Here is a 56,636-nt window from a genome sequence, read left to right on the forward strand (position 1 = left end):
GAAGCCGTCCGCCCGGCGCATTTGCGGCGACGCAGCATTATCACCGTACAATGCGCGCCGTTAGCCGCTTTTCCGTGCACGGATCCCCATCATGCTCTCCGAGTTCTCGCTGATCGACCGTTTTTTCGCGCGCCGTGCCCGAGGCGCGCGCCCCGCTGACGACGGCTCGCTCGGAATTGGCGACGATTGCGCGCTGCTCGCGCCGCGTCCAGGCGAAATGCTGGCTATTTCGACGGACATGCTGGTCGAAGGACGCCATTTCTTCGCCGATGTCGATCCGCACGCGCTAGGCCACAAGGCCCTGGCGGTGAACCTCTCGGACCTGGCGGCGATGGGCGCGCGGCCGCAAGCCTTCACACTCGCGTTCGCGCTGCCGCAGGCCCACGAGGACTGGCTCGCGGCGTTTAGCGACGGTCTTTTTGCGCTCGCCGAACGCTACGATTGCGAACTGATTGGCGGTGACACCACTGCCGGGCCGCTCAACCTGTGCATCACCGTGTTCGGCAGCGTGCCGCCCGGACAGGCGCTGCGCCGCGATGCGGCGCAAGCCGGCGACGACATCTGGATCTCCGGCACGCTCGGCGACGCACGCGCCGGACTCGGCGTGCTGCGCGGCGAGTGGTCGGCCGATGCCACCGACGCTGCGACATTTCGCCGCGCCCTCGAACGCCCCGAGCCGCGCGTCGCGCTCGGCCTCGCGCTGCGCGGCGTGGCGCGCGCGGCGCTCGATCTCTCGGACGGTCTCGCCGGCGATCTGCTGCACATCCTCGAACGCTCGCATCTGCAAGCGCAGGTCGCAGTCGACGCGGTGCCGCGCTCGGCCGCGCTGCGCCGGCTGCCGGCCGAGGTACAACGCCGCTGCACGCTGGCGGGCGGCGACGACTACGAGCTTTGCTTCACGGCGCCCGCAAGCGCGCGTGCAGCGGTCGAAGCGGCAGGCCGCTCGGTAGCTGTTCCGGTCACCCGGATCGGTACAATAAGCGATCTCCAATCGGCGGCGGACAACCCTGCAATCCGTTGGCTTGACGCAGCCGGCAGCCCGCTCACCTTGACCTTGCAAGGCTTCGACCATTTCCATGCAGACTGAACCCGCGCTCGGCCCCGCAGACGACTTTCGGGGCGGCCCTCCGGCCGGCCCGTCGCATGGCGGTCCGTCGGGAGACACGCCCGGCACGCCCGAGCCGCGCCCCTCGCGGCCACGTCGCGCGACCGCCCGTTTCATGCTGTCGCATCCGCTGCATCTGATTTCGCTCGGCTTCGGCAGCGGCCTGTCGCCGATCATGCCGGGCACGATGGGCACACTGTTCGCCTGGGCGTCGTTCGCGGCGCTCAACCGCTATCTGACGGTGCTCGACTGGGGCGTGCTGATCATCGTGGGCTTTTTTGCCGGCATTTCGATCTGCGGCTTCACGGCGAAAAAACTCGGCATCGACGATCCATCGCCGGTCGTGTGGGACGAAATCGTCGCGTTCTGGCTGGTGCTGCTGATGGTGACGCCGGTGAGCGTCACCGGCCAGGCATGGGCCTTCGTCGTGTTCCGTTTCTTCGACATGGTGAAACCTCCGCCGATCCGTTACTTCGACCGCAGACTGAAAGGCGGCTTTGGCATTATGTTCGATGACCTGGTCGCAGCGTTTTTCACCTTGCTGGTGATCGCGCTGTGGCGCATGTCGGTCTAACCGTCTCACGTTTTCGGACTTACGCATGGCTACCGATTCCGTCGTTCACCAACTCGCTATCCGCGTGAGCAACCGGTTGCGCGACGAACGCCTGATGCTCGTGACCGCCGAGTCCTGCACGGGCGGCATGGTCGCGACCGCGATCACCGATATCTCCGGCAGCAGCGGCTGGTTCGAGCGGGGCTTCGTCACCTATTCGAATCAGGCCAAGAGCGAGATGATCGGCGTGCCGGCCGATCTGATCGAAAAGCACGGCGCGGTCAGCGAACCGGTCGCCCGCGCGATGGCCGAAGGGGCGCTGCGCAATAGCCGGGCGCAGGTGTCGCTGTCGATCACCGGCGTGGCGGGCCCCGCCGGCGGCACCGAGAGCAAGCCGGTCGGCACCGTGTCGTTCGGCTGGAGCAACCGCTTGCATACCGCCGTCGAAACGATGGTGTTCAAGGGTGACCGCGAGAAGATCCGCACCCAGGCGGCCGCGCATGCGCTGCGTGGGGTGCTGGCGTTGCTTGATGAGCGCGAGCGCTAAACACCGACTATGCCGACTCCCGACCTTGCCAAAGACGAACTGATCCGCCGCTTCGATCTGAAGCCGCATCCCGAGGGCGGTTTTTTCCGCGAAACCTATCGCTCGAGCGCGACCGTGAACCGCGATGGGTCGGGCGAGACGCGCTCGGCGTCGACGGCGATCTATTACCTGCTATGCGACGGTGCGCATTCCGCGTGGCATCGGATCAGGTCCGACGAAGTCTGGCATTTCTATGCCGGTGAACCGTTGCTTGTCCATGTGCTCGACGAAGCGGGCAAGCTGATCACGCATCGGCTAGGCAATCCGCTGACTCATCCGGGTAGCGTGTTTCAGGCCGTCGTGCCAGCGGGGTTGTGGTTTGCAGCGGAGTGCGAGAATCCGGCGACGTTCGCGCTGGTGGGCTGCACTGTGGCGCCGGGATTCGAGTTCAGCGAGTTCGAGTTGGCTGAGGTCGACGCGCTGCGCAGCGCGTATCCAACGCATGCGGAATTCATCGCGCGGCTGGGGCCGGCGGACCGCCCCGCCTAAATAAAGCGGACGATCGCGGCTACCGCTTGAACGCCGGCAGCCGCTCGCCCATCACCGATACGCGTTAATCCGATCGCGCGTCTCTTGTGCAGCCTTCGCCGCCGCCTGACCGAAGTCCTCGCCCTTACCGGCGTAGATAATCGCGCGCGACGAGTTGATCAGCATCCCGGTGCCCGCCGCCGTGCGGCCGGCGTTCACCGTTGCTTCGACATCGCCGCCCTGCGCGCCGATGCCCGGAATCAGCAGCGGCATCTCGCCCACGATCCCGCGCACAACTTCGATCTCCTTCGGGAACGTCGCGCCCACCACCAGCCCAAGCTGGCCACTCGCATTCCACTTGTCCGCGGCCAGTTGTGCGACCACCTGATATAGCGGCCGCCCTGCCGTATCGAGAAACTGCAGATCGGAGCCGCCCGGGTTGGAGGTGCGGCACAGCACGATCACGCCTTTGCCCGGGTGCGCCAGATACGGCTCGATCGAGTCGAAGCCCATATACGGGTTCACAGTGACGGCGTCCGCCTGATAGCGCTCGAACACCTCGCGCGCGTACTGCTCGGCGGTGCTGCCGATATCGCCGCGCTTCGCGTCGAGAATCACCGGCAAGCCCGGATGGTTCTGATGGATGTGCGCAATCAGTTGTTCAAGCTGGTCTTCCGCGCGATGGGCGGCGAAGTAGGCAATCTGCGGCTTGAACGAGGAGGCGTACGGCGCGGTGGCATCGACGATCGTGCGGCAAAACTCGAAGATGGCGTCGGCACGGCCGGCCAGCGCAGCCGGGAATTTCGCGGGCTCGGGGTCGAGGCCGACGCACAGCAGCGAATTGGTGCGCTGCCAGGCGTCGTTGAGGGTCTGGATGAAAGTGGGCATGGTGAGCTCGCGGCGGGCCAATGGGAGAAGTGGCGCGTATTTTACCCGTCCTCGCACGCGGGGCACGCCGCCCTGCGTAGCCGCATGCGCCACCACGCGTCACGACACCGGAGCCTTCCGGGAACCGAGTGCGCCGCGGCGCTGCGCGCCAGCCGCCCGCCTGACTCACTGCTTCCGTGAACTCCGCGCCCCTGCCGCTGCGCGCAAGCCGGTCCGCTCGACCGTGAAGCGAAACGACCGCGCGAGGCGCTCGCCGCGCGCCAGCATCGTCATGCCGTGCGATGCCGCCCCACCCGGCAGGTTCACCGCATTGATCGGATGATCCACCGGCTCGAAGCAAAAGAAGTCTTCGCCGGGCGGCGTGTAGAGCACGTAGTAATCGGCATCCGACGCGATCGTCAACGACAGCCGCCGCTTCGGCCAGACAACCGCCGCCTGCCCGCTCCAGCCGGTGAAGGCGTGATTGACGATGGTCTCCGGCAACGGATACGCCACGCCGAACTGCCAGGCCGGCGGCGCCGGCACGTGGCGCACCGGCAGCCAGTCGTCGCCTTGCAGCCACAATCCGGCGGCGGCCGCCGACAACTCCGTCTGCGTGTCGCGCACCAGAAACGGATGGATGCCGAGCCCGAACGGCAACGCATCGCGCCCCGTGTTTTCGACCTCGAGCGTAATCACGAGCGTCGGGCCTTCCAGCGCATAGGTCTGGGCCGCGCGATACGCGTAGGGCTTGCCGTCGCTGCGGTCGAGCGTCAGGCAGACCTTGTCTTGCCCGGTTTCGGCCACCTGCCAGTGGGCCAGCCAGCCGTCGCCGTGAATCGGCAGCGGCTCGGCGACGCGATTGCGCGGCACGTCGACGCGGCGTCCGCCCACGCCGAAGTGGCCGCCGCCGATCCGGTTCGAATACGGCAACATCGGATAGCACGCCAACTGGTTGGGGTCGGTATCGGCGGCGATGTGGCGGCAGCGGCGAAAGATCGGCACTAGCGCGCCGTCGCTGCGCCAGTCGAAGCGTGTGATGCCGCCACCCAGCGACGGCGCCACGTCGAGCCGCAACTGTGCATTGGCCAGCGTCACGCATGCGAACTCGCCCGCACTGCCCTCGCCGACGGCCACAGCCGACGTGCTGGGTCCTGCAAGCACCGGATTGGCGGCGGCGGCAAGCCGGGCGCGGCGTGTCTGTGAAGTGGGTGAAGTGGACGAACTGGAAACGAGATTCGCGACAGTCATATCAGGCTCCATCGAGAGGCATGGGACGTTACCGGCATTGCTGACGGATGTTTATGCGGGCGCCTCGGCTGGCCGCCTCTTTGTGTCCTTGAATCCTTGAATCGCCCGGTCCCTGCGTGCTGCAGCATGCTACGCAATGGCTGCGTTGCCAAGCCCCGTTGCGACCCAACCTGCTCAAAGCACTGTGGCACGCACTCGCGTGCCGCGAAAAAACCTAACTCAACTCACTCGTGCTACGCGCTGCCGGCGCGCCCTGAAAGAGCGCCTCAGGCAACCCGCGCGCGCCAGGTACCGCCACGAACACGCCGCCCGCTTGCGCGTCGCCGGCCAGCGCGGACGCGTCCAGATCGATGCGCGCACTCGTGATGTACAACGTGCCGAGCTGCTCCCCGCCGAGCGCCACGCAACTCGGCTGCACGGTCGGCACCGTCACCCGCGCCGTTTCCACACCATCCGCTCCGTAGCGCACCACGCGCGCTCCGCCCCACTGCGCATTCCACAAACCGCCGTCGCGGTCGACAGTCGAGCCGTCGGGCTCGCCGGTCGCATCCGCGAGCTTCGTGAACAGACGGTCGTTCGCAACCGTGCCGTCTGCAGCGTAATCGCACGCGCGAATCTCGCGGGTCGGCGAATCGCAGTAGTACATCGTCGCGCCGTCCGGACTGAAGGCGATGCTGTTCGAAATCGCGGGCGCCGGCAAGGGCAAGCGCTCGAGCGACAGATCGCGGTTCAGACGATAGAACCCGCCCACTGCGCGCAAGGGCGAACCCTCATCCTTCGTACCGAAGACAAAGCGCCCCTGACGGTCGCAGCGGCCATCGTTGACGCGCGTGTTCATGCCCGGCTCGACATCGACAATACGCTGAGTCTCGCCAGTTGCAAGGTCGAAGAACGCGAGATGTGTCGCGAGTCCGAGTAAAAGGTAGTGCGGATCGGCGCAGAGCGCAAACGTCGCGAGCCGTTCCGGCATGCGCCAGGAGGTGCTGCTCCGGTCGCGCGGGTCGTAGCGCCAGAGGCGCGCGCCTTCGATATCGGTCCAGTAAAAGCGGCCGCTTCGCGCGCACCAGGTGGCGCCTTCACCAAGCGTGCATTTCGCGTCGATCAGCAGTGTTGCGCGCACAGCACGCTTAGGCTCGCTCACGCCCAACCTCCGTCGACGATGATGTCCTGCGCCGTGATCAGACGGCTGTCGTCCGCGGCGAGGAAAAGCGCCATGCGGGCCAGATCCTCGGGCATCAACTCGGCGTCGATGCACTGCCCTTCCTTGATCGCACGGCGCCCGGCATCGTCGAGCCACAGGCGCTTCTGCTTCTCGGTCATCACCCAGCCCGGCGCCAGCGTGTTCACGCGGATGTTGAAATGGCCGAGATCGCGCGCCAGACCGCGCGTGAGGCCCTGGACCGCCGACTTCGACATCACGTACACCGGATAGCCGCCGTTCTTCAGCATCCAGCTGATCGAGCCGAGATTGATGATCGAGCCCCGACCGGCCGCTTTCATATCGCCCGCCACAGCCTGGGCCGCAAAGAATTGATGACGCAGGTTGACGGCGATGCCGGCGTCGAACGATTCGGGCGTCACCTCTTCGATCTGGTGACGCTTGTCGTTCGCGGCGTTGTTGACGAGCACCTCGATCGGGCCGAGTGCGGCCTTGACGTCGGCGATCGCCTTGCGCAACGCGTCGATGTCGGTCAGGTCGCACGGCAGGAACAGCGGCTTGTGGCGCGAGTCGCCGAGTTCATCGGCGAGCGCCTCGCCGGCGCTTGCGTCGATATCGAAGAACGCGACCCGCGAGCCCTGCGCCGCGAAGTGCTCGACGAACGACGCGCCGATCCCGGTCGCGCCGCCCGTAATCAGCACGGCCCGGTCTGCAAGGCTCGGATAGCGCGCATATACGTTGTCCGCCTGGCGGGCCTTCGCATTGGCAGGAGACGACATCGTTCGATTCCTATTCTATTGAGGTACTAAGCAACGTAGCGGGACAGCGCGCGTCAATCGCGCGAGCCGCGATTCTTCAACTGGTCGAGCAGCACGGCGGCGAGCAGGATCGCACCGCGCACGAGGTACTGATAGAACGCGTCGATGTTGAGCAGGTTCATCACGTTCTCGACCGTGCCCATGATCAGCACGCCGATCACCACGCCCGAAATCGTCGCCCGGCCGCCCAGCAGCGACACGCCGCCCAGCACGCATGCGGAGATCACGTTCAGCTCGAAGCCTTCAGCCGCGTTCGGCTGCCCGGAGGTGATACGCGAGGCGAGAATCACGCCGGCCAGCGCGGTGACCGCGCCCTGCACCAGGAAAATATACACACGGGTGCGCTCGACGTTGATACCGGCCAGACGCGAAGCTTCCGGATTGCCGCCGATCGCCAGCGTATTGCGGCCATACACGGTCTGGTTGAGCATCACGCCGAACACGATGAAGCACAGCAGCGTGACCCAGATCGGCAGCGACACGCCGAACATCGACAGGCCGCCCAGCGCGATAAACGTATCCGACGACACCCCCACGGCCTGCCCATGCGACACGATAAAACCAAGGCCGCGAACGATTTCCATGGTCGCCAGCGTGGTGATCAGCGCGTTGATGCGCAGATACGCAATCACCGCGCCGTTGATGAAACCGATCACGCCGCCCGCCACGACCGCCGCGATGATCGCGATGAAGGTGTTGCCGGTGGCGTTGAGCACCATGGCGCACAGCACGCCGGCGAATGCGACGGTGGAACCCACGGACAGGTCGAAGTCACGTGAAGCGAGACAGAACATCATCGTGCACGCGACCATGCCGATCTGCGAGATCGACAACGCGAGCCCGAGCATGTTTTCGATCGAGAAAAAGTGATCGACAGTCAGGGACATCGTGATGAACATGATCGCGAAGATCACGATCAGGCTGTAGTCGGTGACCTGCTGCCACCATTTCTGCTTGTCGTTGCTCTGTGGAATCAGCGCTTCGGCGGCGCCCTTGGCGGCCTGTTGCGCGAGGTTTTCTCTGGCTTGCATTTGATGACTCCTCCCGTTTTCGTCACGGGCTGACGGGTTATTGGGGACTTGCGTCCGTTCGGTTCAGTTTCAGGCCGCCTGCGAGACGGCGCTTTCCAGTGCGGTCGAACTTTGCGGCAGAGCGAGGCTCAGCACGGCCTGTTCGTTGGCCTGGCTGCGCGGCAGTTCGCCGGAAATGCGGCCTTGCCGCATCACCACGATCCGGTCGGATACGCCGAGCACTTCCGGCAGTTCAGACGAAATCATCACAATTGCGCAACCGCGTTCCGCGAGCTGATAGATCACGTTATAGATCTCATGCTTCGCACCGACGTCGATACCGCGCGTCGGTTCGTCGAGAATCACCACTTTCAGATCGGGCTCCGCGAGCCAGCGCGACAGAATCGCCTTCTGCTGGTTGCCGCCCGAGAGGAAACGGATCTTCTGGCGGCGGCTCGGCGTTTTGATCTTCAGCAGCTTGATAAAACGGTCCGCCGTGTCCGCCTCTTTCTTGCGGTTCAGGAAGAAGCCCGCACGCAGGTAATGGCGCCGGCAACTGATGTTGATGTTCTCGGACACGGTCGCCATCGCGACGATGCCCTCTTCCTTGCGGTCTTCCGGACACAGCACGATGCCGTGGCGAATCGCTTCGCCGGCGCTGCGCACCTTGATCGGCTTGCCGTCCAGAATCAGCTCGCCGCTCTTCTTGCTGTCGGCGCCGTACACGAGGTGCATCAGTTCGCTGCGACCCGCGCCCACCAGACCAAAGAAGCCGACGATCTCGCCGCGCCGCACTTCGAAGCTGGCCGGCTCCTTGAGCGCATGCCCTTCGATCGCCTTGGCGGCGAAACGCACTTCGCCGAGTTCACGCGGCTTGTAACTGTAGATATCCGAGATCTCGCGGCCGACCATTTCGGCCACGATCGTGTCGCGCTTCACGCCTTCGAGCGTCGGATGCGACGCCACCTTGCGGCCGTCACGGAAGATCGTACAGGCGTCGCACAACTCGTAGATTTCGTCCATCCGGTGCGAGATGTAGATCATCGCCCGGTTGTCGGCACGCAGATCGCGCACCAGCTTGAACAGCACTTCGGTCTCGCTGTGCGACAGCGAGCTGGTCGGCTCGTCCAGCGCAATCACGCGCGCGTTACGCAGCAGCGCCTTGCAGATTTCCACCATCTGCCGCTGGGCGATGGAGAGCCTGCGCAGCTTTGCATTCGGATCGAGCGCCACGCCCATCGCTTCGAGCCGTTCGCGCACAAAGCGCTTGGCTTCGCGCTTGTTGACCCAGCCGAGTGCATTCGGCAACTGGCCGAGCAGCAGATTTTCCGCGACCGTGAGGTCGGGCACGTATTGCAGTTCCTGGTGAATCACCGCGATCCCCGAGGCAATCGATGCGGCCGCGCTACCGAAGCGCACCTCATTGCCGTCGATCATCAGGCGGCCGGAGTTCGGCTGATATTCACCACCGAGAATCTTCAGCAGGGTCGATTTCCCCGCGCCGTTCTCGCCCATCAGGCCATGCACCTGGCCGACGTTCACGTCGAAGGACACGCCGTCGAGCGCACGCACGCCTGGAAAGACCTTACCGATATTGTCAAAACGCAGCGTCGCTGACACTTCGCCTCCTGTTGCATCCTGTGACCCGTACGGTCCGGCGCGGCTTGCGCCTTTGCCGGCACGACGGTCTGTCTCAACTTCTGTTGCACCTGCCGGCGCGCGCAGTTCATCCACGTCCTGTGCGCGCCGTCCTGGCAGGCAGGCGCGCCGGAGTCACGCTCCGGCGCGCCTGCTCACCGCACGGCTAGAGCCGACGGCTTACTTCGATGCCAGACCCATCTTTTCACGCACGTCCGCGACGTTGTCACGCGTGGCCAGCATGCCGGTCGTCAGCGTGAGCGCCGGCGGTTCCTTGCCTTGCGTGATCCAGTCGTACATCAGCGTCGAGGTTTCTTCGCCATGGCGCTTCGGGCTGATGATGACGGTGCCGTAGAAGCCCGTCGGCGTCGGCTTCTTGAACTCGTTGAGCGCCGAATCCGAACCGCCGATACCGATACCGATCATGTTGTCCGCCTTGAAGCCGCGGCCTTCCGCTGCACGCACGGCGCCGAGCACGGCTTCGTCGTTCAGGCCGTAAGCGATCCAGTGCTTGAACTGCGGGTTCTTGGTCAGCGCGATGTTGGCGGCGTTGAAGGCGTTTTCCGTATCGGTCTTCGCCTGCGGCGCTTCAACCACGTTGGCCTTCGGGAAACCGGCGGCCACGAGCGCGTCGGTCGCACCACCGGTGCGGTCAACCGCGGTCGGCAGCTGGTTGTAAGTCACGTCGATCGCGCCGACGTCCTTCATGTCCCAGCCGCGCTTCTTGATTTCCGCGGCCAGACCATCGCCAACCTGCTTGCCGATGTTGTAGGCCGAAATGCCCATATGCGGCACCGAAGCGATCGGCTTGCCCGCACCGTCGACGAGGCGGTCGTCGACCGTCATCATCTTCAGTCCGTCAGCCTTCGCCTTGGCGACAATGCCCGGTCCGAGCTTGACGTCCGGCGTGCAGATAATGAAACCTTGCGCCTTTTGGGCCGCCAGGTTGTCGATCGCGCTCATCACCTTCTCGCCCGAGGGTGCGCCGATTTTCACCAGCGTGAAGCCCTTTTCCTTGGCAGCGATCTCAGCAAACTTCCACTCGTCCTGGAACCACGGTTCTTCCGGCTGCTTCACCAGAAAGCCGATCTTGACGGAGTCAGCGGCTTGCACGACGGGGGCGTTGAACAGCACACCTGCTGCTGCGGCTGCCAGCGTGAGGAAAATTCTACGTTTCATGTTGCAGTCTCCTGACTAATTAGTAGATAACGAGAAGGTATCGGCCGCGTCTTCTTATCCGGTCCTGACACACGCGGCCAGCGCGTCAACCGGCTAAAACGGATCGTTGCGCTCTGTGGCGCTTCGCATTCTTTTGCTTCGCGGCAGCGCGCTTTCCACGGCGCGCCGCCTTTGTTTCTCCAGACGGTGGCTCAGTCGTGATACAGCGCTGAGCGCCCGCCATCCACCGTGATGCAACTCGCGTTGATGAACGGCGCCTCGTCCGAGGCGAGGAACACCGCCGTCATCGCCACTTCTTCCGGGCGGCCGATGCGCTTCATCGGCTGCAGGTCGAGCGTCGCCTGCTGCGCCGCCGCGGGATCGGGCTGACCGTTCCACCAGTCGTGCGTCAACTGCGTTTCGATGTAGCCCGGTGCAATGGCGTTGACGCGCACATTGCGCGGGGCGTATTCGATGCCGAGCGCCCGGGTCAGGCCAATCACGCCGTGCTTCGCGACCGGGTACGGGAAGCAGCCCGGAATGATCTTGAACGAATGCGTCGAGGCGATATTCACGATGCTGCCCGCGCCGCGTTCCACCATGCCCGGCAACACCGCGCGGCAGCCGTTCCAGACGCCGTCCAGATCGACGGCGAAGCAGCGCCGCCAGTCGTCGTCGCTCATCGTCAGCGGGTCGCAGAAGACGTTGATGCCGGCGTTGTTCACCAGCACGTCGACCGCGCCGAACGCGCGCTCGGCTTCGCGCACGGCATGCTGGACCGAGGCGGATTGCGTCACGTCGGTCTGTACCGCCAGCACTTTTGCGGCGCCGACAGCTGCCGAGCCGGTAGGTGCGCTTGCACCGTTCGTGCCGTTCGTGCCGTTCGTGCCGTTTGCAGCCTGGGTGCCTTGGGTGCTGCTTGCCCTGCATGCTGCTTCGATGTCCTGCGCAGTACGTTGGGCGGTTTCGATATCCAGCTCCGCCAGCACGACAGCCGCCCCCTCGCGCGCAAACGCCAGCGCAATGGCTGCACCGATGCCGCGACCGGCGCCGGTGATCAACGCGACCTTGTTGGCGAGCCGGTTCATTTCTTCGCGCTCGCTCGTGCGATCCGCAGGCCGTTGATATAGGCGCGGGCGTGCGACGCTGTCGCCGCCACGCTCTGGCCCGGCTTGTACAGCGCGGAGCCGAGCCCGAAGCCGTTCGCGCCGGCGCTCAGGAACGGACCCATGTTGTCCGGGGTAATGCCACCGACCGGCACCAGCGGCACTTCGGCTGCAATCACCGCGCGCCACGCCTTGACGACCTGGCAGCCGAGTTGTTCGGCGGGGAACATCTTCAGCACGTCGGCGCCGTTCTTCAGCGCCAGAAACGCTTCGTTCGGCGTGGCCACGCCCGGTGCGCAGGCGAGTCCCTGGGCCTTCGCCATCGCCACCACTTCGGCGTCGCTATGCGGCATCACGATCAGTTCGCCGCCCGCCGACTTGACGTCGTGGACGAAGCTCGCGTGCAGCACCGTGCCCGCGCCGACGATCGCATCCGCCGGCAGCGCCTTGCGGATCGCCGCGATGCTATCGAACGGCTGCGGCGAATTCAGCGGCACTTCGACAATCCGGAAACCGGCTTCGTACAGCGCCTGCCCGTGGTCGGCGGCATCGGCGGGCGTGACGCCGCGCAGAATGGCGATCAACGGACACGCCTCGAAAGCCGCGATCAGACCTGCGTGCGGCAGATACGGGGCGGGCAGATTGATGTGAGGTTGCATGTCGGTTCCTTGTCTGTGTCGTGCGCGGCGGCGCCTTAGCTGGCACGCGCGGCGCCGGGCGCCGGCGTGGCTGCGAGTGTCGCCGCGGAGGTTGCCGCTTGCGCCGCTGCCGGCGCCACCAGGCCTGCCTGCGTCGCGATGCGCCACAGGCCGCGTTCGGTGGCTTGCTTGACCAGCGGCGCCTCGGTACAGCCGAACTGGCTCAGCGCGAGCTGGTAACGCTCGCACAACGCTTCATTGCCGATCAGGCGCAGCGCGTGCCCGGCGAGGCCGGTCTGCTGCTGCGCGAGGACGGCGTCGAGGCCGACCAGTTCGTGGCCGATCAGCAGGCCCGACAGATAGTCGGGCTGCTGCTGGCCGCCAAGCTGTCCGGTGAGTCCAAGCGTGCGCGTGCTGAATACGGTGGCGAGCGGACCCGCCTCACCTTTCTGACGCGCGATATTCACGCCGCGCAAAAATGCCTCGGTATCCAGACGATCCGGCGCGACCATCGTGCGGCCAAGAATCGTATGCTCGCGCAACGCCGCGAAAATCTCGCCGGTCATGAACGTATGAAAGCGCTCGATCCTGCCGCCGCGCACCACCACCCATTTCGCGTGCGTGCCGGGCAGGCCAATGAGCTCGTACTGCCCACCGTCCGTCGCTGCAGGGCCATCGCCGAGCGCGCCGAAAATCTGTGTTTCTTCGCCGCGCATCACGTTCGGCAATTCGCCGCGCTGCAGTACGCCTGGCACGATATGCAGCGCGACACCGCTAGCGGTCTGCACGCGCACGATGCCGGCGACCAGCGCGTCGGCACTCGCCGGCGCATCCACGTACGGCGCTTCGAGCCAACCCTGAGCACTACCGACCATCCCTGCTGCGATCACCGGCACGCCGGGTGCGCGCTCGAGCCAGGCCCCGCACGCGGCTTCGAAGGCCGCATCGAAGCCGCCCTCTTCGGCAGGGCGCGGCAGATTCATGATGCCGGCGGTCGATTCGCGCGTGTCCAGCACGTTGCCCGCTGCGTCGAACAGATAGGCACGCAAGGACGTCGTGCCCCAGTCGAGCGCAACCAGCGCGGCCTGATCGAGGCTGACGGCGCGCGTTTTCGATGTCGCGACGGCACTCGCGCCGTCTCCGACGTTCGCGACATGAGCCTGCATGGGAGAACCCGCTTGCGTCATCGTTTGATCCTGCGTGTCGCCGGCTGCGGCACACGCCAGCCGAGTTCCTCCGAGATGGCGCGCGCTTCGCGCTGCACGACGGGGATCAGTTCGTCCATCCGCTCGAGGGACATATACGGAATCGTGCTCGCCACCGACAGCGCCGCGACGATCGCGCCCGACGCGTCGCGCACGGGCGCCGCCACGCAGCGGATCGAGGCTTCGTTTTCTTCGAGGTCGAACGTGTAGCCGCCTGCCGAATAGGTCGTCATGCGCTGCATGAAGGTCGGCAGGTCGGGGCGGTTATCGGGCTTGAAGCTGACGCCGGCCAGCGCGCGACGCGATGCGTCGAACAGCGACTGCCAGGCATCGGGCGTGAGGTCGAGCATCATCGCCTTGCCGATGCCGGTGGACGCGAGCGGCATGCGGTGACCCACACGCGAACGCATTTCCAGGCCGCGCGTGCCGGGGATCTTGTCGATGTAGAGCACGTCGTCGCCGTCGCGCACGCCGAGGTGGATCGTATCGAGCGTCTGTTCGGCGAGCGACTCGAGATGCGGCCGCGCCACGGCGGTGAGCGGCATCTGTTCGAGCGCGATGGTGCCGAGTTCGATCAGTTTCGGACCGAGCAGATAGCCGCCCTGCACCTGACGCAGGTAGCGCGCCTGCACGAGACTGCTGACCAGCCGGTGAGTGGTGCTGCGGGTGGTGCCGAGCGCGGCGCCGAAGGTGCGCAGATCGCGCACGCCGGCGGCGGCCGCTTCGAGAATCGCGAGGCCGCGCAAGAGCGTCTGCGTGCCGGCTTGCTGCGGCGTGATGTCGAGCAGGGTACTCGGCAGCGCGATTTCGTCGACGGGCCTGGATGAGCCCGACGCGCCGTTCAGCGTGCGGGCGCGCGGTTGGGGCGCGGCTTCGGAACCTGCATCGGACCCGGCGGCGGCGTGAGAGGACATCGCTTTGTTCATGGCGATTGGGCGATTGGTTGGGGTATTACCGCGCGGGGCCGGACTGGCGGCCGGAGAAACGGGACGGAACACGGCAACTGCGTGGTTCCTGCCTGACGGTGATGGGCATGGCTGGTTGTCTCCGATCGTTTGGTCCGCGCCGGCCGCACGGTGTGTGCGGGGGGGTGTGGCCTTTTTTTGCCTCGCTGGCGGCGGCTTGGCTCGCGGTTTTGCGGGCTTTGCTGCAGTGCCTTGCGGGCTTGGTGTTTCGGATTGTAGGGCGGTTTTTTTGAAATCTCCAATATGTGAGTGTTGGATTCATATATTGGGATGGGGCGCTTTGCGCGCGGTTTTTGGGGTTGCCTGCGGCGCCTTGGTTTTGTCGTTGTTCCTGCGGGGTTGGCCTTTTCTTGCTTTCTTGTCGGTCTGTTGGCGTTGCCTTTGGCTGTATTTCTGCGGTGTTGGCCTTTCCTTGCTTTGTTAGTGGTCTATTAGCGATGCCCCTGTGCGGGGCGGCACTTACTTTCTTTGCCGCCGCAAAGAAAGTAAGCAAAGAAAGCGGGCTCACACCGCTAGCTCTTAGGTGTCCACATCTTTTGCAAAACCGGAGTGGTCCGAAGACAAGACCAGCCCTCGCACCACCCACCTTCGTGACAAAGGACTCATCCACCCCACTCCGCACTACGTGCGTCGCGGATGGGTCTGCCAGGGAAAGCGGAGCCCGCCGGCGCAAGCAGAACAGGCAAATAATATTAGATATCCTACTGAAATTGCAGAAGGCGCCATACCCGACGGCGGGGCGCGCAGCGCAACGCTGGAACGGATGACAGCCTTGTCACTAATGTGGGCGGCGCGAGAGCGGCTCTCGTCTTGGGCCGTTCCCCGTCGAGTACAGAGATGTCTCACTACGGGCTAGCGGTTGCAGCCCGCTTTCTTTGCTTACTTTCTTTGCGGCGGCAAAGAAAGTAAGTGCCGCCCCGCACAGGGGCATCGCTAATAGACCACTAACAAAGCAAGGAAAGGCCAACCCCGCAGAAATACAGCCAAAGGCAACGCCAATAGACCACTAACAAAGCAAGGAAAAGCCAACCCCGCAGGAACAACGACAAAACCAAAGCGCCGCAGGCAAAAACCCCTCACTCCGGCAACTCAGCCGCCCCCATCCGATGAGCGATCACCCCCGCGCGTTGCGCGAGATACGGCGAACCCCGATGCTCATCAAAATACTTAGGCCTCGGCAACATCACCGCCAGCCGCGCCGACTGCCCCACGCTCAGCTTCGCAGCCGTCGTCTTGTAGTAATAGTTCGCCGCCGCCTGCGCGCCATAAACCCCATTACCCCACTCGACCGAGTTGAGATAAATCTCGTAGATCCGCTCCTTGTCCATCAAGGTATCAAGCATCCACGTGATGATGACCTCCTGCCCCTTGCGGATATAACTTTTATCCCGCGATAGAAACAGATTGCGCGCCAGTTGCTGGGTGATCGTCGAACCACCCCGAACGATCTTGCCGCGCGCCTTATTTTTCTCCCACGCCTGCAGGATGGCCTCAGTCTCGAATCCGTTGTTGTTAACGAAGTTCGCGTCCTCGGAGGCGATGATCGCGCGCTTCAGATTGCGCGAAATCTGCTCGTACGGCACCCACGTGTGCTGGATCGACAGATCAGGCCGGTCCTGCGAAAGCGTCCACGCGTCCGAGCGCATGAACGCCGTCGACTGCGGATTCACGTAGTTCCAGATGCCAATCTGCACGAAGTAGAACACCTGCGTCGCGAACCAGGCTATCGCAACCACCGCGCCAACGTATAGAATCCAGCGGGTCGGTCCCGGCCGGCCTGCTCGCCTCGCTCGCGTCATCGTGGTCAGGCTCCTCGTTTCGATGGAATCGGCAACGCCAGGCGCGTCAGTCGGCCCGAGCGCATACGCGGACGTCCGCAAACTCAAGCGACGCAGCAGCTTTCACCCGCTCGTCGTCGAGTCTTCACTTTTCTGTCAGGTCACGCTCGGCGCGGCCAGCATCCGACGCAGTTCAGCCAGCACCGGCGCGCCTTCAGGACGCACGCCGCGCCAGAGGTAAAACGACTCGGCCGCCTGCTCGACCAGCATCCCCAAACCGTCCGCCGCCCGCGCGCCCAGCGCTTGCGCGTGCTGCATGAAAACGGTCGGCTGCGCGCCGTACATCATGTCGTAGGCGAGCGTGCCGCTGCCGAACGCGCCGTCGTCGCACTCAGGCAACGCGGCATCAAGACTGCCGGCAGTTGCATTGATGATGACGTCGTAAGCACCCGGCTCGATAGCCGCCGCGCTGCCGCCGCTCAGCCGGCAGCCGGCTGAGCGCGCCGCCTCGCCGAACTGGCTCACCAGCTCACTCGCTTTCGCTGCGGTCCGGTTGACGATCGTCAGCGTGTGCGGCGCGCGCTCCAGCATCGGCAGCACCACGCCGCGCGCGGCACCGCCCGCGCCCAGCAGCAGAATGCGAGCGCCCTCGAGCGGCGTGGCCAGATTCACTTCAATATCGCGCACGAGGCCAAAGCCGTCCGTATTGTCGCCGTAGATCTCACCAACCTCGAAGCGCAAGGTGTTCACCGCGCCCGCCGCCGCCGCACGCGGCGACAACTGCGTGGCCAGCGCATGCGCCTCCAGTTTGAACGGCACGGTGACGTTCAGTCCACGCCCACCGCCCTCGATAAACGCGCGAACCTGCGGCACGAAGGCGTCGACGGGCGCCAGCAGATGCGTATAGTCGATCGGCTCGCCGGTCTGCTCGGCAAAGCGCGCGTGAATGAACGGCGATTTGCTATGCCCGACCGGATTGCCGACCACCGCATAGCGGTCTCGCGAGCCGGCAACCGAAGTCGCCTCGCCCGTTGCCGGCGTGCCTGCCTGTACGGCGGACTGCGCTGCGGACTCTACGGTGGACCGGTTGGTCTGACTCATTGCCCCGGCTCCGCCACATGCTGACCAGCCGGCGCGTCTTCACCTTCCCCACCGTTGCCGTTTTCCTCCGCACCGGATTCACCAGACGCATTAGCCTCAGTGCCGGCCTCAGCCTCAGCCTCAGCTTCAGCCTCAGCTTCCGCTTCGCTCTGCGCAGAATCGTCCGCGGCGTCCAGCAGTTCTTCTTCGCCCTCGTCGGCTTCGTCAGCCTCTTCGGCTTCGGCGCCGCTCGTGACCGTCGGCGCGTCGAGTACGTGCAGCTTCCGCACGGACGCTTCCACGGTCAGCTCATCAATCGACATCACTTCCATCAGCAAACGCGTGCCGCGCGCATGGACGCCCAGCGCCGGCACATGCAGCAGCAACGGAATCTCTTCCAGCCGAACGAGGTCGTCCTTCACCACGCTCGCCACCACCTGCTTCCGGTTCTCCTGCTTCAACCAGCGCAGGCACCAGAAGTACTCCATGCGGCGCTGGTGGTCGGCGTAGGCCGAGTAGGTGTCGTCGAAGCCTTGCACGACGGCGAACAGATCCGCGTCCTTCGGCTTGAACGGCGCGGCCAGCTTGGCAGTCACGCCGTGTTGCACGCAAGCGAGCAGTTGCCATTGATTCACAAGGTCGACGTAGCGGCGCAGCGGCGAGGTGCTCCACGCGTACTGCGCCACACCCAGGCCTTCGTGCGGCGCGGCGTTGGTTTGCATGCGCGTGCGCTTCGGCCCGGTCGGCGCGCCGAAGGCCCGCTGCGAACGGTAGATGCCCGGCACGCCATGGTCATGCAGGAACGCGCCCCACGACGAGTTGGCGAGAATCGCCAGTTCGGCGACGATCGTGTCGAGCGGCGAACCGCGGCGGCGCGGCGTGATGGTGATGTGCTCGCCGTCGACGTAGAAATTGAAGTCCGTATTGCGCTGCACTTCGCGGCGCAGACCGTAGCCTGCCCGCGCCTGCTGGCGCTTCTCGAACAGCGCGAGGGCGAACGGCCACAACACCGCGATATCGTCCTTGTGTGGATATTCGCCGCTGCCGGCGGCGAGCGCCTCTTCAGTGACGAGTTCGTCCAGCGTGTTGTGCCGCAGGTTGTTCTTCACGAACACCCGCTCGGCGCGTGTTTCGCTGGCGACGATTTCCTGAGTCTCGCGATTGACGATCACGTACAGCGACAACGCCGGACGCATGCCGCCTTCAGCGAGCGTGAACGCTTCGACGACGCTGTCCGGCAGCATGGTGATCTTGTCGCCGGGCATGTAGACCGTCGACAGGCGCGTGCGGGCAATCGCGTCGATCGCGTCGCCAGGCGTAATCCCCAGCGCCGGCGCCGCGATATGCACGCCGATCCGCACGCGGCCGTCGGCGAGGTGCTCGACCGAAAACGCATCGTCGATTTCGGTGGTGGTCACGTCGTCGATCGAGAACGCTTCGACGTTAGCGTCCGGCAGATCCTCCGGCAACGCACCGACCGTCACGGCCGCAAAGCCGGTACCGTGCGGGAAGAATTCCGACAGAAAGCGCGCTTCATGCAGCGCGCGCGCCGACGGAATGCCGCCGCACTCGAGCATCAGACGCGCCTGCGAAATGCCGCGCGCGGCCGCTGCGGCTTCGAGCGCCTTGTATTCGATGGTGTTCTTGTCCGGTTTGGTCAACAGACCCAGCGCCTTACCGGCCAACGCCTCCGGCAGCCGGCCCGCTTTCAGCTCTTCCTCGTACTCCGCCTGCACCAAACCTTGCTGGCGTTTGCGTTCGAGGCCGGCGAGCGCCATCTTCAGTTGCTCTTGCGGCGCGCGCTGATACTGGCCGCGCCCTTTGCGGCGGAAGTAGACCGGCGCGCTGTGCATGCGCAGCACCAACGCGGCGCGTTCCACCGGACCGAACGACGCACCGAAATAGTCCGCGCCCAGCGTGGCAAACGGGAATTCATCGTCAGGGGCGCATTCCCACAGGAAATCCAGATCGATTTCCTGCGCGGCGGCGTCCGCCTGCTGGATCAGATCGCCGGCGCTCGGCTTCTCGAATTCGATCAGCACGTCTTTGGCGCGCACCTTCGCGCGCCGGCCGCCCGGCAGCTCGACCTGAAACGCGTCGCCCTGGCGCGACAGCACGCTGCCCGCCTTGAAACTGCCCGATTCCTCAAAGAAAACGTTCACTCAATACTCTCGTTCTGACTTGCATCTGCCGCGGCGCCTGGCGGTGGAATCCGGCCCGCGCGTCGGCAACGTGTTCGTGGTGGTAGGCCCGCCGCGCTCTTGCTGGGCGCCGGCGGCATGAATCAATGAATCAGGCTGCCGCGCGTGGCGCCGGCGGTTCCAGATCCTCTGCGTCGCAAAAGGCCAGCACGTCGTCGACGTACTGCTCGAACTCGCTGATTGCGTGGTCGCTGCCTTCAATCAGCGTGGTGCGGGCGCCCGGATAGTGGGCGAGCATTTCGCGGTAATCGAGCACTTCGTCGCCGGTGGCCGCCATCAAATAATAGCGTTCGGGCCGCGTGATCGATGCGACCCCAAGTGCCCGCAATTCGTCCAGATGATGCGGCTCGACGACGATGCTGCCGCCGCCGTGCCAAAGCGGCTGCTCGCCGAGGTACTGACTGAGATCGCGTTGCGGCACGACCGCCGGATTCAGCAGCACCGCCGACCAGCCGTGCTTTTCAGCCAGATGGGTGGCGAAATAGCCGCCGAGCGAACTGCCCACCACGGTCACCCGCTGCGGCGCTGCCGCCGCGACCAGCGATTCGGCCAGCACGACGGTCTCGAGCGGCGACACCGGCAGCATCGGGCAGCACCATTCGGCACCGCGGCCCAGCGCGGCCAGGCGCGCCGCCATCACGCGCGCCTTGAACGAATTCGGCGAGGAGCGGAAGCCGTGCAGATAGAGGATCACGCCTCGCCCCGTGCGGATGAATGCGGATGCGGATGCGCCTCACCCGCCGGTCGCGCCGAGAGCGCATCGAGCAGCTTCTGGTGGACCCCGCCAAAGCCGCCGTTGCTCATCACCAGCACCTGGTCGCCCGGCTGCGCCGCCGCCGCGACCGCTTTGACGAGCGCGTCGAGATTGTCGAAGGCGTGAGCCTTGTCGCCGAGCGGCGCCAGCGCTTCGCCGAGATCCCAGCCCAGCGCGTCGCGTCCGGTGGGCGCGCCATAGCCGAACACGAGGTCCGCGTCCGCGAGGCTGGCCGGCAATTGCGCCTTCATCACGCCCAGCTTCATGGTGTTCGAGCGCGGCTCCAGCACGGCGAGAATCCGCGTACGTTCGCGACCGACCCGCGTGCGCAGACCGGCAACCGTCGTTTCGATGGCGGTGGGATGGTGCGCGAAGTCGTCGTAGACCGTCACGCCGTCGACGCTGCCGCGCACTTCCATGCGGCGCTTCACATTGCGAAAGCTCGTGAGCGACTGCGCGGCCTGCGCGGGCGGCACGCCGACACTGCGCGCCGCGGCGATCGCCGCGATCGCGTTCATGCGGTTGTGCTCGCCCTGCACCTGCCAGTCGACGACACCCACGCGCGCCCCGTTGTGATACACCGCAAAGCGCTCGTCGACCGGCACGCCGTCTTCCGCCGGCAGCGCCTGCCAGCCGCCCTGCACGCCGAAGCGCTCCACCTCGCTCCAGCAGCCGCGCGACAGCACCCGCTCGAGCGCATCCTCGCGCCCGTTCGTGACGATCCGCCCAATGCCCGGCACGGTGCGGACCAGATGGTGGAACTGCGTCTCGATAGCGGCGAGATCGGGGAAAATGTCGGCGTGATCGAACTCGAGGTTGTTCAGAAGCGCCGTGCGCGGGCGGTAGTGGACGAACTTCGAGCGCTTGTCGAAGAAGGCCGTGTCGTACTCGTCCGCTTCGATCACAAAGAAGCTCGAATCGGTCAGCCGCGCCGAAACACCAAAGTTCAGCGGCACGCCGCCGATCAGAAAGCCCGGATTCAGCCCCGCGTCTTCGAGCAGCCAGGTGAGCATCGAACTGGTGGTGGTCTTGCCGTGCGTGCCGGCCACCGCCAGCACCCACTTGCCGTTCAGCACATGCTCGCCGAGCCATTGCGGACCGGACACATACGGCAGTCCGCGGTCCAGGATCGCTTCCATCAGAGGATTGCCGCGCGACACCACATTGCCGATCACAAACAGATCGGGGTTCAGATCGAGCTGCTCCGCGCCGTAACCCTCTATAAGACGAATGCCTTGTGCCTCGAGCTGCGTGCTCATGGGCGGATAGACGCCGGCGTCGCAGCCGGTGACCGTGTGCCCGGCCCCGCGCGCGAGGACCGCGAGACCGCCCATGAACGTGCCGCAGATGCCGAGGATGTGAATATGCATAAGCCTGTGGTGCCGCGCGGGCGTACTTTTTGCGTAGGAGGAAGTGCGCGGGAGGGGCCGAAAAGGTCCGTCCGCAAAGGACGCTATTGTAACCGACGCCCCTTCGATCGCCCTACGCCGAGGCCCTGTGCCGCAGCCCGCCGGGACCCTGGGAGGCCTCAAAAGGCCCGCCTTCATTCTCTAGTATGATTGTGAGATGGTTCGCAAATCACATTTCGATCCGCAGCGGGTGCGCGAGGAAATCGCCATCGCCGCTGCGCGGATGATCGCCGAGGACGGTCTGGACTACTCGACGGCCAAGCGCAAAGCTGCGCGGCAAGTCGTCGGGGAAACCCGCGTGGCCGGCGAATGGCTGCCGGATAACGACCAGATCGAGGAAGAAATCCGCGAGTACCAGTCGCTCTTCCAGGGCGACAGCCAGCCGGTCGTCCTGCGCCGCCTGCGCGGCGTCGCGCTCGACTGGATGCAGCGGCTCGCCCCGTTCAACCCGTATCTGACCGGCGCAGTACTGAACGGCACGGCGGGCGATCATTCGGACGTGTATCTGCAGGCTTTCTGCGACAACCCGAAAGACGTCGCCATCTACTTCCTCAATGCCAACGTGCAATACGACGTGTCGGAGACCCGTCACTTTGCAGGCCGCGGCTATGTGGAGACGCTGAGTTTCCTGTGGCGCCCGGAGCGCGAGGCGCAAGGCGCCGATCCGGTCGGCATCCACGTCGCGCTGTACGGCACCGACGACTTGCGTGGCGCCGTGCGCGCCGACGCCCGCGGCCGCCATGCGCGGGCAAGCGCGCAAGCTGTGCAGGCGTTGCTCGACGAGAGCCGCGTGCCCACTCCCAACAATTGATCGGACAACAATGAAGAGCAAGCGGATTCTGGCCAGTGGGTTCGTCGCGATTCTGGCAGCCGGCGTCGGCATCTTCGCCGGACGCGGCCTGCTGAACGCAAGCGGCGTCGATGTCGCGCAAGCCGCGCAACCGCAGCCGCAAGGCGCCGTCGCGCAGTTGTGGGCCGCCCCCGTCACCAATGCCGACGGCAAGCCGCAGTCGCTCGCGCTGCTTAAAGGGCACCCGGTGGTGATCAATTTCTGGGCGTCCTGGTGCGGACCGTGCGTCGAGGAAATGCCGTCGCTCGCGCAGCTGCATCGCGAATACGCGAAGAAAGGCATCGAGTTCGTCGGACTTGGCGTCGATTCGGACAAGAACGTGAAGGCCTTCCTGCAAAAAGTGCCGGTCGACTACCCGGTCTACGTGATCGGTTTTGGCGGCGCGGACCTCGCCCGCGCGTTCGGCAATAATGCGGGCGGCCTGCCGTTTACCGTCGTCATCGACGCAAAAGGCAACGTTCGGTCGACAAAATTAGGGCAAATCCAGCCGAAAGAGCTGAAACAGACGCTCGACGCCCTGTAAACTTAACATTCGCCTAAGCTTTAATTGTGGTCGGAACGGGCCGGATTGCGCGCAAATTGCCTAAAATTGCGAGAAGATGCGCATCCGGCAAGTTCGCCGAAAGCCGCCGGAATCAATCCTGCTGCGCGGGAAACTAGACAAGTTTCTCTAATCAGCGCTAAAGTGCGCCCAATTCCACGGAAATAGAAGCGACCATGACGCGACTGCTGGTACTGCACGGCCCCAACCTCAATCTTCTCGGCACCCGGGAACCTGAGGTCTACGGTCGCGTGACGCTGCCGCAGATCGATCAGGCGCTGGCCGACCGCGCAGCGGACGCCGGCGTCGAGCTCGCGTCGTTCCAGAGCAACCACGAGGGGGCGCTGGTCGATCGCATCCAGTCCGCACGGCTAGAGAAAACCGATTTCATTCTGATCAATCCCGCGGCGTACACGCACACCAGCGTGGCGGTCCGGGACGCACTGGCGGGGGTCGGCATCCCGTTCGTCGAGATTCATCTGTCGAACGTGCATCGTCGCGAACCGTTCCGGCATCACTCGTATTTCTCCGACCAGGCAGAGGGCGTCATTTGCGGCCTCGGCTGGAAGGGATATCTTTACGCACTCGAATTCGCGCTCGACCGGCTCGCCGCCGGCTCGCAACGCGGCTGATTCCAACACACCTATTCTGGGCCGGCAGGCAGCGCCGCCGGCACTTCACGCATTGAAAGGGGATGCCCAATGGATCTACGTAAACTGAAGACTCTGATCGACCTCGTCTCCGAGTCCGGTATTTCGGAACTGGAAGTCACCGAAGGCGAAGGCAAGGTCCGCATCGTCAAGAATGCGCCGCCGGTTTACGTCCAGCCGTCCGCGTCCTACGCTCCGCAGTACGCCGCACCGGCGCCGGTTGCGGGTGCGCCCGCAGAAGCCCCGGCCGCCGCGCCGGCAACGCCTGCCGCGGTGGCGCCGCAAGGTCACGTGGTGACCTCGCCGATGGTCGGCACGTTCTATCGTGCGCCGTCGCCGGGCGCCGAGCCGTTCGTCCAGGTGGGCGACACGGTCAAGGAAGGCCAGACGATCTGCATCATCGAAGCGATGAAGCTGCTCAACGAAATCGAGTCGGACAAGTCCGGCGTGGTCAAGGAAATCCTCGTCGACAACGGGCAGGCCGTCGAATACGGCCAGCCGCTGTTCGTGGTCGGCTAACGCGGCACGCTTTGCGTTTGCCGTCCGCGCACCTGTTGGATTGGGGTGCGCGACCGATCCTCTGAGGCGGCCGTCCGCGGCGCCCATTGATGAGTCGAAAATCCGCTATGTTTGAAAAAATTCTTATTGCCAATCGCGGCGAGATCGCGCTCCGTATCCAGCGCGCGTGCCGTGAGCTCGGCGTCAAGACGGTCGTCGTCTATTCCGAAGCCGACAAGGAAGCCAAGTATGTGAAGCTCGCCGACGAGGCCGTCTGTATCGGCCCGGCGCCTTCCAACCTGAGCTACCTGAACATGCCCGCGCTGATCAGCGCGGCGGAAGTCACCGACGCCGAAGCGATTCACCCCGGCTACGGTTTCCTCTCCGAGAACGCGGACTTCGCCGAACGCGTCGAGCAGTCCGGCTTCACCTTCATCGGCCCGCGCCCGGAAACGATCCGGATGATGGGCGATAAGGTGACCGCCAAGCAGACCATGATCAAGACCGGCGTGCCGTGCGTGCCGGGTTCTGAAGGCGCGTTGCCCGACGATCCGAAAGAGATCGTGAAAATTGCCCGCCAGGTCGGCTATCCAGTCATCATCAAGGCCGCCGGCGGCGGCGGTGGCCGCGGCATGCGCGTGGTCCACACGGAAGCGGCGCTCGTCAACGCGGTCAACATGACGCGCGAAGAAGCCGGCCGTGCCTTCGGCAACCCGCAGGTCTACATGGAGAAATTCCTGGAGAACCCGCGGCACATCGAAATCCAGATTCTGGCCGACTCGTTCCGCAACGCAATCTGGCTGGGCGAGCGCGACTGCTCGATGCAGCGCCGTCACCAGAAGGTGATCGAAGAGGCGCCGGCGCCGGGTATTGCACGCCGCCTGATCGACCGCATCGGCGACCGTTGCGCGGACGCCTGCAAGAAGATGGGCTATCTTGGCGCGGGTACGTTCGAGTTCCTGTACGAAAACGGCGAGTTCTACTTCATCGAAATGAACACGCGCGTGCAGGTCGAACATCCGGTGACCGAACTGATTACCGGCGTCGACATCGTGCAGGAACAGATCCGCATCGCGGCCGGCGAAAAGCTCGCCTTCCGCCAGCGCGACATCGTGTTCAAGGGTCACGCCATCGAATGCCGGATCAACGCTGAAGATCCGTTCAAGTTCACTCCGTCGCCGGGACGCCTGACGTCGTGGCATATGCCGGGCGGCCCTGGCATCCGCGTCGATTCGCATGCGTACAACGGCTATTTCGTCCCGCCGAACTACGATTCGATGATCGGCAAGCTGATCGCTTACGGCGCAACCCGCGAGCAGGCCATCAAGCGGATGCGCATCGCGCTGTCGGAAATGGTGGTGGAAGGCATTCAGACCAACATCCCGCTGCACCGCGAGCTGATGCTCGACGCGAAGTTCGTCGAGGGCGGCACCAGCATTCACTACCTCGAAAACCGGCTGGCCGCGAAGCAGCAGGCCGCACCGGAAGAAGCGTAAGCCATGAGTTACCGGGAACTGATCGTCGAGCTGGCTCGCGAGCACGCGGAGGAGTTGTCCGACGCGCTGCTCGAGCTGGGCGCCTTGTCCGTGTCGGTGGAGGATGCTGACGCCGATACGCCCGACGAGCAGCCGCTCTTCGGCGAACCCGGTCTCACGCCCGACCGCACGGCCTGGCAACGCTCGCGCGTGATCGCGCTGCTGGCGCCGGAGCACGACCCTGCTGTCCTGCTGACGGCGGCCGCGAACGAACTGGGCTTGAATCCTGCGCCCACGTTCAGCACGCGCGTCGTCGAAGAACAGGACTGGGTGCGGCTCACGCAATCGCAGTTCGATCCGATTCCGATCGGCGAGCGCATCTGGGTCGTGCCGTCCTGGCACGATGCGCCGGACCCTGACGCCCTGGTGCTGGAGCTGGACCCGGGGCTCGCCTTCGGCACCGGCAGCCATCCCACCACGCGCCTGTGCATGGAGTGGCTGGAACAGTCGGTTGCGGCGAACCAGTCGGTGCTCGACTACGGTTGCGGCTCCGGCATCCTCGCGATCCTCGCGAAGAAGTGCGGCGCGAACCCCGTCTACGGGATCGACATCGATCCGCAAGCGGTCGAATCGGCTCGCCATAACAGCGAGCGCAACCGGGCCGAGGTCACCTATGGCCTGCCCGAAGACTGCCCGGCCGGCGAGTTCGATATCGTCGTCGCCAACATTCTGTCCAATCCGCTCAAGCTGATGGCGTCGATGCTGTCGTCCAAGGTCAAGCCGGGCGGACGGCTTGCGCTGTCGGGCATCCTCGCCCGCCAGGCCGACGAAGTGGCGCGGGTTTATCAACAGTGGATCGACATCGCCGTATGGCGTGAACACGAAGGTTGGGTATGCCTGACGGGAACGCGTCGGGAAAGCCATTAGAATAAGACGTATTGTCCAACTAACGGCCCTGCGGCCAATCGGCTCAATATGCTCCTGGCGACGCGCTGTCCTTTCTGCGAAACGGTCTTCCGGCTCGATCCGGCGCAGCTCGCGCTGCGCCGTGGCCTGGTGCGCTGCGGGCATTGCCAGGAAGTCTTCGACGCCTCGAGCAGTCTGTACGAAACCGCCGAGGGCGCCGACTTCGCCACAGCCGCCCCCGTTTCCCCCGCAGCCGTCGCCGCGCTGATCGCGGGCACGCATGCCACGCCGAAGATGCCGGATTTCAGCGCCGAGGCGTGGAATCCGTGGGCGCCGGCGCCCGACGCCGCCATCGACAACCGGCTGCTGCACAACGCCACCAATCTGCCGCTCGCGCCGGTTGCCGCGAGCGTCGCCGTCACGCCGCGGCACGCCGACGAACCCGAATTGCCGACGGCCAGCATCGAAGACCACGCCGCGCATCGCGAACCGGTTTTTGCGGCAGAGCCGGAGCCGGAACCAGAACCGGAGCCGCTCGAAGACGAACCGGCGCTGCAAGACGCACAAGCCGCAGCGGCGACCTTGCGCAGTGCCCCGGACCACGAACCGCATTTCGGCACGGCAGCCGCAGCGACACCCTTCGCCGTCAATCCGCCCGAAGACGAAGCCGATCCGTTCCCGGTGGTCCGCGAAACCCGCGCGGCCCCGCCGCGCCGCCTCGGCTGGCGCATCGTCGGCGTGCTGGTCGCGCTCATTCTGCTGGTCGGCCTGCTCGCCCAGCTCGCCTGGTGGCAGCGCGAGACCATCATGGTGGACTGGCCGCAGTCGCAAACGCTCTATGCGCAGGCCTGTGCGCAGATCGGCTGCAGCGTCATGCCGCCGCACGACATCGACGGTCTGCAGGTCGAACCGTCCGACCTGCGGCAGATCGACGGCCCGCACAAACTCGAACTGAAGATGCCGCTGCGCAACCGCTATAACGTCGCGCTAGCGTATCCGGCCATCGAACTCACGCTGCTCGACGACCAGAACAATGTCGCCGTACGCCGCGTGCTGTGGCCGCAGGACTACGTCAAACCCGGCACGCCGATCGCAGCGGGTCTCGCGGCGCGCACGACGGAGACCATGATCGTGCATCTCGACACCGGCAACGCAGTCGCCTCGAATTTCCGCGTACAGATTTTTTATCCCTGAACACAAGCTGCAGCTTTTTGCGCGCCCATGGCACCTCGGGCGCGTTCACCGTCAATCCCTGACACATTTTCGGAGCACAACATGAGTCAAGTCACGCTGGGTGGCAACCCGATCGAAGTAGCCGGCACGTTCCCGACCGTGGGCCAGAAGGCAGCCGCGTTTTCGCTGGTCGGCAAGGATCTCAAGCCGGTCACGCTCGCCGACTTCGCCGGCAAGCGCAAAGTGCTGAACATCGTGCCGAGCCTCGACACCCCGACCTGCGCCACCTCGACCCGCAAGTTCAACGAAGCGGCCGGCAAGCTGTCGAACACCGCGGTGATCGTAGTCTCGGGCGACCTGCCGTTCGCGGCCTCGCGCTTCTGCACCACCGAAGGCATTGAAAACGTCCTGACCGCTTCGACCTTCCGCGGCCATGAGTTCGCCCAGGCCTACGGCGTGGACGTCACGAGCGGCCCGCTGACGGGCCTGACGGCACGTGCCGTGGTCGTCATCGACGAAAACGACAAGGTGGTTCACGCCGAACTCGTCGGCGAAATCAAGAACGAGCCGAACTACGACGCAGCGCTTGCCGCGCTGAAGTAAGCAACCCGCGTCCGTCATTGCGCCGCGCCGTGTGCGCGGCGCTTTTACGTCGTCCGGTGCTTTACCTTTGTTAAGTTCTTATCCACTCGGATTTCTACAGGACCACTCATCTTGGCTACGCTGATTTGCGGCTCGCTCGCCTACGACAACATCATGACCTTTGAGGGCCGCTTTCGGGAGCACATCCTGCCCGAGCAGGTCCATATCCTCAACGTGAGCTTTCTTGTGCCGACGATGCGCCGCGAGTTCGGCGGCTGCGCGGGCAACATGGGCTACTCGCTGCACCTGCTCGGCGGCGACGCGCGCATCATGGGCGCGCTCGGCGCGGTCGACGCGCAGCTCTATCTGGACCGCTTCGACCAGCTCGGCATCTCGCGCGAGCACGTCCTCGTGCTGGCGGACACCTACTCCGCGCAGGCGATGATCACCACGGATCTGGAAAACAACCAGATCACCGCCTTCCACCCCGGCGCGATGATGCAGGCACACCTGAACCACGCAGACGAGGCGAAAGACATCACGCTCGCCATCGTGGGACCGGACGGCTACGACGCCATGACGCAGCACTCCGAACGACTTGCCGCCGCCGGCGTGCCGTTCGTCTTCGATCCGGGCCAGGGTCTGCCGCTGTTCGACGGCGCGACGCTGCGCCGCATGATTGAACTTGCCACTTACGTAGCTGTCAACGATTACGAAGCCAAACTGGTGAGCGACAAGACCGGCTGGTCCATCGAAGAAATCGCGAGCCGCGTTGATGCACTGATCATTACGCTCGGCGAGCATGGGGCGCAAATCCACCATGCAGGCGGCATGGAAACCATCCCCGCCGTCACCGCCAGGCAGGTGCTCGACCCCACCGGTTGCGGCGACGCCTTCCGCGGCGGCCTGCTCTACGGCATCGAGAAGCAGCTTGGCTGGGCTACCACCGGCCGCCTCGCGAGCCTGATGGGCGCGCTCAAGATCGAACATCAGGGGCCGCAAAACTACGCGCCCACCCGGGCGGAGATCAACGAACGGTTCAAGCAGGCGTTTGGATACGACCTGTCGTAATGCCGTAGCGCTAATTTGGAGTGAGGGAATGAAAACAACAAGTCGCCTGGTAGTAGCTGCTGTGCTGGTCGGTTCGCTGGCTATGTCGGGATGTGCGTATAACAGCAGCTCGGCGGACGTCTATACGGCGTCGCAAGCGCAGCGCGAAGAAACGGTCCGCATGGGCACCGTCGACAGCGTGCGGGCCGTGAAGATCAGTTCGAACAACGGCCAGCCGAGCGGCCTCGGTGCGATCGGCGGCGGCGCCCTGGGCGCAGTGGCCGGTAGCGCAATCGGCGGCGGGCGTGGCTCGATCGTCACAGGCATCATCGGCGGTATCGCCGGTGCAGTGGCCGGCAATGCGGTCGAAAACGGCGTCGCGATGCGCGACGGTATCGAGATCACAGTGCGCCTCGACAACGGCGACATCCGCGCCATCACGCAAAGCGCAACCGGCGAGATCTTCCAGGCCGGCGACCGCGTGCGGCTGCTGTCGAGCGGCGGCGTGACCCGCGTTACGCACTAGCTGTTCCCCTGAGCCGCTTTGCGCCGCAGGTCGGCGCAGCGGCAGTCTCACACGCATGCCCTTCACTGCGCATGCGTTTTTTTTCGTCCTGAGCAAACGCTGCAGGCAAAAAAAATCCCGCCGCCGGAAACCCAGCGACGGGACGGTGATTGAGCAGCGAGACTGACGGGCTACTCAATCATCGGACACATCGAGATGTGCCTAACGACTCGTCAGCGAATTACGGACGGCTGCCGGTCGGGAACGGCCATGCTGCAGCCGGGTTCAACGCGGTCTTCACCGTAGCTGCCGGTGCTGCGCTCGTTGCAGCGGGAGCGGCAGGTGCCGGAGCAGCCTTCTTCGCAACAGCCTTCTTCGGAGCAGCGGCCTTCTTGGCAGGCGCAGCGGGGACCTTGGCAGCCTTCTTCGCAGGGGCCTTGGCGGCCTTCTTCGCAGCAGGAGCCTTGGCAGCCTTCTTCGCAGGCGCCTTCTTGGCAGCGGCCTTCTTCGCCGGTGCTGCCTTCTTGGCAACCTTCTTCGCTGCAACCTTCTTCACTGCAACTTTCTTCGCAGCTGCCTTCTTGGCCGGTGCAGCCTTCTTCGCTGCAACCTTCTTCACTGCGACTTTCTTGGCTGCAACCTTCTTCGCTGCGACCTTCTTAGCCGGCGCAGCCTTCTTCGCTGCAACCTTCTTCACAGCGACTTTCTTTGCTGCGACCTTCTTCACTGCCACTTTCTTCGCAGCGACTTTCTTTGCCGGTGCTGCCTTCTTCGCTGCAACCTTCTTCACAGCGACTTTCTTAGCGGCGGCTTTTTTTGCAGTTGCCATCATTTTCTCCTTCAGGTTTTCAGATGAGAGTCAGTTCAAACTACACCCTTCGTCAAAACCCGCTTCCCGCGGACGCTTCTCAAGGCGGGCGCTACGAAGCGGGCTATTCATCGGCGTACGCAGGTGCTGCGCGCTTACGCTAATGAATACGGTAAGGCGCGCCGTGCCATCGGGCACCGCGCGCCAAGTCCAGTCAGCGTCGGATCTCGACGCCGGCAATCGTTTGATCGAACCGCCGGCCATCGGGCCAGCGGCTTTTTCCGGGGGGAAGTTTGCCCATCCCACTGAAGGGTTCGCAAAGTGCCTGTCATGTTTGTGGGCCGCTAAGGCACCGGGCACGCTTTGCATCAGGCGGTTCTGCTCCTAACCATAACTGCCGCGGCCCTTGCCGGCGGCATCCCCATCGATGAGTCGTCTGCGACGCGCCCGGTCATTCCCAGGACAGTGCGCCGCCAGTCTGATATTCGATTACGCGCGTCTCGAAGAAGTTGCGTTCCTTCTTCAGGTCAATCATCTCGCTCATCCACGGGAACGGGTTTTCCTCGTTCGGGTACAGCGGATCGAGACCGATCTGCTGGCAACGGCGGTTGCAGATGAAGCGCAGATAGCTCTTGAACATCGACGCATTGAGGCCGAGCACCCCGCGCGGCATCGTGTCTTCTGCGTAACGATATTCGAGGTCGACCGCTTGCTTGAAGATTTCGCGGATTTCCGCGCGGAACTCAGCCGTCCACAAGTGCGGGTTTTCGAGTTTGATCTGGTTGATCAGGTCGATGCCGAAATTGCAGTGCATCGACTCGTCGCGCAGGATGTATTGGTACTGTTCCGCGGCGCCCGTCATCTTGTTCTGGCGACCAAGCGCCAGAATCTGGGTGAAGCCGACGTAGAAGAACAGCCCTTCCATCACACAGGCGAACACGATCAGCGAGCGCAGCAGCGTCTGGTCTGTCTCGAGCGTGCCGGTCTTGAAGGCCGGGTCGGTCAGCGGGTGGATGAACGGAATCAGGAATTCGTCTTTCGCGCGGATCGAGGAAACCTCGTGGTACGCGTTGAAGATTTCGCCTTCGTCGAGGCCCAGCGATTCGACGATGTACTGGTAAGCGTGCGTGTGGATCGCCTCTTCGAACGCCTGGCGCAGCAGATACTGGCGGCATTCGGGCGCCGTGATATGGCGGTAGGTGCCCAGCACGATGTTGTTGGCGGCGAGCGAGTCTGCCGTGACGAAGAAGCCGAGGTTGCGCTTGACGATGCGGCGCTCGTCTTCGGTCAGCCCGTTCGGGTCTTTCCACAGGGCGATGTCGCGGGACATGTTGATTTCCTGCGGCATCCAGTGGTTCGCGCAACCGGACAGATACTTCTCCCACGCCCACTTGTACTTGAACGGCACCAGCTGATTGACGTCAGTCTGGCCGTTGATGATGCGCTTGTCGGCGACATTCACGCGCGCTTCGGAGACGGCGGCCAGTGCGGCAGCGGTTCCTTGAGCGGCAGATTGGGTAGCGGCACGGGCGGCGACGGGAGCGACAGCGATGTCGTTCACGAAGATTTCCTGAGCCGAGGGAGCGTGAAGAGCGGGACGCGTTCCGACTTGCGTACCGACAGCCGTTCCCGAAGCGTTGCGCAACTCGTTCAGTTGCGTAGCGCTCGAGGGAGTTACGGCAGTGATCTCGTCATCCCAGTTGAGCATAAATGTCACCATCAATTTAGAACGGTTTGTACCATCTTTTCACGAGCGTTAAAAGAGTTCGCTGATGAAAAATCCTGTTTTCGATTCGCGTTGCGACCTTCATACAACACTTTGGTCAACAGACTGTCTCTGACGCCTCGTGTGAAGCGATCAAAACATGTGTCGTCGAAGTGCTTCGCTCTCTCGAGAGTGCATCGAGTCGAAGTGATTTCGATGCACTGCAAACGGTGTTGCCTGGCCTCTGTGTGTTGCCCTGGCTGTTGCTGTTTCGTCCGCACGAGCAAGGCAAAGTTCAATGAGCCGTGAGATCGGACGAGCGTGGGTGGTTCGCTTGCTTGCTCGCTTGCTGAGCGCTTCATGTCGAGCGCTTCGTGTTGCCTGGTAATCTGTGTTGCCGCGGGTTACTGCTGCTTGCCGGGCGCAAGACAAGTGCCCGGTCGATGCCCGACGAACGCCAGGCATCGACACCCGAGTGTTACTGGCAAGCCTCGCACTCGTCGAAGCCAGGATCGCCCGGACGCATCATGCACACCGGACCGTCGGCTTCGGGAGCCGCTTCGACGACGATCGCCGGCGCCGCTGCTGCCGCTTGCAGACCGCCGGACGATGCGCCGCCGGCGATGCCGAAGCCACCTGCCGCGCCGCCCCCAACACCACCCGCACCGCCCGAGCCTTCGCTACCGCCCGAGCTCACTGCATTCAGCGCGCCGTGCGCCACCGTCGACTTCTCGACGTGGGTCGCCGCCATCGTGCGGAGGTAGTACGTGGTCTTCAGGCCACGCAGCCAGGCGAGCTTGTAGACCTCGTCGAGCTTCTTGCCCGACGCGCCGCCCATGTAGATGTTCAGCGACTGCGCCTGGTCGATCCACTTCTGGCGACGCGAGGCCGCTTCGACCAGCCACGTTGCGTCGACTTCGAACGCGGTGGCGTAGATGGCGCGCAGGTCGGCCGGGATACGGTCGATGCGCGAGAGCGTGCCGTCGAAGTACTTCAGGTCGGCGACCATCACTTCGTCCCACAGGCCGCGCGCCTTCAGGTCGCGCACCAGGTAGTCGTTGACCACCGTGAACTCGCCCGACAGGTTCGACTTCACATACAGGTTCTGGAAGGTCGGTTCGATGCAAGCCGACACGCCGATGATGTTGGAGATCGTCGCCGTCGGCGCGATCGCCACGCAGTTCGAGTTGCGCATGCCGTGGGTGGCGATGCGCGCACGCAGCTCCGTCCAGTCCATCGACTCGCTCGAATCCACTTCCACGTAGCCGCCGCGCGCGTCGGCCAGCAGCTTCAGCGTGTCTTGCGGGAGGATGCCGCGATCCCACAGCGAGCCGCGGTAGCTCGAGTAGCGGCCGCGCTCTTCGGCCAGCTCGGTCGACGCGTAGTAGGCGTAATAGCAGACCGCTTCCATCGACGTATCAGCAAACTTGACCGCTTCTTCCGACGCGTACGGCGTGCGCAGCAGGTGCAGGCAGTCCTGGAAGCCCATGATGCCCATGCCCACCGGACGGTGCTTCAGGTTCGAGTTACGCGCCTTGGCGACCGCGTAGTAGTTGATGTCGATCACGTTGTCGAGCATGCGCATCGCCACGCTGACGGTGCGCTTCAGCTTGTCGTGGTCGAGCACCAGCGTGCCGTCGGCCTGTTCCTTCAGGTGGGCGACCAGGTTCACCGAGCCCAGATTGCAGACGGCGATTTCGGCGTCGCTGGTGTTCAGCGTGATTTCCGTGCAAAGGTTCGACGAATGGACGACACCCACGTGCTGCTGCGGCGAACGGATGTTGCACGGATCCTTGAACGTGATCCACGGGTGGCCGGTTTCGAACAGCATGCCGAGCATCTTGCGCCACAGTTGCGCCGCCGGGATCTTCTTGAACAGCTTGATCTCGCCGCGGGCGACCTTGTCTTCGTAAGCCGTGTAAGCCGCTTCGAACTCGGCGCCGAACTTGTCGTGCAGATCCGGGCAGGTGGACGGCGAGAACAGCGTCCAGTCCGCGCCTTCGTGCACGCGCTTCATGAACAGGTCGGGAATCCAGTTCGCCGTGTTCATGTCGTGGGTACGGCGACGGTCGTCACCGGTGTTCTTGCGCAGCTCGAGGAATTCTTCGATGTCCAGGTGCCACGATTCCAGGTACGCGCACACCGCGCCCTTGCGCTTGCCGCCCTGGTTCACGGCCACGGCCGTGTCGTTGACCACCTTCAGGAACGGCACGACGCCTTGCGACTTGCCGTTGGTGCCCTTGATGTGCGAGCCGAGGGCACGCACGCGCGTCCAGTCGTTGCCGAGGCCGCCGGCGAACTTCGACAGCAGCGCGTTTTCCTTCAGCGCTTCGTAGATGCCGTCGAGGTCGTCGTCCACCGTCGTCAGATAGCACGACGACAGTTGCGAGCGGCGCGTGCCCGAGTTGAACAAAGTAGGCGTGGACGACATGAAGTCGAAGCTCGACAGCACGTTGTAGAACTCGATGGCGCGCGCTTCGCGGTCGATCTCGTTCAGCGCCAGGCCCATCGCCACACGCATAAAGAATGCCTGGGGCATTTCGATGCGCACGCCGTCGCTATGCAGGAAGTAGCGGTCGTACAGCGTTTGCAGGCCGAGGTAGCCGAACTGCAGGTCGCGGTCGGCGTCGAGCGCGGCGCCGAGGCGCTTCAGGTCGTACTGTTGCAGCTTCTCGTCGAGCAGCTCGGCTTGCACGCCGCGCTTGATGAAGGTCGGGAAGTACTCGGCGTAACGCGTGCCCATTTCAGCCTGCGTGACTTCCTCTTCGAGGATCTCGCGGCGGATGGTGTGCAGCAGGATGCGGGCGGTGACCTGGCTGTACGCCGGGTCCTTTTCGATCATCGTGCGCGCAGCGAGGATGGCCGAGTCGTAGACCTGGCTCATCGGCACGCCGTCGTACAGGTTCTTCACCGTCTCCGCCACGATCGGCTCGGCGCTCACCGCATCGCCCAGGTTGGCGCAGGCCGATTCGATGATGTCGCGCAGCGCCACCATATCCAGCGGACGCGTCACGCCGCCGTCGGTGACGCTCAGGCCCAGCGAACCGTTCGGCGCTTCCACCGCGTCATGGCCGCGTTCCTGGGTGCGCTTCTCGCGATACAGCACGTAGGCGCGCGCGACGTTGTGCTCGCCGCCGCGCATCAGCGCGAGTTCGACCTGATCCTGAATGTCTTCAATATGGAAGGTGCCGCCGTTCGGGCGGCTGCGCAGCAGCGCGCGGACCACGCTTTGCGTGAGTTGCTCGACCAGTTCGCGCACGCGAGCCGAGGCCGCGCCTTGACCACCGTTGACGGCCAGGAATGCCTTGGTCACGGCGATGGCGATCTTCGACGGCTCGAACGACACCACGCTGCCATTGCGACGGATCACCTTGTAGTCGGCGAAACTCGTTTGCGACGCGAGCGCCTGTGCGCCTTGTGCCTGGCCGAAGGTCTGGCCAGTGGGTGCGCCCTCGTACCGGGTCGTCACGTTATCGGTGGTTTGCATGTGCAAAGCTCCTGGTCCTGGAAGTGTGCGAAGAGTATTCGCGGATTAGTACGAACGCTGCGCCGCCGCGAGCGCAAGCGATGGGGTGCAGGAAAGAGACCGGCTGAGCCCGGTGGCGGGATGCGACAGCGATGAAGCCAAATTCGATTTGTTGATGGTCTTCATCGTCTGTGTCGCGATCACTGGCTAAGCCCCTTTCCCGAATGCTTCTGGATGCGGCCGGTTCTCTCTACCGGCTGCGCCACAGGAATTTTTTCGCCGCCTGGAATGCTTGCGGCGCCATGCTCGACGAGCCGGGGCGCCGCGTAACTTATGCACTCAGTTATGCACAGAGTTATACACACCAGACACAAGATATAGTGCGAAACTGAATTTCTGGCACCAAGTATAGTGTAGTTTCAAGACAGGTCAAATCGTTTTATTTGTTTTTCAAGGCTTGACATTTGCATCGCCCGGCGCGAGCCGACTCCCCGGAGAACAAGGCTGCGCCTCGCTCTCCTCGCATCACGCAAAGTCGCGCGAAGGGCCGTTACGGCGTTTTGAAAAACTTGAGATAGGGGAAGTACTGATCCGCGAGCGCGGTGTCGCGCTGCAGACGGGGCCACTCGAAATGCGGTCCAGGATCGGTCTTGCGACCCGGTGCGATGTCCGAGTGTCCCGCGAGTGCGGCGATCGGATAGCGGATGGTCAGCGCCTTCACGAGCGCGCCGAGCGTCTCGTATTGCGCGGCTTCGAATGCGACCGCGTCGGTGCCTTCCAGCTCGACGCCGATCGAAAAATCATTGCAGCGCTCGCGGCCGAAAAAGTTCGACGCGCCCGCATGCCACGCGCGCTGCTCGCACGAGACGTATTGCTCGAGCTCGCCGGCGCGGCGGATCACGAAATGCGCCGACACCCGCACGCCACGCAGATGGGTGTCGTAGTACGGGTGAGCATCGCAATCGAGACGGTTCAGAAAGAGCTCGGCAATCGCGGTGCCGCCGAACTCGCCAGGCGGCAAGCTCATATTGTGGACCACGACCAGGCTCGGCACCGCGCCTTCGGAACGCGCTTCGAAGTTCGGCGACGGCAGCTTGCGCGCGGTCGGCACCCAACCTTGTTCGTCGACCGTGAAGCCGACGCTCATCGGGCGTCGCGGCCTGTCGGTCGCGCGGCGTGACGCTGCGCGTGAGCGGTGCAGCAAAAAGGCTCGCCGGCCACCACGATCGAGTCGCTCGCCGGCGCGTGTACGCCGCACTCGACGCAGCGGATCATCGGCTCGGGCAGCCGCGGCGCTTTGGCCGCGCGTGCCTGCGCTCCCGCGCCATTGCCCGCGGCGCGGCCGCCGGCGGGACCACCGGACGCGCCGGTGCGCTGCGCGTTGTGCGCGTCGGCACGACGCAGCGCCTTGACGAGCCATTGACCGACGACGAACAACAGGATCAGCAGAAAAATTTGTCGCATGGAACGATCACACCACAGGGCGGTGCAGCAGCACCTCGAAAACGAAACGGCTGCCGACGTAGGCGAGCAGCAGCGCCACAAACGACGCCAGCACCCAGCGCAACGCCGCGCGGCCGCGCCAGCCCGACACCTTGCGAGCAGTCAGGAGCGCACCGAACATCAACCACGAAAGAATCGCGAACACGGTCTTGTGATCGAGCCGCAGCGCGCGGTCGACCAGTTGCTCGCTGAACAGGATGCCCGAGAGCAAGGTCAGCGTGAGCAGCACGAAGCCCGCGCTGATCAGACGGAACAGCAGCTTTTCCAGCGTGAGCAGCGGCGGCAGCGTATCGAGCCAGCTCGACAGCCAGCCGTTGCCGGCCGCGGCGCCCTGACGCTGCAGCACGCCGCCGCGCATCGCATGCAGGCGCCGCTCCACCAGCAGCATCAGCACCGCGTGCAGCGCCGCGATCGCAAACAGGCCATAGGCGATGTTGGCGATCAGGAAGTGCAGCTTGAACATCGGGTCGGCCGCATACGACAGCACGTGCACCCCGCCGAAGCCGAGCGGCAGCAACGAGGCGACGCAGGCGAGCGGCAGCACGAGCAGGCGCAAACCGTCGAGCGGGAAGAAAAAACTTTCGATCCAGTAGATGCCGGCCCCGAGCCAGAACATCGCGGAGAGCGCGAACGCGAAACCGAACACCATCGCGTCCTGCGGGAAGATGGTGGTATGCAGCAGGACGCCGTGCGCGAGCAGGGCGACGAACAGCAGCAAGCGGCCCGGCGCGCTGAACGCCGCGACCGCCGGCCCGCCAGCCGCGGCCGGCAGGGCCGGCACGCTCTCTAACGCCGGACGCAACACGGTGTGCCGGTGCGAGCGCCAGCCCGCGACGGCGAGACCGCCGTACAGGAGCGCAGTGAGGGCATACAGTACAATATCCATATTCGAAGTTTACACTAGGCCCCAGTTCCGCGACGTGTCCCGCTTCGCGCCCAGCTCCGGCCGCACTGTTCATCGCTCCCCATGCTCGACAATCTGACTCAACGGATGGCGCGCGTCGTCAAGACGCTGCGCGGCGAAGCCCGGCTCACCGAGGCCAACACCCAGGAGATGCTGCGCGAAGTGCGCCTCGCACTCCTCGAGGCCGACGTGGCGCTGCCCGTCGTGCGCGAATTCATCGCCAAGGTGAAGGAAAAGGCGCTCGGCGAGGAAGTCATCAGCAGCCTGTCGCCTGGCCAGGCGCTGGTCGGCGTGGTGCAGCGCGAGCTGACCGCGATCATCGGCGGCGACTACGAAGGCAAGGCGGTCGAACTCAATCTCGCCGTCACGCCGCCCGCCGTCATCCTGATGGCCGGTCTGCAGGGCGCGGGTAAGACTACTACGGTCGGCAAGCTCGCCAAGCTCCTGCGCGAGAAGTACAAGAAAAAAGTGCTTACGGTTTCTTGCGACGTCTACCGCCCCGCCGCTATCGCGCAGTTGAAGACGGTGACCGAGCAGGTCGGCGCGGACTTCTTCCCGTCCGAGGCGGACCAGAAGCCGGTGGATATCGCGCGTGCCGCGGTGGACTGGGCCAAGCGCCACTATCACGACGTGCTGCTGGTCGACACGGCCGGCCGTCTCGGTATCGACGAAGCGATGATGCAGGAAATCGCGGCGCTGCACGCTGAGCTGAAGCCGGCGGAAACGCTGTTCGTGGTCGACGCGATGCTCGGCCAGGACGCGGTCAACACCGCCAAGGCGTTCAGCGACGCGCTACCGCTCACCGGCGTGGTGCTCACCAAGCTCGACGGCGATTCGCGCGGCGGTGCCGCGTTGTCCGTGCGCCATGTGACGGGCAAGCCGATCAAGTTCGTCGGCGTCGCCGAAAAGCTCGACGGTCTGGAAATTTTCTATCCGGACCGGATGGCGAACCGGATTCTCGGCATGGGCGACATTCTCGCCCTCGTCGAAGAAGCGCAGCGCGGCGTCGACGTAGAAGCCGCGCAGAAGCTCGCCAACAAGGTCAAGAAAGGCGGCGACTTCGACCTCAACGATTTCCGCGCCCAACTCACGCAGATGAAGAGCATGGGCGGCCTGTCGTCGCTGATGGACAAGCTGCCCGCACAATTCCAGCAGGCCGCCGCCGGCGCCAACATGGGCATGGCCGAGTCGCAGATGCGCCGCATGGAAGGCATCATCAATTCGATGACGCCCACCGAGCGCGCCAAGCCGGAGCTGATCAAGGCCACCCGCAAGCGCCGCATCGCAGCGGGCGCGGGCGTGCAGGTGCAGGAGGTCAACCGGATGCTGAATCAGTACGAGCAGATGCGCACCATGATGAAGAAGCTGAAGGGCGGCAACCTGCAGAAGATGATGCGCGGCATGAAGGGCATGCTGCCCGGCATGCGCTAGAGCCGAGCCAGGCCCCGGGACGATCCGGCCGGCGTTGCCGCGGGTCATCTCTACGACCAGGGCGCGCGTTTCCGGAAGCGCGGGTATATGCTGTAGCGCGCGCCGTCGTTATCGCAGTTGTTCTTTTTACACTAATGTATACAGATACTCCCCGCCAGACGTCATGAATCGCGAAGAAGCTCTCCACATATTCAGCCACTCCGAAGAAATCGTTTCGGCCCAGGACGTCAACGCGTCGATCAGCGGAATGGCCGCGGCCATCGCTGCCGAAATGAGCGAGGAGTTCCCGCTCGTGCTGTCGGTGATGGGCGGCGCGGCGGTGTTCACCGGCATGCTGTTGCCGCACCTCGATTTCCCGCTCGAATTCGACTACATCCACCTCACCCGCTACCGCAACACCACCAAGGGCGGCAGCGAGATGCAATGGCGCGTGGCGCCGGCGGAGTCGGTGAAGGACCGTGTCGTGCTGGTGCTCGACGACATCCTCGACGAAGGCGAGACCATGGCCGCGATCCGCGACCGCATCCTCGACATGGGCGCGAAGCGCTTTATGAGCGCGGTGCTGTGCGAGAAGATCATTCCGAAGGCCAAGCCGCTGCGCCCGGACTTCTGCGGCTTCGAAGTGCCGGACCGCTATGTGTTCGGCTGCGGGATGGACGCGAAGGGATACTGGCGCAATCTGCCCACGATTCGTGCGTTGACCGACGGGGCGTAAGCGAAGCTGGTTTGAAGTTGGGTGTTTAAGGTTTGAGCGCGGCTGGATCGACCCGGCCGTGCAGAAAAAAAGCGGCCCGCGCGTGGGCCGCTTTTTTGTTTGTCGCCGTTGTTTGTCGATGCGGCCGACTCAGAGTTGATGCACGAAAGACCGGATGCCACCGAGCATCATCTCCACCGAGATCGCCACCAGCACCAGGCCCATCAGCCGCTCGAACGCCATCATTGCGCGCTCGCCCAGCCAGCTCTGAATGCGCTCCGCCAGCATCAGCACGATCGCGCAGACAATCATCGTGACGCACAGCGCGCCGATCCATTCGAGCATTTTGCCGGGCGCCTGGGACGTCAACAGCATCACCGTGGCAAGCGCCGAGGGACCGGCCAATGCCGGGATGGCGAGCGGCACGATCAGCGGCTCGCCGCCGCGGGTGTCGCCGCCCAACGGACCGTCCGGGTGCGGGAATACCATCCTGAGCGCGATCAGAAACAGGACGATACCGCCGCCGATCCGCAAAGACTGGTCGGTCAGGTTCATCATCCGCAGAAAGCGCTCGCCGCTCACCATGAACGCCAGCAGGATCACAAACGCAATCGCCACCTCGCGCAGAATGACCACCGCGCGCCGCTTGGGCGCCACCCCGCGCAGGCAACTGACGAAGAGCGGGATGTTGCCTAGCGGGTCGGTAATCAGAATCAGCAGGACGGTCGCAGACAGGAAGGTGTACTCCACCGCCCTCTCCGCCTAGTTCGCCAGTGCTGCGCGAACCTTCTCCGTCACCGCCTGCGCTGCGCCTTCGACCGGCAGCAGCGTCGCTTCGGTGTCGCGGCGGCCCTGATACTCGATCTTGCCGTCCTTCAGGCCGCGGTCGCCGATCACCAGACGGTGCGGCACGCCGATCAGCTCCCAGTCGGCGAACATCACGCCCGGACGCTCGCCACGATCGTCGAGAATCACGTCAACACCGGCTGCGACCAGTTCCGCATAGAGCTTGTTGGCCTGCTCGCGCACGGCTTCGCTGCGGTCATAGCCCATCGGGCACAGCACGACTTCAAACGGCGCAATCGCTTCCGGCCAGATGATGCCCTTGTCGTCGAAGTTCTGTTCGATCGCCGCGCCGAGGATACGCGTGACGCCGATGCCGTAGCAGCCCATTTCCATCGGCTGCGGCTTGCCGGTTTCGTCCAGATACGTGGCGTTCATGGCTTCCGAATACTTCTTGCCGAGCTGGAACACGTGGCCCACTTCGATGCCGCGGCAGATGTCGATCACGCCCTTGCCGTCCGGCGACGGATCGCCCTTCTTGACGTTGCGGATATCCGCGACGACCGGCTCCGGCAGATCGCGGCCCCAGTTCACGCCGGTGATGTGGTAATCCACCTCGTTCGCGCCGACCACGAAGTCGCTCATGTTCGCGACCGTGCGGTCCGCGATCACCTTGACCGGCTTCTTCGTGTGGATCGGGCCCAGATAGCCCGGCGGCGTACCGAAGGTCGCGACGATTTCCGCTTCCGTCGCCATGCGGAACTCGGCCAGACCCGGTTGCTTGGACGCCTTGATCTCGTTCAGATCGTGGTCGCCGCGCAGCATCAACAGCCAGATGGTCGGCTCGGCGCCTTCGTTTTCCGTGGCGAGGATGATGGACTTGATGGTGCGCTCGAGCGGGATGTTCAGCAGCTCAGCCACCGCTTCGCACTTCGCCTTGCCCGGCGTGGCGGTCTTCTTCATCTCTTCAGCGGGCGCCGCGCGCTGGGCGATCAGCGGCAAGGCTTCAGCCGCTTCGACGTTGGCCGCGAATTCCGAGGTCGGACAATAGGCGATCGCGTCTTCACCGGTGTCGGCAATCACGTGGAACTCATGCGAACCGCTGCCGCCGATCGAACCGTTGTCCGCCGCCACCGCACGGAAGTCGAGACCGAGGCGCGTGAAAATGCGCACATAGGCGTCGTACATCTTGCGATACGACTCTTTCAGGCCGTCCTGGTCCTTGTCGAACGAGTACGCGTCTTTCATGATGAATTCGCGGCCGCGCATCACGCCGAAACGCGGACGGATCTCGTCGCGGAACTTCGTCTGGATCTGATAGAAGTTCACCGGCATCTGCCGGTAGCTCTTGATCTGGTTACGGGCGATGTCCGTCACCACTTCCTCGTGCGTCGGCCCAATCACGAAGTCGGTCTGCTTGCGATCCTTGAAGCGCAGCAGTTCCGGCCCGTATTTTTCCCAGCGGCCCGATTCCTGCCACAGTTCAGCCGGCTGCACGGCCGGCATCAGCAGTTCGATGCCGCCTGCCCGGTTCATTTCCTCACGCACGATGGCTTCCACCTTGCGGATCGAGCGCAGGCCGACCGGCAGGTAGTTATAGATCCCGCCGGCCACGCGACGGATCATGCCGGCGCGCACCATGAGCTTGTGACTGACGATTTCGGCGTCGGCGGGGGCTTCTTTGAGGGTGCCGATAAAGAAACGGGAAGCTTTCATTCAGAATTTTCCAAAAGCGGCGGCGCCGGAGCGACCGCCCGAAAGGTGAAAACGGTGGGGAATTCGACAAACGCGCGACAAAAACGTCACGAACACGTGGCAACCCTGCGGACAAACCCTTAGGCCGAGGCCGTCGCAAACCCTGCCCTGCAGTGCAAGCACAGTGCCGCTGCGCCGGATGGCCCACAGGCTACCGCAAACGCGCCCCCTTTGCGGCGAATCGTTCCAATCTGGTGCGATTCGGTGCGTCAGGTCCGTTATCTGTTTATAATCAAAGCAATTTTAAAGGATTCGAAGGTGGTTGTATGCTGGATCGTGAAGGCTTTCGCCCGAACGTCGGCATCATCCTCTTGAACGCGCACAACGAGGTGTTTTGGGGCAAACGGCTCCGTGAACATTCCTGGCAGTTTCCGCAAGGGGGCATCAAGTACGGTGAAACCCCAGTGCAAGCGATGTATCGGGAGTTACACGAAGAAACCGGCTTGCTTCCGGAGCACGTCAAGATCATCGGTCGCACGCGCGACTGGTTGCGCTATGAGGTGCCGGACAAGTTCATCAAGCGTGAAGTACGCGGTCATTACCGCGGCCAGAAACAGATCTGGTTCCTGCTACGGATGGTAGGGCGCGACTGCGACATTTGCCTGCGCGCCTGCGATCATCCGGAGTTCGATGCGTGGCGCTGGAACGAGTACTGGGTGCCGCTCGACTGTGTGATCGAGTTCAAGCGGGATGTATATCAGTTGGCGTTGACGGAACTATCCCGTTTTCTGCGCCGTGCTGCGCCGCGTTCGGAAAAACCTGGCGGCCATCACGGGCCTCGCTATCCACGGATAGCGTCGACCGCGACGGAACTGCAGGAGATGTCGGTAACGACCGTGACGGTCGAGACTACGATTCGCACGACGATCGAGTCCGATTGCGGCCCTGCCGACAACACCCTGACCCAGCCGGGTCTGCGCGACTAAACCCGGTGCGGCTTTCTGCACCGCATCTGCCGGTGCGGCTCATGGACTGCCGCACCGGCGTTTCAAGGAAACCATATTGAAAGCACTTGCTCTCGTCGTGGCGTGCGTCGCCACCGGCGCCCTGCTGGCTGGTTGTTCGAGCACACCCAAACCCACCAACAAGGATGACAGCGCGTTTACGTATCTGTTCGACCGCACGTCCAACTGGAAGGAAAACAACGTAGACACGTTGCCGTCGCTGCCGCTGGCGTCCAATCTGATTCCGTTCGATGTGTCCGGCAACACGCCGCTGACCTTCGCGGTGGACGCGAAGTCGCTGTCGGTCGGCAATGATGGCGTGGTGCGCTACACGGTGGTGGTGACGAGCCCGAGCGGCGCGCACAACGTGAACTACGAAGGGATTCGCTGCGATACGTACGAGTGGCGCCAGTACGCCGCTCTCAATGCGGATCACGACGGCTGGGACAGTACTGTCGCTACGCCGTTTGCGCGAATCGAAGACAGCGCGCTGAACGGCTATCAGGCGTCGCTCTATCAGGACTATTTCTGCGCGAACAAGGCGCCGACCGGCGCGGCCAAGCTGATTCTCGAAAACATGCGCTATAAAAAGACCGCCGCCTCGCAGATTCGTTGAGCGTGCACGCGTCGTAGCGTGTCTGGCCTTTCGGGGCTACGCACGAGGAGCAAAAGAAAAAGCCGTTTCAGTCTGACTGGAACGGCTTTTTTGCGATACCGCCGCCTTACCCGCGACGACCGCCTGAATCAGACCAGCACAAGGTTGTCGCGGTGGATCAACTCGGGCTCCAGCATATAACCGAGTACGGCCTCGATATCGCCGCTCGGCCGACGCTGAATCAGCTTGGCCTCGGCGCTGCTGTAGTTCGTGAGGCCGCGCGCCACCTCGCGGCCCGCCGCGCTGAGGCAGGCAATCACCTCGCCGCGTGCAAACGCGCCCTGCACGCCGACCACGCCGATCGGCAGCAGACTTTTGCCGCCTTCCGTCAGCTTCTCGACCGCGCCGTCGTCGATCACCACGTGCCCGCGCACCTGCAGGTGATCGGCCATCCATTGCTTGCGCGCCGCCATCCGTGCGGTGCGCGCAATCAGCTGGGTGCCGATTGCCTCACCCGTGGCCAGACGCGCCAGCACGTCCGGCTCGCGGCCGCTCGCAATCACGGTATTGGCGCCGCTATGCGCCGCCCGCTTGGCGGCGAGAATCTTGGTCAACATGCCGCCACGGCCGAGACTCGACCCCGCGCCACCGGCCATCGTCTCGAGCTCCGGCGCCCCGGCGTCGGCCTGCTGGACGAGCGTGGCGGACGGATCCTTGCGCGGATCGGCGGTGAACAACCCCTGCTGATCGGTGAGGATGATCAGCGCGTCGCCTTCGATCAGGTTCGCCACCAACGCGCCGAGCGTGTCGTTGTCGCCGAACTTGATTTCGTCGGTGACGACCGTGTCGTTCTCATTGATGATCGGCACCACGCCGAGGCGCAGCAGCGTCAACAAGGTGGAACGCGCGTTCAGATAACGTTCGCGGTCGGCCAGGTCGGCGTGGGTCAGCAGAATCTGCGCCGTGCGGATGGCGTGTTCGGCAAAGCGGCTTTCATACACCTGTGCGAGCCCCATCTGCCCCACCGCGGCGGCCGCCTGCAGTTCGTCGATTTCGCGCGGACGTTTGGTCCAGCCAAGCCGCTGCATGCCTTCGGCGATCGCCCCCGAACTCACCAGCACGACCTCTTTGCCTTGCGCGCGCAACGCAGCGATCTGCGCCGCCCAGCGACCGATCGCGGCATGATCGAGGCCGCGCCCGTCATTCGTGACGAGGCTCGACCCGACTTTCACTACCAATCGCCTGGAGTCTGCGATGACGGAACGCATTGTGCGCGGTCTCCCAAGATAATGCGTGATGCTGGCCGGCGGTCCATGACGAACCCGCCGGCGCCCAAGCGATGCTTTATTCCTGCGGCGCAGGCGGCTCGGTCGGCTCAGCCGAACCTGCGGCTGCCGCCTTCTCGCGGAAACGCACGTCTGCAGCCAGATCTTCCGCCTCGGCCTGGCGCTGCGCGTCCGAATGGGCGGCAATGTGGTCATACACCGCGTAGCACAGCGCTTCGCAACCCTGGCCGGTCAGCGCCGAGATCTCGAACACCGGGCCGTCCCAGCCGAAGCCTTCGAGGAACGCCGAGACGCGCGCTTCGCGCTCGTCTTCCGGCACCATATCGATCTTGTTCAGCACCAGCCAGCGCGTTTTCTCGAACAGCAATTCGTCGTACTTGCGCAGTTCGTTGACGATCGCCTTGGCTTCCACGACGGGATCGACCGCCTCGTCAAACGGCGCGATGTCGACGATGTGCAACAGCAAGCCGGTGCGCTGCAAATGGCGCAGGAACTGGTGACCCAGGCCCGCCCCTTCCGCCGCGCCTTCGATCAGGCCGGGAATGTCGGCGATCACGAAACTGCGGCTCGGGCCGACCCGCACCACACCGAGATTCGGCGCGAGCGTGGTGAACGGGTAATCGGCAATCTTCGGCTTCGCGTTCGACACCGACGAGATGAATGTGGACTTGCCGGCGTTCGGCATGCCGAGCAGGCCGACGTCGGCCAGCACCTTCAACTCGAGACGCACCATCCGGCGCTCGCCCGGCTTGCCGTCGGTTTTCTGACGCGGCGCGCGGTTCGTGCTGGACTTGAAATGCAGGTTGCCGAGGCCGCCCGCTCCGCCTTGCGCGATCTGGACGCTCTGGTTGTGCTCGGTCAGGTCGGCGATCAGTTCGCCGGTTTCCATGTCCGAGATGATCGTGCCCACCGGCATGCGCAACGTAATGTCGTCGCCGCCCTTGCCGTAGCAATCCGCACCGCGGCCGTTTTCGCCGTTGCGCGCCAGATGCTTCTTCGCGTAGCGGTAATCGATCAGGGTGTTGATGTTGCGGTCCGCCACTGCGTAGACGCTACCGCCGCGGCCGCCATCGCCACCATCCGGGCCACCGAACGGGACGAACTTCTCGCGGCGCATCGACGCGCTGCCATCCCCTCCGTCGCCGGCGATGACTTCAATCCTCGCTTCGTCAATGAACTTCATGCGTAACTCCGTCCCGTGTCTGTTGCTATTTTGCCGTGCCCGCTGTGCGTTGGACAATCGACCGATCGGCCATCCGCGCGGACTCACGACAACACATACCGCTATGAACCTGCAATGAAAAAGGCCCCGCTAACTTCGCGGGGCCTTTTTCCGGTCCTGAAGCCCGTGCCTGAGTAAACTCAGACTGCTGCCGGGACGACGTTGACCATGTGCTTCTTCGCTGCGCCCTTCGTCGAGAAATTGACGTGGCCGTCCGTCAGCGCGAACAAGGTGTGATCCTTGCCGATACCGACGTTTTCGCCCGGGTGCATACGCGTGCCACGTTGACGCACGATGATGCCGCCAGCGTTGATGGCTTGACCGCCGTAAACCTTCACGCCGAGACGCTTCGACTCGGAGTCGCGGCCGTTACGTGACGATCCGCCTGCCTTTTTGTGTGCCATTTGTTAGCTCCTTAACCGGTGCGCTTACGCGTTGATCGCGTCGATGCGCAGTTCGGTGTAGTTCTGGCGGTGGCCGCCATGCTTCTGGTAGTGCTTCCGGCGACGCATCTTGAAGATAGTCACTTTGGCGTGACGACCTTGCGACACGACGGTAGCCTTGACGGAAGCCCCACTGACCAGCGGCGTACCGAACTTAATCGATTCACCTTCGCCCACTGCGAGAACCTGGTCGAGCGTGATTTCAGCGTCAATGTCTGCCGGTATCTGTTCTACTTTAAGTTTTTCGCCGACGGCAACTTTATACTGCTTGCCACCGGTTTTTATGACCGCGTACATTGAGAACCTCACTCTGTGTTCATTTTTCCCACGCACCACGCGCGGAAACCCGTGATTATACATAGAGTTAGCTGCGCGGTCAAAACTCGTTGACAGGCGCGGCGCAGCCTCGTAGAGCCCAGCCGGGCGGGGGGCCGCGGGTCCATCCCGCAGGCTGCGGCCCGGAACTGTCGCGATTCGCCTTATAATTCGCGGCACTACCCAAATCAGCCATCATGTCGTCGACTGCCACCCCCTCTCCCAACGCCGCCAGCCTGCTCGCCCCGATTGCCGAAGACATGGAGCAGGTGAACCGCGTCATCCGGCACCGCCTGGCGTCCGAGGTGATGCTGATCAATCAGATTTCCGAGTACATCATCAGTGCCGGCGGCAAACGCCTGCGTCCCGCGCTGCTGTTGCTGGTGGCGGGTGCGCTGGGTGAAACCACCGGGTACCGGCACGAACTGGCCGCGGTGGTCGAATTCATCCATACGGCTACCCTGCTGCACGACGACGTGGTGGACGAATCCGATCTGCGGCGCGGCCGTCAGACCGCCAACGCCCTGTTCGGCAACGCCGCGAGCGTGCTGGTGGGCGATTTCCTGTACTCGCGCTCGTTCCAGATGATGGTCGGGGTCGGCAAGATGCGGGTGATGGAGATCCTCGCGGAAGCGACCAACATCATCTCCGAAGGCGAAGTCCTGCAGTTGCTCAACATGCATGATGCCGACGTGGACGAAGCCCGCTACATGCAGGTGATCCGCTACAAGACGGCCAAGCTGTTCGAAGCGGCCGCCCAGCTCGGCGCGGTCCTCGCCGGGGTCGACGCCACCACGGAAGCCGCCGCGGCGGAATTCGGCCGGCGCATCGGCACGGCGTTCCAGATCATGGACGACTGGCTCGACTACACGGGGACGGCGGAATCCATGGGCAAAAACGCCGGCGACGACCTGCGCGAAGGCAAGCCCACCCTGCCGCTCATTTACCTGATCGAACGCGGCACGCCGGAACAGTCGGCCCTGGCGCGCGAGGCGATCGAACAGGGCGGTACGGACCGGTTCGAGACTATCTTCGAGGCAATCACCCGCTCGGGCGCGCTGGATCACACGCTGGAATGCGCCAAACAGGAAGCCCAGGCCGCGGCCGCAGCAATTTCTTCGTTTCCCGATTCCATTTTCAAAGATAGCCTGCTAGAATTATGTTCTTACTCGACGGCAAGACAGTCTTGAACGAGACTGAAACGCCGGATTAGTCCGAGTCGAGTACAGCAGTACCCATCGGGGTGTAGCTTAGCCTGGTAGAGCGCTACGTTCGGGACGTAGAGGCCGGAGGTTCGAATCCTCTCACCCCGACCAGATTTCCTTGTTAGATCAAGGCAGAAACCGCCCAGCTTGCTGGGCGGTTTTTTGTTTTGGGCGCCTTGATTTGAGCTCGGGTGTCCAGCGGTCTCGTGTGTCTGCCGCGCGGGTCGAGCGCCGGCCAAAGACCTCATCGCACACTCCCCACATTCGCCAGACTGCCGCTCGGATACCGCCGTCGCTTGGCGACGCGAATAACGCGCGGGCCGAATCCATTCGTCGCGCCTTCTGAAACGTCATCGCTCATCGTCATAGCGGCGCTTGATCGAAACGACGCCCCGCGACTTCCACCGCCCCTCGCAAACCACAAACCACCCACGCGACGTTCCATTAAACGCGATCGGGACATTTCACTACAAATTATAAAATTCTTATTTTCAAGACAATTCGGATAGCGAATTATATTTTTGCGATGACACCAACCCTTGCAATGTGAAGTAAGCAGCCTTAACATCTCATCACTGATGAAACCATTTCATTATCATTCGGTATGCTAATGATAATTAGCCGCTTGAAAAGCAATCCCTGCCTTGCGTGCCATCGTCGTCAAAGGCCCGCAGAGTCTTGATCACGCTCCCGCTTCGAAGCCGATAACTGAGATCTCAATAAAATTCCCACTCACTCTTAATTTTTCTTCCAATGATTAGGATTATTGATTGTTTTATCAGAACAAAATCGCTTTCTTAAGAAATAAATCAGATTGATTCTGATCCCTGCGTTCGATTTTCCCGTTCACTCCTAAAGCCCGGTGGAGAGTTTTCTTGAGAGACGCTATCGACTTCGACCTCGCCGGCTCGATCAGCCTTGATCAGACTTGCGGCCCCGATCTTGAATATGACGCCGCGTTCATCTCGCTGCAACAGGCGGCCGTCGGCATACCGGAGCAGCAATTCGGCGACACGTTGATTCCCGCCACGGCGCCCGACTGGCGGCACGTCGAGCGGGAAGCCGCGGGTCTGCTGAAACGCACCACGGATTTGCGGATCATTGCCCTGATCACCTTGGCCTGGACGGAAATCAACGGGCTCGCCGGCTATGCGAGAGGCCTTGCGCTCACGGCCGACGTACTCGAGCAGCACTGGGGCACGCTTCATCCCCGTCTCGAGACGGCGGGCGAGTTCGATCCGCACCTGCGAATCAATGCCCTTGCCGCGCTGACCGACCCACAGACGCTCGCGCGCAGCGTACGTGCCGCGCCGTTGCTGACATGGAAATCCGCCCCGCTTTCGTTGCGCGACGCTGCCGCGATTCTCGAGAACGGCAAGCCTTCCTCAGCCAGCGCGTTGCCGGTGGCGAGCGATAGCCTTCAGGCGGAATTGCTCGTCGCTCTCAGGGCCGCGCACACGGAATTAGAGGTCGTGCCGCGCTTGCTGCAGACCGTTGAGCGGATTCGTCGGCAGATTCTCGCGAAGCTCGATGCCGCGTGGGTCCCCGATCTCAGTGCAATCGAAAACCCGCTAAGGGTGGTGTACCACGCCATCCGCGGCGCCCTGCGCGATACGCCGGCGTCGCCACCGGCCGCTCAGACCGCCTCGGCGCCGCCCGCGCCGCCAGCGCCCACAACCGTGCCCCCAACCACGCCCACGGGTCAGTCCGCTGCACAGAACAACGCCGGCCACGAAGGCTCATGGGCAAACACCCCCATACGCTCGCGCGACGACGTCCTGCTCGCATTAGATAGCGCCTGCGCCTACCTGGAACGGACTGAGCCCGGTCATCCGGCGCCCCTGTTGATACGCCGTGCGCAACGTCTGATGCACATGAGTTTTTACGAGATCGTCCGCGATATGGCGCCGGCTGCACTCCCCCAGCTAAGCATGTGGTCAGGTCAGCCTGACACGGCATCCGCTCATCTCAACAATTGACATACGGGCGCCTTGGCGCAATCGCAAGCCCAATCATTGGAGGACATCAGCATGGCCAATTCACGCGCCTTGAAAGCGAGCGCAACCGGGCAAAAATTCATCGCCCGCAACCGCGCCCCGCGGGTGCAGATCGAATACGACGTCGAAATTTACGGCAGCGAGCGGAAGGTCGAAATTCCGTTCGTGATGGGGGTGATCGCCGACCTGGCCGGCAAGTCGACCAGACCCTTGCCGGACCTCGAACAGCGCCGGTTCCTCGAGATCGACGTCGATAACTTCGACGAACGCCTCAAATCGATCCAGCCGCGCGTCGCCCTGCATGTGGCGAACGAAATCTCGGGCGACGGCCTGCTGGCCGTCGATCTCTCCTTCGAAAGCATGGAGGATTTTTCGCCGGCCAGCATCGCGAGGCAGGTGCCGGCTCTGAACCAGTTGCTGGAGGCCCGTTTGCAACTGTCCAATCTGCTTTCCTATATGGACGGCAAGAGTGGCGCCGAGGAGTTGATCACGCAGACCCTGAAAGACCCCACCTTGCTTAGAACGATCGCGGGTACGTCAAGCTCCGCGGCGGACGAGTCGCAGTAACGCCACGATCAAGCCCCATCCCATTTCATCAGCGTTGGCTGGAAGATCCCCATGAACGACACAGACTCCATCGAACAGCAGCCCGCCATACAAACCCTGCTACCCGGCAATTTGTCAGCCATGCTGATGAACCAGTTCAATCCACGCACGGAGCAGGCGCGCGAAGCGATCGATACGGCGGTGAAAACGCTCGCACTGCAGGCGCTGGAAAATGCGGTCGTCATTTCGAACGATGCCTACCAGACCATTCAGACCATCATCGCCGAGATCGACCGGAAACTCTCCCAGCAGATCAACACGATTATTCACCACGAAGACTTCCAGAAACTGGAGTCGTCGTGGCGCGGCCTGCACTACCTGGTCAACAACACCGAAACCGACGAATTGCTGAAGATTCGTTACATGCCGATCACGAAGTCCGAACTGAACCGCATGCTCAGGCGCTACAAAGGCGTCGCGTGGGATCAAAGTCCCCTCTTCAAGAAAGTGTATGAGGAGGAGTACGGCCAGTTCGGTGGCGAGCCGCTAGGTTGCCTCGTCGGCGACTATTATTTCGACCACAGTCCGCCGGATATCGAGACGCTCGGCGAGATGGCCAGGATTGCCGCCGCCGCGCATTGCCCGTTCATTACCGGCGCATCGCCCGCGGTCATGCAAATGGAGTCGTGGCAGGAACTGTCCAACCCGCGCGACCTCAGCAAGATTTTTCAGAATAGCGAATACGCGGCCTGGCGCCATCTGCGCGAAGCGGACGATTCCCGCTACCTCGGCTTGACCATGCCGCGCTTCCTCGCGCGTCTGCCTTATGGCTCGCGCATCAACCCGGTGGACGCCTTCGATTTCGAGGAGGACACGGAAGGCGCCACTCATGAGCGCTACGCCTGGATCAACTCGGCGTATGCCATGGCGACGAACATCAATCGTTCGTTCAAGCATTACGGCTGGTGCACGTCGATTCGCGGCGTGGAATCGGGCGGCGCAGTAGAAGGCCTGCCCGCCCACACGTTTCCCACGGACGACGGTGGCGTCGATATGAAGTGCCCCACCGAGATCGCCATCAGCGACCGGCGCGAAGCGGAACTGGCCAAGAACGGCTTCATGCCGTTCGTCCATCGCAAGAACTCGGATTGCGCGGCCTTCATCGGCGCGCAATCGCTGCAAAAGCCAGCCGAGTATCACGATCCCACCGCGACCGACAACGCGAAACTGGCCGCCCGCCTCCCCTATCTGTTCGCATGCTGCCGGTTCGCCCACTACCTCAAGTGCATCGTGCGCGACAAGGTCGGTTCCTTCAAGGAACGCGGCGAGATGGAAGCGTGGCTCAACAACTGGATCATGAATTACGTGGACGGCGACCCCGTGAACTCTTCACAGGACACCAAGGCGAGAAAGCCGCTCGCTGCCGCCCATGTGAGCGTGGAGGACATCGAGGATAACCCCGGCTACTACAGCGCCAAATTTTTCTTGCGCCCGCATTATCAATTAGAAGGTCTAACGGTCTCGTTGAGGTTGATTTCAAAGTTGCCGGCGCTCAAGGACGGTGCTGTTGCAGCGTGATTGCTTTAACCATGGCGATTGCTTCTAACAATCCCAAACCTGAAAGGGCATGCAATGTCAGTTGATATGTATATGTGGGTAGACGGCGTAGCCGGTGAGTCCAAAGACGCCAACCATAAGGGCTGGATCGATATCCAGTCGTACTCATGGGGCGCCATGCAGCCAGGCAACATGGCCACCGGCAGCGGCGGCGGGATCGGCAAGGTCAGCTACAACGACCTGCAGGTTGAGACCTTTCTCGACAAGGCCGCACCGGCCGTCCTGAAGTATTGCGCGAACGGCAAGCATCTGCCGAAGGTGGTGATCTCCGTGTGCAAGGCCGGCGGCACGCAGATCGAGTACCTCCGGATCACGCTCTCAGAAGTTCTCGTGACCTCCGTGCAGCAGGGCGCCGCGAAGGCCTCGGAAGCCGTCAAGATCACTTACGGCTTTCAGGCGGCGAAGGTCCGCAAGCAGTACTGGGAACAGACCGACCAGGGCACCAAGGGCGGCGAAAGCGTGCTGGCCTGGGACATCAAGGAAAACCGCGAAGTCTGACGGAGCCGGACCATCGGCGAGCGCGCCGCGCGAACGGGCGGGTCGATCACTGACGCCCGTGCGCGCGGCACAGCCCAAAGCGAGAAATGAGTGTGAACCAGGTCAACCCCTTGCATGAGCATGAGCATCGGCACGCAGTGCGCGCGCGGCGCGAGACACGAGCCGAAAGGCGCGCCGACACCCAGCCGTCGTTACTCGATCGGCTGACCGATCATCGGCTTCAGCAACCGCATGAGTTCGATAGCGGACTCGCGAGCCCGCGCGCCATGCTGCGTGACGCGATTCTGCGCGACCTGAACTGGCTACTGAACAGCGCAAACCTCGACACCACCAACGACCTCGATGCCTATCCGCATGTCCAGCACTCCGTCGTGAATTTCGGTGTGGGGACGCTCGTGGGGGCATCGGCATCGGGGGTGGAGTGGACCCAGATCGAATGCGCGGTGCGGGAGGCCATCGTCCGGTTCGAACCGCGCATCCTCGCCGACAGCCTCGAAGTCCGCTGCAGCGCATCGGAGAATGGACAACACGCCCACGCGTTGTCGCTGGAGATTTCCGGCCAGTTGCGGTCGAACCCATCCGCGCCCGCGCTGCGGGTTCGCGCGGCGCTCGATCTGGACAGCGGCCAGATTGCATTGCGCTCGCAAGGCGTAGCTTGATGGACGCGCGTCTGCTCGACTACTACAACCGCGAACTCGCTTACCTGCGCGAACTCGGCGCCGAATTCGCCGAGGCATTCCCGCAGACCGCCCGCCATCTGGGTATGGGCGGCGCGGAGTCCGTCGATCCCTACGTGGAACGCCTGCTTGAAGGATTCAGCTTCCTGACCGCACGCATCCACTTGAAACTGGACGCGGAGTTCCCCCGTTTCTCGCAGCGCCTGCTCGACGTTGTCTATCCGAACTATCTTGCCCCGTTGCCCTCGATGGCAGTCGTAGCCATTCAGCCGAACCTGCGCGAAGGTAGCTTGCAATCCGGCTATACGCTGCTGGCGGGAACGCCGTTGCGCGCCAACCTGGCCAAAGGCGGCCAGACGGCATGCGAATTCCGCACCGCGCATGACGTCACCCTGTGGCCGCTGAGTCTCACCGATCTGAAAATGAGCGGCGAGCCAGGCGATTTGCCGCTGGCGCAAACGGGCCTCGCAGGCCGCGTGCGTGGTGCACTGCGCATCCGTCTGCAGACCTGCGGCGCGACCGGATTCAAGGACCTGCCGCTCGACGCGTTGTCGTTTTTCATCAGCGCCCCCGAAACCCAGGCGCTGCAGATCCTCGAACTGGTGTTGGGCCATTGCGTGGGCGTGATCTGTCATGACGCGTCGCAGACCCAGCCCGGATGGTCGTTGCTGGACGAAGACGCCATCCGCCATGAAGGATTCGACGCCAGCCAGGCCCTGCTGCCCTACGGGTCTCGCTCGTTCAACGGCTACCGGCTGCTGCACGAGTATTTCGCCTTTCCGGCGCGCTACCTGTTTTTCAGCATCAAACACTTGCGTCGCGCGTTGCAACGCGTAGAGGGCAATACGTGCTCGTTGACGTTGCTATTCGATCGCGCCGCGCCTGAACTCGAGCGCGCCGTCGATCCACGCAGTCTCTCGCTCTTCTGCACGCCCGCGATCAATCTGTTCCCGAAGCGGACGGACCGCATCGCCGTCTCGACGCAACGCTACGAGCATCATCTGGTGGTGAATCGCACGCGGCCGCTGGACTACGAAATCTACGGCGTCGACAAGGTGACCGGGCATTTGCAGCCGGACGGCAGAACCTGCGAATTCCGCCCGTTCTACGGCACCCTGTCCGACGATCCCGACAACCACGGCCGGTACTTTTCGCTGCGTCGCGAACCGCGTCTCGTCGCCGGCCAGGGCGGCCGCAGCGACCATGGCAGTCCACGCACGCCTTATACGGGCAGCGAAGTTTACGTGTCGCTCGTCGACCAGCACGAAGCGCCTTTCCCGGACGACTTGCGGCACATCTGCGTCGACGCGCTCTGTACCAATCGCGACCTCGCTCTGCTGATGCCGCTCGCCGGCAGCAGCGATTTCAGCTTGCGCATGTCGGCGCCGGTCGCAGCCATCAAGGTGCTGCGCGGACCCACCCCGCCGCGTCCGGCGATCGCCGAGAACGAGATCGCCTGGCGGCTGATCAGTCACCTCGGTCTCAACTATCTGACGCTGACCGACCTGGACGGCGCCCAGGGCGCCCAGGCCTTGCGCGAGTTGCTTGAACTGTATACGGGCGCGGCAGATCCCGGGCTGCTGCAGCAGATCCAGGGCATTCGCAGCGTGCGGGTCGAAGCGGTCCACCGCCGCTTGCCGCAAGCGGGCCCGCTGATGTTCGGCCGTGGCGTGTGCGTCTCGCTGCTACTCGACGAACTGGCCTTCGCGGGCGCCAGCACCTACCTGTTTGGTGCGGTGCTGGAGCAGTTCTTCGCGCGCCATGTGTCCTTGAACAGTTTTAGCGAACTCGTGGTGGCAACCCTGCAACGTGGAGAAGTGAGACGATGGGAACCCCGCATCGGCCGCCGGCCGACAGCCTGAGCGCAAGCGCCGGCGAGTCGCTGCGACGCTTCTGGCGGCGCGTTGCCGACGCGCCGCACGCCTACGATCTGTACCACCTGTTGCGCTGGTTCGATGCCCGCGCCGGCGGCCGGGTGCCGCTCGGGCGCGCCACGCATCCCGCCGACGAACCGGTACGGCTCGGCCAGCAGCCGTCGCTCGCCTTCGCGCCGTCCACGCTGGCCTGCGCCACCGCACCGCGCGCAGACGCTCTGCCGCAGGTGTCGATCTACAGCTTCGGCCTGTTCGGACCGAACGGGCCGCTGCCGCTGCATCTGACCGAATTCGCCCGCGACCGGGCTCGCAACTATGACGACCGCACCCTCACAGCGTTCGCCGACGTGTTCCATCATCGGTTGATCCTGCTGTTCTATCGCGTGTGG

General features: G+C 63.8%; 55 protein-coding genes and 1 tRNA gene (1 of these 56 cut by a window edge). 27 read left to right on the forward strand and 29 right to left on the reverse strand.

Going from position 1 to position 56,636, the window contains the following annotated elements:
* Positions 1-91: 91 nt before the first annotated feature.
* From thiL to BUS12_RS37245, 4 genes are read left to right on the forward strand one after another with little or no spacing between them, the layout of a single operon-like run.
* Complete coding sequence (thiL, locus tag BUS12_RS37230) at positions 92-1,087, forward strand: thiamine-phosphate kinase (RefSeq protein ID WP_074302511.1); 996 nt, start codon at positions 92-94, stop codon at positions 1,085-1,087.
* On the forward strand, positions 1,077-1,679 hold the full coding sequence (locus BUS12_RS37235; RefSeq protein WP_074302513.1) for a phosphatidylglycerophosphatase A family protein: 603 nt from the start codon (positions 1,077-1,079) through the stop codon (positions 1,677-1,679). Before thiL ends, BUS12_RS37235 begins: the two co-directional genes overlap by 11 nt.
* 25 nt (positions 1,680-1,704) lie before the next feature.
* Positions 1,705-2,205 (forward strand): CinA family protein, encoded by a 501-nt coding sequence (locus BUS12_RS37240; protein WP_074302515.1) that lies wholly within the window; start codon positions 1,705-1,707, stop codon positions 2,203-2,205.
* Positions 2,206-2,214: 9 nt separating this feature from the next.
* Positions 2,215-2,733: a cupin domain-containing protein gene (locus BUS12_RS37245; RefSeq protein ID WP_074302517.1), complete on the forward strand. Its 519-nt coding sequence runs from the start codon at positions 2,215-2,217 to the stop codon at positions 2,731-2,733.
* 51 nt (positions 2,734-2,784) lie between these two features.
* On the opposite strand, the gene pyrF is transcribed toward BUS12_RS37245, so the two are convergent.
* The 16 genes from pyrF to mpl form a co-directional block, all read right to left on the reverse strand.
* Entirely contained in the window at positions 2,785-3,600 is an 816-nt protein-coding gene (gene pyrF, locus BUS12_RS37250; protein WP_074302520.1) for an orotidine-5'-phosphate decarboxylase, read from the reverse strand.
* 165 nt (positions 3,601-3,765) lie between these two features.
* The gene (locus BUS12_RS37255) at positions 3,766-4,830 is read right to left on the reverse strand and encodes an aldose 1-epimerase (protein WP_074302522.1); all 1,065 of its coding nucleotides are present in this window, start codon (positions 4,828-4,830) and stop codon (positions 3,766-3,768) included.
* 214 nt (positions 4,831-5,044) lie between these two features.
* Positions 5,045-5,971 (reverse strand): SMP-30/gluconolactonase/LRE family protein, encoded by a 927-nt coding sequence (locus BUS12_RS37260; RefSeq protein ID WP_074302524.1) that lies wholly within the window; start codon positions 5,969-5,971, stop codon positions 5,045-5,047.
* Positions 5,968-6,768 carry an SDR family NAD(P)-dependent oxidoreductase gene (locus BUS12_RS37265; protein WP_074302526.1) on the reverse strand — a complete coding sequence of 267 codons (801 nt, stop codon included), beginning with the start codon at positions 6,766-6,768 and terminating at the stop codon, positions 5,968-5,970. Before BUS12_RS37265 ends, BUS12_RS37260 begins: the two co-directional genes overlap by 4 nt.
* 53 nt (positions 6,769-6,821) lie before the next feature.
* Positions 6,822-7,838, reverse strand: a complete 1,017-nt coding sequence (gene araH, locus BUS12_RS37270) for an L-arabinose ABC transporter permease AraH (protein ID WP_074302528.1) — start codon at positions 7,836-7,838, stop codon at positions 6,822-6,824.
* A 69-nt stretch (positions 7,839-7,907) separates the two neighbouring features.
* On the reverse strand, positions 7,908-9,437 hold the full coding sequence (gene araG, locus BUS12_RS37275; protein WP_074302530.1) for an L-arabinose ABC transporter ATP-binding protein AraG: 1,530 nt from the start codon (positions 9,435-9,437) through the stop codon (positions 7,908-7,910).
* A gap of 198 nt (positions 9,438-9,635) precedes the next feature.
* A complete protein-coding gene (locus BUS12_RS37280; RefSeq protein ID WP_074302534.1) occupies positions 9,636-10,634 on the reverse strand; it encodes an arabinose ABC transporter substrate-binding protein in 999 nt (332 codons plus the stop codon).
* A 191-nt stretch (positions 10,635-10,825) separates the two neighbouring features.
* On the reverse strand, positions 10,826-11,701 hold the full coding sequence (locus BUS12_RS37285; RefSeq protein ID WP_074302536.1) for an SDR family oxidoreductase: 876 nt from the start codon (positions 11,699-11,701) through the stop codon (positions 10,826-10,828).
* Entirely contained in the window at positions 11,698-12,378 is a 681-nt protein-coding gene (locus tag BUS12_RS37290) for a 2-dehydro-3-deoxy-6-phosphogalactonate aldolase (protein ID WP_074302538.1), read from the reverse strand. Before BUS12_RS37290 ends, BUS12_RS37285 begins: the two co-directional genes overlap by 4 nt.
* 35 nt (positions 12,379-12,413) lie before the next feature.
* Positions 12,414-13,544: a 2-dehydro-3-deoxygalactonokinase gene (locus BUS12_RS37295; RefSeq protein WP_074302540.1), complete on the reverse strand. Its 1,131-nt coding sequence runs from the start codon at positions 13,542-13,544 to the stop codon at positions 12,414-12,416.
* Positions 13,541-14,488 carry an IclR family transcriptional regulator gene (locus BUS12_RS37300; RefSeq protein ID WP_074302542.1) on the reverse strand — a complete coding sequence of 316 codons (948 nt, stop codon included), beginning with the start codon at positions 14,486-14,488 and terminating at the stop codon, positions 13,541-13,543. The genes BUS12_RS37295 and BUS12_RS37300 overlap by 4 nt, the downstream gene beginning before the upstream one ends.
* Before the next feature lie 1,115 nt (positions 14,489-15,603).
* On the reverse strand, positions 15,604-16,326 hold the full coding sequence (gene mtgA / locus BUS12_RS37310; RefSeq protein ID WP_074302545.1) for a monofunctional biosynthetic peptidoglycan transglycosylase: 723 nt from the start codon (positions 16,324-16,326) through the stop codon (positions 15,604-15,606).
* A gap of 135 nt (positions 16,327-16,461) precedes the next feature.
* Positions 16,462-17,406, reverse strand: a complete 945-nt coding sequence (aroE, locus tag BUS12_RS37315; protein WP_083640847.1) for a shikimate dehydrogenase — start codon at positions 17,404-17,406, stop codon at positions 16,462-16,464.
* Positions 17,403-19,547 (reverse strand): ribonuclease catalytic domain-containing protein, encoded by a 2,145-nt coding sequence (locus tag BUS12_RS37320; protein ID WP_074302547.1) that lies wholly within the window; start codon positions 19,545-19,547, stop codon positions 17,403-17,405. The genes aroE and BUS12_RS37320 overlap by 4 nt, the downstream gene beginning before the upstream one ends.
* A 130-nt stretch (positions 19,548-19,677) precedes the next feature.
* Positions 19,678-20,280, reverse strand: a complete 603-nt coding sequence (locus BUS12_RS37325) for a YqiA/YcfP family alpha/beta fold hydrolase (RefSeq protein ID WP_074302549.1) — start codon at positions 20,278-20,280, stop codon at positions 19,678-19,680.
* Positions 20,277-21,710, reverse strand: coding sequence for a UDP-N-acetylmuramate:L-alanyl-gamma-D-glutamyl-meso-diaminopimelate ligase (gene mpl / locus BUS12_RS37330; RefSeq protein WP_074302551.1), 1,434 nt, complete (start codon positions 21,708-21,710; stop codon positions 20,277-20,279). The genes BUS12_RS37325 and mpl overlap by 4 nt, the downstream gene beginning before the upstream one ends.
* A gap of 196 nt (positions 21,711-21,906) precedes the next feature.
* Between mpl and BUS12_RS37335 the strand changes: the two genes are divergently transcribed.
* The 10 genes from BUS12_RS37335 to BUS12_RS37380 all read left to right on the forward strand — a co-directional run bounded on the left by BUS12_RS37335 (position 21,907) and on the right by BUS12_RS37380 (position 30,000).
* The gene (locus tag BUS12_RS37335) at positions 21,907-22,560 is read left to right on the forward strand and encodes a UDP-N-acetylmuramate--alanine ligase (protein WP_074302553.1); all 654 of its coding nucleotides are present in this window, start codon (positions 21,907-21,909) and stop codon (positions 22,558-22,560) included.
* 10 nt (positions 22,561-22,570) lie between these two features.
* Positions 22,571-23,122 (forward strand): TlpA family protein disulfide reductase, encoded by a 552-nt coding sequence (locus BUS12_RS37340; protein WP_074302555.1) that lies wholly within the window; start codon positions 22,571-22,573, stop codon positions 23,120-23,122.
* 194 nt (positions 23,123-23,316) lie between these two features.
* Entirely contained in the window at positions 23,317-23,772 is a 456-nt protein-coding gene (gene aroQ / locus BUS12_RS37345) for a type II 3-dehydroquinate dehydratase (RefSeq protein WP_074302558.1), read from the forward strand.
* Between the two features lie 69 nt (positions 23,773-23,841).
* Complete coding sequence (accB, locus tag BUS12_RS37350) at positions 23,842-24,309, forward strand: acetyl-CoA carboxylase biotin carboxyl carrier protein (protein ID WP_074302560.1); 468 nt, start codon at positions 23,842-23,844, stop codon at positions 24,307-24,309.
* A 107-nt stretch (positions 24,310-24,416) separates the two neighbouring features.
* On the forward strand, positions 24,417-25,784 hold the full coding sequence (gene accC / locus BUS12_RS37355) for an acetyl-CoA carboxylase biotin carboxylase subunit (protein ID WP_074302562.1): 1,368 nt from the start codon (positions 24,417-24,419) through the stop codon (positions 25,782-25,784).
* A 3-nt stretch (positions 25,785-25,787) separates the two neighbouring features.
* Positions 25,788-26,690, forward strand: coding sequence for a 50S ribosomal protein L11 methyltransferase (prmA, locus tag BUS12_RS37360; protein ID WP_074302564.1), 903 nt, complete (start codon positions 25,788-25,790; stop codon positions 26,688-26,690).
* A gap of 48 nt (positions 26,691-26,738) precedes the next feature.
* Positions 26,739-27,863: a zinc-ribbon and DUF3426 domain-containing protein gene (locus tag BUS12_RS37365; RefSeq protein WP_074302566.1), complete on the forward strand. Its 1,125-nt coding sequence runs from the start codon at positions 26,739-26,741 to the stop codon at positions 27,861-27,863.
* An 81-nt stretch (positions 27,864-27,944) separates the two neighbouring features.
* Positions 27,945-28,445: a thiol peroxidase gene (gene tpx / locus BUS12_RS37370; RefSeq protein WP_074302567.1), complete on the forward strand. Its 501-nt coding sequence runs from the start codon at positions 27,945-27,947 to the stop codon at positions 28,443-28,445.
* Between the two features lie 111 nt (positions 28,446-28,556).
* Positions 28,557-29,495, forward strand: a complete 939-nt coding sequence (locus tag BUS12_RS37375; protein ID WP_074302569.1) for a carbohydrate kinase family protein — start codon at positions 28,557-28,559, stop codon at positions 29,493-29,495.
* A gap of 28 nt (positions 29,496-29,523) precedes the next feature.
* On the forward strand, positions 29,524-30,000 hold the full coding sequence (locus tag BUS12_RS37380; protein WP_074302571.1) for an outer membrane lipoprotein: 477 nt from the start codon (positions 29,524-29,526) through the stop codon (positions 29,998-30,000).
* A 220-nt stretch (positions 30,001-30,220) separates the two neighbouring features.
* Here BUS12_RS37380 and BUS12_RS37385 read toward each other — a convergent pair whose 3' ends face one another.
* From BUS12_RS37385 to BUS12_RS37415, 7 genes are all read right to left on the reverse strand, one after another.
* Positions 30,221-30,808: a histone H1-like DNA-binding protein gene (locus BUS12_RS37385; protein ID WP_074302573.1), complete on the reverse strand. Its 588-nt coding sequence runs from the start codon at positions 30,806-30,808 to the stop codon at positions 30,221-30,223.
* Positions 30,809-30,838: 30 nt separating this feature from the next.
* Positions 30,839-31,156 carry a hypothetical protein gene (locus BUS12_RS37390; protein ID WP_074302575.1) on the reverse strand — a complete coding sequence of 106 codons (318 nt, stop codon included), beginning with the start codon at positions 31,154-31,156 and terminating at the stop codon, positions 30,839-30,841.
* An 82-nt stretch (positions 31,157-31,238) separates the two neighbouring features.
* Positions 31,239-32,495: a ribonucleotide-diphosphate reductase subunit beta gene (locus tag BUS12_RS37395; RefSeq protein WP_074302577.1), complete on the reverse strand. Its 1,257-nt coding sequence runs from the start codon at positions 32,493-32,495 to the stop codon at positions 31,239-31,241.
* A 475-nt stretch (positions 32,496-32,970) separates the two neighbouring features.
* Positions 32,971-35,979 (reverse strand): ribonucleoside-diphosphate reductase subunit alpha, encoded by a 3,009-nt coding sequence (locus tag BUS12_RS37400; protein WP_074302579.1) that lies wholly within the window; start codon positions 35,977-35,979, stop codon positions 32,971-32,973.
* Positions 35,980-36,508: 529 nt separating this feature from the next.
* Positions 36,509-37,105, reverse strand: a complete 597-nt coding sequence (gene ampD / locus BUS12_RS37405; protein ID WP_074302581.1) for a 1,6-anhydro-N-acetylmuramyl-L-alanine amidase AmpD — start codon at positions 37,103-37,105, stop codon at positions 36,509-36,511.
* Entirely contained in the window at positions 37,102-37,422 is a 321-nt protein-coding gene (locus BUS12_RS37410; protein ID WP_074302583.1) for a PP0621 family protein, read from the reverse strand. The genes ampD and BUS12_RS37410 overlap by 4 nt, the downstream gene beginning before the upstream one ends.
* Positions 37,423-37,429: 7 nt before the next feature.
* A complete protein-coding gene (locus tag BUS12_RS37415; RefSeq protein ID WP_074302585.1) occupies positions 37,430-38,347 on the reverse strand; it encodes a cytochrome C assembly family protein in 918 nt (305 codons plus the stop codon).
* An 81-nt stretch (positions 38,348-38,428) separates the two neighbouring features.
* Between BUS12_RS37415 and ffh the strand changes: the two genes are divergently transcribed.
* Positions 38,429-39,796: a signal recognition particle protein gene (gene ffh, locus BUS12_RS37420; RefSeq protein WP_074302587.1), complete on the forward strand. Its 1,368-nt coding sequence runs from the start codon at positions 38,429-38,431 to the stop codon at positions 39,794-39,796.
* Between the two features lie 163 nt (positions 39,797-39,959).
* Positions 39,960-40,511 carry a hypoxanthine-guanine phosphoribosyltransferase gene (locus tag BUS12_RS37425; RefSeq protein ID WP_074302589.1) on the forward strand — a complete coding sequence of 184 codons (552 nt, stop codon included), beginning with the start codon at positions 39,960-39,962 and terminating at the stop codon, positions 40,509-40,511.
* Positions 40,512-40,640: 129 nt separating this feature from the next.
* On the opposite strand, the gene BUS12_RS37430 is transcribed toward BUS12_RS37425, so the two are convergent.
* A complete protein-coding gene (locus tag BUS12_RS37430) occupies positions 40,641-41,240 on the reverse strand; it encodes a MarC family protein (RefSeq protein ID WP_074302591.1) in 600 nt (199 codons plus the stop codon).
* A gap of 12 nt (positions 41,241-41,252) precedes the next feature.
* On the reverse strand, positions 41,253-42,989 hold the full coding sequence (locus BUS12_RS37435) for a proline--tRNA ligase (protein ID WP_074302593.1): 1,737 nt from the start codon (positions 42,987-42,989) through the stop codon (positions 41,253-41,255).
* A gap of 305 nt (positions 42,990-43,294) precedes the next feature.
* On the opposite strand from BUS12_RS37435, the gene BUS12_RS37440 reads away from it, so the two are divergent.
* Together BUS12_RS37440 and BUS12_RS37445 are read left to right on the forward strand one after the other, a co-directional pair.
* Entirely contained in the window at positions 43,295-43,954 is a 660-nt protein-coding gene (locus tag BUS12_RS37440) for an RNA pyrophosphohydrolase (protein WP_074302595.1), read from the forward strand.
* 76 nt (positions 43,955-44,030) lie between these two features.
* Entirely contained in the window at positions 44,031-44,588 is a 558-nt protein-coding gene (locus tag BUS12_RS37445) for a CNP1-like family protein (protein WP_074302597.1), read from the forward strand.
* Positions 44,589-44,716: 128 nt separating this feature from the next.
* Here the strand turns inward: BUS12_RS37445 and proB are convergent, their stop codons facing one another.
* From proB to rplU, 4 genes are all read right to left on the reverse strand, one after another.
* On the reverse strand, positions 44,717-45,835 hold the full coding sequence (gene proB / locus BUS12_RS37450) for a glutamate 5-kinase (protein WP_074302599.1): 1,119 nt from the start codon (positions 45,833-45,835) through the stop codon (positions 44,717-44,719).
* Between the two features lie 76 nt (positions 45,836-45,911).
* Positions 45,912-47,036 carry an Obg family GTPase CgtA gene (cgtA, locus tag BUS12_RS37455; protein WP_074302601.1) on the reverse strand — a complete coding sequence of 375 codons (1,125 nt, stop codon included), beginning with the start codon at positions 47,034-47,036 and terminating at the stop codon, positions 45,912-45,914.
* 179 nt (positions 47,037-47,215) lie between these two features.
* Positions 47,216-47,479 (reverse strand): 50S ribosomal protein L27, encoded by a 264-nt coding sequence (gene rpmA / locus BUS12_RS37460; protein WP_007180330.1) that lies wholly within the window; start codon positions 47,477-47,479, stop codon positions 47,216-47,218.
* Positions 47,480-47,503: 24 nt separating this feature from the next.
* On the reverse strand, positions 47,504-47,815 hold the full coding sequence (gene rplU / locus BUS12_RS37465) for a 50S ribosomal protein L21 (protein WP_007180329.1): 312 nt from the start codon (positions 47,813-47,815) through the stop codon (positions 47,504-47,506).
* Between the two features lie 215 nt (positions 47,816-48,030).
* Here rplU and BUS12_RS37470 point away from each other — a divergent pair, with 215 nt between their 5' ends.
* The 9 genes from BUS12_RS37470 to tssG all read left to right on the forward strand — a co-directional run.
* A complete protein-coding gene (locus tag BUS12_RS37470; protein WP_074302603.1) occupies positions 48,031-49,023 on the forward strand; it encodes a polyprenyl synthetase family protein in 993 nt (330 codons plus the stop codon).
* Positions 49,024-49,072: 49 nt separating this feature from the next.
* A tRNA-Pro gene (locus tag BUS12_RS37475) sits at positions 49,073-49,149 on the forward strand.
* A 764-nt stretch (positions 49,150-49,913) separates the two neighbouring features.
* Positions 49,914-51,017, forward strand: coding sequence for a type VI secretion system protein TssA (gene tssA, locus BUS12_RS37480; protein ID WP_074302605.1), 1,104 nt, complete (start codon positions 49,914-49,916; stop codon positions 51,015-51,017).
* A gap of 51 nt (positions 51,018-51,068) precedes the next feature.
* A complete protein-coding gene (tssB, locus tag BUS12_RS37485) occupies positions 51,069-51,602 on the forward strand; it encodes a type VI secretion system contractile sheath small subunit (RefSeq protein ID WP_074302607.1) in 534 nt (177 codons plus the stop codon).
* A gap of 51 nt (positions 51,603-51,653) precedes the next feature.
* The gene (tssC, locus tag BUS12_RS37490; RefSeq protein ID WP_074302609.1) at positions 51,654-53,159 is read left to right on the forward strand and encodes a type VI secretion system contractile sheath large subunit; all 1,506 of its coding nucleotides are present in this window, start codon (positions 51,654-51,656) and stop codon (positions 53,157-53,159) included.
* Between the two features lie 54 nt (positions 53,160-53,213).
* Entirely contained in the window at positions 53,214-53,696 is a 483-nt protein-coding gene (locus tag BUS12_RS37495; RefSeq protein WP_074302611.1) for an Hcp family type VI secretion system effector, read from the forward strand.
* 86 nt (positions 53,697-53,782) lie between these two features.
* On the forward strand, positions 53,783-54,355 hold the full coding sequence (gene tssE / locus BUS12_RS37500; RefSeq protein ID WP_083640850.1) for a type VI secretion system baseplate subunit TssE: 573 nt from the start codon (positions 53,783-53,785) through the stop codon (positions 54,353-54,355).
* Complete coding sequence (gene tssF / locus BUS12_RS37505; protein WP_074302615.1) at positions 54,355-56,235, forward strand: type VI secretion system baseplate subunit TssF; 1,881 nt, start codon at positions 54,355-54,357, stop codon at positions 56,233-56,235. Before tssE ends, tssF begins: the two co-directional genes overlap by 1 nt.
* Positions 56,199-56,636, forward strand: the 5' portion of a protein-coding gene (gene tssG, locus BUS12_RS37510; protein WP_074302617.1) for a type VI secretion system baseplate subunit TssG. Its footprint extends 639 nt past the window's final position; the window shows 438 of its 1,077 coding nt (coding positions 1-438); the start codon lies at positions 56,199-56,201; its stop codon lies off the right edge, out of view. Before tssF ends, tssG begins: the two co-directional genes overlap by 37 nt.

The organism is Paraburkholderia phenazinium (genome assembly GCF_900142845.1).
In the GTDB taxonomy this organism is placed as follows: Bacteria; Pseudomonadota; Gammaproteobacteria; order Burkholderiales; family Burkholderiaceae; genus Paraburkholderia; species Paraburkholderia phenazinium_A.

What these genes read in the sequence shown, in the direction of transcription:
- thiL (WP_074302511.1), top strand. Translation starts at nt 92, where the DNA reads ATGCTCTCCGAGTTCTCGCTGATCGACCGTTTTTTCGCGCGCCGTGCC.
- BUS12_RS37235 (WP_074302513.1), top strand. Translation starts at nt 1,077, where the DNA reads ATGCAGACTGAACCCGCGCTCGGCCCCGCAGACGACTTTCGGGGCGGC.
- BUS12_RS37240 (WP_074302515.1), top strand. Translation starts at nt 1,705, where the DNA reads ATGGCTACCGATTCCGTCGTTCACCAACTCGCTATCCGCGTGAGCAAC.
- BUS12_RS37245 (WP_074302517.1), top strand. Translation starts at nt 2,215, where the DNA reads ATGCCGACTCCCGACCTTGCCAAAGACGAACTGATCCGCCGCTTCGAT.
- pyrF (WP_074302520.1), bottom strand. Translation starts at nt 3,600, where the DNA reads ATGCCCACTTTCATCCAGACCCTCAACGACGCCTGGCAGCGCACCAAT.
- BUS12_RS37255 (WP_074302522.1), bottom strand. Translation starts at nt 4,830, where the DNA reads ATGACTGTCGCGAATCTCGTTTCCAGTTCGTCCACTTCACCCACTTCA.
- BUS12_RS37265 (WP_074302526.1), bottom strand. Translation starts at nt 6,768, where the DNA reads ATGTCGTCTCCTGCCAATGCGAAGGCCCGCCAGGCGGACAACGTATAT.
- araH (WP_074302528.1), bottom strand. Translation starts at nt 7,838, where the DNA reads ATGCAAGCCAGAGAAAACCTCGCGCAACAGGCCGCCAAGGGCGCCGCC.
- BUS12_RS37280 (WP_074302534.1), bottom strand. Translation starts at nt 10,634, where the DNA reads ATGAAACGTAGAATTTTCCTCACGCTGGCAGCCGCAGCAGCAGGTGTG.
- BUS12_RS37285 (WP_074302536.1), bottom strand. Translation starts at nt 11,701, where the DNA reads ATGAACCGGCTCGCCAACAAGGTCGCGTTGATCACCGGCGCCGGTCGC.
- BUS12_RS37290 (WP_074302538.1), bottom strand. Translation starts at nt 12,378, where the DNA reads ATGCAACCTCACATCAATCTGCCCGCCCCGTATCTGCCGCACGCAGGT.
- BUS12_RS37295 (WP_074302540.1), bottom strand. Translation starts at nt 13,544, where the DNA reads ATGACGCAAGCGGGTTCTCCCATGCAGGCTCATGTCGCGAACGTCGGA.
- BUS12_RS37300 (WP_074302542.1), bottom strand. Translation starts at nt 14,488, where the DNA reads ATGAACAAAGCGATGTCCTCTCACGCCGCCGCCGGGTCCGATGCAGGT.
- mtgA (WP_074302545.1), bottom strand. Translation starts at nt 16,326, where the DNA reads ATGACGCGAGCGAGGCGAGCAGGCCGGCCGGGACCGACCCGCTGGATT.
- aroE (WP_083640847.1), bottom strand. Translation starts at nt 17,406, where the DNA reads ATGAGTCAGACCAACCGGTCCACCGTAGAGTCCGCAGCGCAGTCCGCC.
- mpl (WP_074302551.1), bottom strand. Translation starts at nt 21,710, where the DNA reads ATGCATATTCACATCCTCGGCATCTGCGGCACGTTCATGGGCGGTCTC.
- BUS12_RS37335 (WP_074302553.1), top strand. Translation starts at nt 21,907, where the DNA reads ATGGTTCGCAAATCACATTTCGATCCGCAGCGGGTGCGCGAGGAAATC.
- BUS12_RS37340 (WP_074302555.1), top strand. Translation starts at nt 22,571, where the DNA reads ATGAAGAGCAAGCGGATTCTGGCCAGTGGGTTCGTCGCGATTCTGGCA.
- aroQ (WP_074302558.1), top strand. Translation starts at nt 23,317, where the DNA reads ATGACGCGACTGCTGGTACTGCACGGCCCCAACCTCAATCTTCTCGGC.
- accB (WP_074302560.1), top strand. Translation starts at nt 23,842, where the DNA reads ATGGATCTACGTAAACTGAAGACTCTGATCGACCTCGTCTCCGAGTCC.
- accC (WP_074302562.1), top strand. Translation starts at nt 24,417, where the DNA reads ATGTTTGAAAAAATTCTTATTGCCAATCGCGGCGAGATCGCGCTCCGT.
- prmA (WP_074302564.1), top strand. Translation starts at nt 25,788, where the DNA reads ATGAGTTACCGGGAACTGATCGTCGAGCTGGCTCGCGAGCACGCGGAG.
- BUS12_RS37365 (WP_074302566.1), top strand. Translation starts at nt 26,739, where the DNA reads ATGCTCCTGGCGACGCGCTGTCCTTTCTGCGAAACGGTCTTCCGGCTC.
- tpx (WP_074302567.1), top strand. Translation starts at nt 27,945, where the DNA reads ATGAGTCAAGTCACGCTGGGTGGCAACCCGATCGAAGTAGCCGGCACG.
- BUS12_RS37380 (WP_074302571.1), top strand. Translation starts at nt 29,524, where the DNA reads ATGAAAACAACAAGTCGCCTGGTAGTAGCTGCTGTGCTGGTCGGTTCG.
- BUS12_RS37385 (WP_074302573.1), bottom strand. Translation starts at nt 30,808, where the DNA reads ATGGCAACTGCAAAAAAAGCCGCCGCTAAGAAAGTCGCTGTGAAGAAG.
- BUS12_RS37390 (WP_074302575.1), bottom strand. Translation starts at nt 31,156, where the DNA reads ATGCAAAGCGTGCCCGGTGCCTTAGCGGCCCACAAACATGACAGGCAC.
- BUS12_RS37395 (WP_074302577.1), bottom strand. Translation starts at nt 32,495, where the DNA reads ATGCTCAACTGGGATGACGAGATCACTGCCGTAACTCCCTCGAGCGCT.
- BUS12_RS37400 (WP_074302579.1), bottom strand. Translation starts at nt 35,979, where the DNA reads ATGCAAACCACCGATAACGTGACGACCCGGTACGAGGGCGCACCCACT.
- ampD (WP_074302581.1), bottom strand. Translation starts at nt 37,105, where the DNA reads ATGAGCGTCGGCTTCACGGTCGACGAACAAGGTTGGGTGCCGACCGCG.
- BUS12_RS37410 (WP_074302583.1), bottom strand. Translation starts at nt 37,422, where the DNA reads ATGCGACAAATTTTTCTGCTGATCCTGTTGTTCGTCGTCGGTCAATGG.
- BUS12_RS37415 (WP_074302585.1), bottom strand. Translation starts at nt 38,347, where the DNA reads ATGGATATTGTACTGTATGCCCTCACTGCGCTCCTGTACGGCGGTCTC.
- ffh (WP_074302587.1), top strand. Translation starts at nt 38,429, where the DNA reads ATGCTCGACAATCTGACTCAACGGATGGCGCGCGTCGTCAAGACGCTG.
- BUS12_RS37425 (WP_074302589.1), top strand. Translation starts at nt 39,960, where the DNA reads ATGAATCGCGAAGAAGCTCTCCACATATTCAGCCACTCCGAAGAAATC.
- BUS12_RS37435 (WP_074302593.1), bottom strand. Translation starts at nt 42,989, where the DNA reads ATGAAAGCTTCCCGTTTCTTTATCGGCACCCTCAAAGAAGCCCCCGCC.
- BUS12_RS37440 (WP_074302595.1), top strand. Translation starts at nt 43,295, where the DNA reads ATGCTGGATCGTGAAGGCTTTCGCCCGAACGTCGGCATCATCCTCTTG.
- proB (WP_074302599.1), bottom strand. Translation starts at nt 45,835, where the DNA reads ATGCGTTCCGTCATCGCAGACTCCAGGCGATTGGTAGTGAAAGTCGGG.
- cgtA (WP_074302601.1), bottom strand. Translation starts at nt 47,036, where the DNA reads ATGAAGTTCATTGACGAAGCGAGGATTGAAGTCATCGCCGGCGACGGA.
- rpmA (WP_007180330.1), bottom strand. Translation starts at nt 47,479, where the DNA reads ATGGCACACAAAAAGGCAGGCGGATCGTCACGTAACGGCCGCGACTCC.
- rplU (WP_007180329.1), bottom strand. Translation starts at nt 47,815, where the DNA reads ATGTACGCGGTCATAAAAACCGGTGGCAAGCAGTATAAAGTTGCCGTC.
- BUS12_RS37470 (WP_074302603.1), top strand. Translation starts at nt 48,031, where the DNA reads ATGTCGTCGACTGCCACCCCCTCTCCCAACGCCGCCAGCCTGCTCGCC.
- tssB (WP_074302607.1), top strand. Translation starts at nt 51,069, where the DNA reads ATGGCCAATTCACGCGCCTTGAAAGCGAGCGCAACCGGGCAAAAATTC.
- tssC (WP_074302609.1), top strand. Translation starts at nt 51,654, where the DNA reads ATGAACGACACAGACTCCATCGAACAGCAGCCCGCCATACAAACCCTG.
- BUS12_RS37495 (WP_074302611.1), top strand. Translation starts at nt 53,214, where the DNA reads ATGTCAGTTGATATGTATATGTGGGTAGACGGCGTAGCCGGTGAGTCC.
- tssE (WP_083640850.1), top strand. Translation starts at nt 53,783, where the DNA reads ATGAGTGTGAACCAGGTCAACCCCTTGCATGAGCATGAGCATCGGCAC.
- tssF (WP_074302615.1), top strand. Translation starts at nt 54,355, where the DNA reads ATGGACGCGCGTCTGCTCGACTACTACAACCGCGAACTCGCTTACCTG.